Source organism: Acinetobacter sp. Tr-809 (genome assembly GCF_011753255.1).
Classification (GTDB): Bacteria; Pseudomonadota; Gammaproteobacteria; order Pseudomonadales; family Moraxellaceae; genus Acinetobacter.
On record NZ_VWVZ01000002.1, the window covers coordinates 1 to 57,671 of the forward strand.

The window sequence follows — 57,671 nt, forward strand, 5'->3', positions numbered from 1 at the left end:
AGTTTGCTGGCGACAATAGCAAGAGTGAACCACCTGATCCCTTCCCGAACTCAGAAGTGAAACCTCTTAGCGCTGATGGTAGTGTGGCACTTGCCATGTGAGAGTAAGTCATCGCCAGCTTTTAAATCTAAACACCCCCTCCGCTATCGCAGAGGGGGTGTTTTTATTGCGTGAAAGAAAATGACTCGTGGAGAATCAATCGAAAAATTAGACGTATGCTAGTTTTTTGAACAGATAAGTCAGTCGAAACGTATTTTCCTTGTATGCGGAAACATTGCTTTATGTTATAAATATTTTTATAGGCATGTTTTTTGCTTATTTTAATAAAAGGAAAGACTATGAAATTATCTGTTGGATTGAAAGTTGCGAACAGTTTATCGTTAACTCCTCAATTGCAGCAGGCCATACGTCTTCTACAGCTCTCAAGTTTAGAACTCGAACAAGAAATTCAAATTCAATTGGATAGTAATCCTTTATTGGAAAAAATCGAAGATTTAGGCACAACCGAAAGTCTTTCAACTCTAGAAGCAAAAGAGACAGGTGATTTAACTACTGAACTGAATGCGGATCATCTTCCAAATGATTTACCAGTTGATACTGAATGGGATGATATTTATACCCATCAATCGACTGCACTGGCTTCGCCAGAGTACGAAGAGCGAGAGGATAACCGTCAGATACAACTGAGCCTCAAAGAGCATATTTTAGATCAAGTCAATCTTTTGCATTTTTCGACTGTAGATAAGTTGATTGCATATTGCATCGTAGACTCTCTGGATGATAAAGGATTCCTAGATGCAGAGTTGGATGATATTTTACTTGCAGTTTCACGTCTCTTACAGGAGATGGAGAGCGAGGAAGAGGTTGAGCAAGATGAAGTGATTGTGGTTTTAAAACATATTCAGCGTTTAGATCCTGTTGGTGTGGGTTCAAGAAACCTAGCGGAATGTTTAAAAATCCAACTTGAAAGCTTTAATGAAAAAGTTCCTTATCTTTCAGAGGCTAGGAATTTACTGAAGTATTATGAGTTGTTGATTTCGAATGATTTGAATAAGTTGTTAAAGCAAACAGGGTTATCTAAAGAACAATTAAAAAGTGCTGTTGATTTGTTAAAAACTTTAAAACCTTACCCTGGTTTGGAATTTAATCAACAAGAATCTGAGTACCAAGTTCCAGATGTTGTGGTGGGGAAAAAAGATCAGCATTGGCAAGTTCAGCTCAATCCAGATGTTATGCCTAAGCTACGTATCAATTCTTTTTATTCAGGTATGATTCGTCGTGCTGATCAAAGTGATGATAACGTTTATTTGCGTAATCAAATGTTGGAAGCGAAGAATTTTATCAAGAGTATTGATGAGCGACATAAGACTTTATTAAAAGTGGCAACTTGTATTGTTGAACATCAACGCGCTTTCTTGGAGCAAGGGCCAGAAGCGATGAAACCCTTGGTACTCCGCGATGTTGCCGAAGAAGTTGAATTACACGAATCAACGGTATCTCGCGTTACAACCAATAAATACATGCTGACACCACGTGGTTTATTCGAGTTGAAATATTTCTTTTCCAGTCATGTGGGTACAACAACGGGTGGTGAAGCTTCATCGACAGCGATCCGTGCCATGATTAAAAAACTGGTGTCGAATGAAAATCCACGTAAGCCTTTGTCGGATAATGCAATTGCTGAGATGCTGAAAGATGAGGGGATCGAGGTGGCTCGGCGAACGGTCGCAAAATATCGTGAATCGTTACATATTCCTTCATCTTCTGAAAGAAAAGTCTTGATCTAAATTTTAAGGTATGACTATTCTAGAGGTTCATTATTACGAAATAATGAATTTTTTTAATGATCACTAGAGGAATCGCTGAAATGATTTAATGGATATTGGCCACAGATTGATGTGCATTAAATTTGCTTGAGCGATTTTCTTGTATCCTGAGAAAAGGTGAGGGATAGAATTATGCAAATAACAATTCGTGGACATCATTTAACCATTACACCAGCCATTGAAGAAAATATAAAAGAAAAGTTTAGTCAAATGACCAAGCATCTAGATCAGGTCAATAGTATGCAAATCAAACTGGCTAAAGATCATCAGATTGATAAACGTTCACACAAAGGAAGTGCAAACCATATTGCAGAAGCGATTATTCGTTTGCCGGGGGTGGAACTGTTTGCACAGGCGACAGCCGATGATATGTATACTTCGATTAGAAAACTTACAGATAAATTAAAACGTCAGCTTGCAAAGCATCGAAAAATTCAATGTTCGTATCAGCATGAACTGGCACTTTTGAGTTAGTTTTTATTTTTATAGAAGAGGCTTTTGATAGAGCCTCTTTTTTTTATTGATAAAAAAAGAAACTGCTTACTGAATTATGTGAAAAAGTTATAGTAAAATAGCTCGTTTTACACCAATGGTTGTATAAGAGGTCTTGGAATGAATAGTGAGCAGCTCACGCAAATTTTAAAAGAAGCTTTCCCTGAAGCAGAAGTAGCGGTGAGCGGACAAGCTGGGAAATTTGACCTTCGTATTGTTGATGATCAGTTTGAAGGTAAACGTACCGTTGCTCGTCAACAATCGGTTTATGCACCTCTAAATTCTTATATTGCGAGTGGTGCAGTTCATGCTGTAACGATTCGCGCAATGACAAAAGACGAATGGCGCAAAGCAAGCCTTTTCGGAGCTTAAATATTAATGGATAAATTTTTAATTACGGGCGGTGTTAAGCTCGAAGGTGAAGTACGCATTTCTGGTGCTAAAAATGCGGCTCTACCTTTACTTGCAGCAATGATTCTTGCTGATTCTCCGATTACCTTGACGAATGTTCCAAATTTAAAAGATGTAAACACATTGGTTAAGTTGATTGCGGGTCTTGGCGTAACCATGAGCTATGAAGGTGAAACGGTTCGTGCTGATGCTTCGACATTAGATAATCAATTCGCGCCATATGAACTCGTAAAAACCATGCGTGCTTCGATTCTCGTGCTTGGTCCATTGTTGGCACGGTATGGTAATGCCAAAGTATCTTTACCTGGTGGCTGTGCGATTGGTTCACGTCCAGTCGATCAACACTTAAAAGCTTTAGAAGCTTTAGGTGCACAGATTGAAGTTGAAAATGGCTATGTCCATGCTTCAGTTGATGGTCGTTTAAAAGGCGGTGAAGTTGTCTTTGATATGGTGACCGTTGGTGGTACCGAGAACATCTTGATGGCTGCTGCACTTGCTGAAGGTGTGACCACGATTCGTAATGCTGCTCGTGAACCAGAAATCACCGATCTTGCGCAAATGTTGATTAAGATGGGCGCTAAAATTGAAGGTTTAGATACGGATACTCTAGTTGTTACCGGTGTTGAAAGTTTACATGGGTGTGAATATGCAGTTGTTGCAGACCGTATTGAAACAGGTTCATATTTAGCTGCCGCTGCCATTACTGGTGGGCGAGTGAAAACCACCCATACTGATCCTGCATTATTAGAAGCAGTATTGGATAAGTTTGAAGAAATGGGTGCCGAAGTCACGCGTGGTGATGACTGGATTGAATTGGATATGCAGGGTAAACGTCCTAAAGCTGTGAGCTTTAGAACATTGCCGCATCCAGAATTTCCGACAGACATGCAAGCGCAAATTATGGCAGTCAATGTGATTGGGCGTGGCTTTGCAACCATTTCTGAAACCATTTTCGAAAACCGTTTTATGCATGTACCAGAACTTTCACGTATGGGTGCTAACATCCAAGTTGAAGGACATGATGCGGTCGTAACAGGTGTAGAAACACTTCAGGCTGCACCTGTAATGGCAACGGATTTACGTGCTTCATTTTCGCTTGTTTTAGCTGCTTTGGTTGCTGAAGGTGAAACACTGGTTGATCGTATCTACCATATTGATCGTGGTTACGAACATGTGGAAGAAAAATTGCAAAGTTTAGGTGCTCAGATTAAGCGAGTGAAAGGATGAATGACTTAAGAAACGATGATCCAAATTTTGACGTAATGGGCAATTTTGATCATGGTTTAACTTTAGCACTCAGTAAAGGTCGTATCTTAAAGGAAACATTACCATTGCTTGAAAAGGCGGGTATTAATTTACTTGAAGATCCAGATAAATCACGCAAATTGATTTTTCCAACCACGCACAAAAAAGTTCGTATTTTGATTTTACGTGCTTCTGATGTTCCGACTTATGTTGAGAATGGTGCAGCAGACTTTGGTGTAGCGGGTAAAGATGTATTGATGGAACATGGTGCGCAACATGTTTATGAGTTGCTTGACCTAAAAATTGCCAATTGTAAGTTGATGACGGCGGGTAAAGTCGGCATGGAACGACCAAAAGGCCGTTTAAAGATCGCAACCAAATACGTCAACTTGACTCGTCAATACTATGCAAGCCTTGGTGAGCAGGTTGATGTCATTAAGCTATACGGATCAATGGAACTTGCACCTTTGGTTGGGTTAGGTGATTACATTGTCGATGTGGTTGATACGGGGAATACTTTACGTGCCAATGGTTTGGAACCATTAGAAGAAATTTGCAAAGTTTCTTCACGTTTAATCGTCAATAAGGCGAGCTTTAAGCGTAAGCAAGCGGTGTTAAATCCGATTTTGACGCAACTTGAACAAGCCATTAAAGCACGTCAAAACTAAGTTTTAGATTGAATTGAATAAATAGGTCAGCTTCGGTTGGCCTTTTTATTTGAGTTTATCTGGATTACGTAAAGAATAAATGCTTTGCAGTTGTTGCTGATCATTGAAAGCAAAAGTCAGTACCATGACACAATAATGGTCTGAGTTATAGAGTTTAAAACCGACACTGCCATTGATATGGCACATTTCCCAAGAGAGTTCATTCCACGCCTGAAAAAGCAAGCGTTCAAAGAAACGCAATATTGGCGGTTGGCCAATGAAAGGTTGACGAATAGCTGAGACTTTACCACCACCATCTGCAGCAAATTGGATATCTTCACTGAGTAATTGTGTGAGTTGATTCAAGTCATGTGAATGAATGGCGACCTTGAATGCATTGAGTAAGTTGATTTGCTGCTGCGTAGGGTGATTGGTGAGAACGTTGGGTTCATCTGCAATACGCTTTCTGCTACGGGCCACCAATTGTCGGCAATTACTTTGTTGTTCTTGAAGGATTTCCGAAATTTCAAAGTAATCCAGATTAAAGATATCATGTAGTAAATATGCTGCACGCTCTTTGACTGAAAGTTTTTCAAGAACCAAAAGGAAAGCGGTGGAGAGTGTATAGTCAGATTCAACCGAGAATGTTTCTGTATGATGATAGGGTTCAGGTAACCATGTTCCAGTATATTCAGTTCTAGATCTATGGTGAGCACGCAGCAGATCAATACAGTGGCGTGTACATACAGAAGTTAGCCAAGCTTGAGGATTGAGAATATCTTGCTTAGGTTGCTGCTGCCATTTTATAAAAATATCCTGTAAAACATCTTCCGCATCACTTGTTGTTCCCAATAGTCGATAAGCAAGACCGAACAGAAATGTTCGGCTCGCCTGAAATATATTAAAGTCTTGTTCAGTTAAAACTGTTATTGGTCTCATTGAATTTAATGCTGTGAAATTGCAATTCGATTCCATAAATTAATCATGCCAATCAGTAAAGTTAAAGCTGAAATTTGTGGCTCACTGAAATATTTTAACAGTGTTATACGTAACGGCTCATAATCAGCGAGCGGGTGCAAAGTCGTGAGTGCTTCAACCCAAGCAAAGGCGGCTTTTTCCTGATCCGTATAATCATTGCAATGTCGCCATACGACCAAACGGTCCAAACGTGATTGTATTTCACCATCTGCTACAGCTTCTGCGATATGCATCTTCACACAAAAAGCACAGCCATTGATTTGTGAAGCGCGTAATAGAACAAGGTGATAAAGAGAGCGATCTATCAGGGCTGAATCGAGAATGTTTTGATGAACTTGATAGAGGTGATGAATTGACTCTGGTAAATGTTTTTTAGGATGAATGTTGAGCGTCGTCGTCATAGTGTTCCTGATTAAAATCAAAGTAGGTACTCATTTGACGACTCAGCCTTTTGTTTTGTGACAAATGGAATAAAAAATTTAATTTTTGTTCTGGTTGCTAAATATTTTGATTAAGGAGATAAAAGTAAAAATTGTAGATTGATCGAAGAACCCTCTCTTTTCGATTGATTTTTTTAGCCTATATTGTGCCCACAAGTACACTGAAAAAGAGTAAACTTAGCGCTCTCTTATTCGCCTTGTGGGTAAATTGATGCGACGTTTATCGACTCAGGATCAGAACTTTAAACAGACTTTTGCTGAGCTTTTGGCTTTTGAAACTGTGAATGATCCTCAATTAGTACAAACTGTAGACCAAATCATTGCTGATGTCCGTCAGCATGGTGATGATCATGTACTTAAATTAACGCAACAGTTCGATCGACATCCAGCGCATCAATTCTCTGACTTAGAGCTGACTCAAACACAGCTTAAAACCGCATTTGATGGTTTAAGTGTTGAAATCCGTGAGGCATTAGAACTTGCTGCAAAACGCATTCGTTCTTTCCATCAGGCACAAAAGCAGGAAGGTTGGACCTATGTCGACGAGTTGGGTAATACCCTAGGTCAAAAAGTCACACCGCTGGATCGTGTTGGAATTTATGTACCAGGTGGATTAGCCTCTTATCCATCATCAGTACTTATGAATGCTTTGCCTGCACATGTAGCCGGTGTCCCAGAAATTATCATGGTAGTTCCTGCGCCAAATGGTGAGTTGAATCCATTGGTATTGGCAGCTGCTTATTTGGCAGGCGTAAGCCGAGTGTTTACTATTGGCGGTGCACAGGCCGTTGCAGCATTGGCTTATGGAACACAAACCATTCCTGCGGTCGATAAAATTACGGGGCCGGGCAATCGATTTGTAGCAGCCGCAAAACGTGCGGTCTTTGGTCAAGTTGGTATCGACATGATTGCAGGACCTTCGGAGATTTTGGTCTATGCCGAAGGGGAAAATAATGCTGAATGGTTAGCCATGGACGTATTGTCTCAAGCTGAGCATGATACGGTTGCACAAGCGATTTTCATTACTCCAGACGAAACGCTGTTAAATGCAGTTGAAGCAGCGATTGAAAAGCATTTAACTGAATTACCAAAAGCCGAAATTGCCAAAACATCGATTCAAAATCGTGGTGCATTGGTGTTGGTAAAAGATCGTGCAGAAGCAGTTGAACTGATTAATCAGGTTGCACCAGAGCATTTAGAACTCTGTCTTGATGATGCTGAATTGATGAGTCAGGAGATTCGTCATGCGGGTGCAATCTTTATGGGACGTTATACCCCAGAAGCCATTGGTGATTATTGTGCTGGTCCAAACCATGTCTTACCGACATCAGGTACCGCACGTTTTTCTTCACCACTGGGTGTTTATGATTTTCAAAAACGCTCTAGCTTGATCATGTGCTCTCAAGAGGGCGTGAAAAGCTTGGCAAAAGCAGCGGATGTGTTGGCAGTACAAGAAAATCTTGATGCCCATGCGCGTTCAGCCCGTTATCGTTACCAATAACCGATTCAAAGATTGATAGGGGCTGGTTAGCCCCTTTTTTAGGATACATGAGAGTAGAACAATGACGTTTACAGCAGAGCAAATGCGTTTTTGGAGCCCAGAGGTTCGTGAGTTAGAACCTTATGTTCCGGGTGAGCAACCTAAAATTCAGAACTTACTCAAATTGAATACCAATGAAAATCCTTATCCACCATCACCAAAAGTGGTGGAAGCAGTCCAAGCTGTTTTAGCAGATCATGCTGATGCGTTACGTCTGTATCCCGACCCAGATGCGATGGCTTTAAAGCAGGCGATTGCCAAGCAGCAGCATGTTGATGTGGGGCAAGTCTTTGTTGGTAATGGGTCGGATGAGGTATTGGCGCATATTTTTAAAGCGTTTTTTATTCAAAAAGAGCCAATTCTTTATCCCGACATTACCTATAGTTTTTATCCTGTTTATAGCCAATTTTTTGCAACGCAAACCAAGCAGATTCCTTTGAATGAAAAATTCGAAATTGATGTATCGGATTATGAGCAGGAAAATGGCGGGATCATCATTACCAATCCAAATGCGCCAACCAGCATTGCATTAGGATTAGCACAGATTGAGCAGGTGCTTAAGGCAAATCCAGATCGTGTGGTCGTGATTGATGAAGCCTATGTCGATTTTGGTGCTGAGTCTGCGGTGCAATTGGTCAATCGCTATGAAAATTTAGTGGTTTGCCAAACGACATCTAAGTCACGTTCATTGGCAGGCTTACGCGTTGGTTTTGCCATTGCACAAGCGCATTTGATTGCGGCACTTGAAGCCGTAAAGAATAGTTTTAACTCCTATCCAATGGATCGTTTTGCGATAGCAGCAGCCGTGGCTTCATTTGAAGACCAAGCTTATTTTGAAGCGCAATGTGCCAAAGTGATTGAAAGTCGAGAAAAACTAGTGGGCGATCTCACTGCCTTGGGTTTTGAGGTATTGCCTTCGAAAGCCAATTTTATCTTTGCCACGCACCCGCAATACGATGCTGCTCAGCTGGCTCAACAATTGCGTGAGCAGGGGATTATTGTGCGTTATTTCAATAAGCCACGCATTAATCAATTCTTACGTATCACGATTGGTACAGATGAACAAAACCAGCGTTTAGTCGATACACTTAAAATGCAAATTTTATAAATCTGTATTGAAGCCTACCGTTCAGATGTCTGCCATGTATTGAGTAAATCAAGCATGGCAGAAATTTTATCAAAGCATTCTTGATACTCTGCTTCTGCATCAGAAGCAATGGTGATGCCACCACCCGCCCACATGGATAATTGATTTTGATATTTTTGAATACTGCGAATCAAGATATTCCAACTACCTGTACCATCGAAATTAAAATAACCTAAGCTGCCACAATAAGCACCACGCGGCGCACCTTCTAATTCTTCAATGATTTGCATGGCACGAATCTTCGGTGCACCTGTGATTGAACCACCGGGTAGTGCAGACAATAACATTTGCATTGGATTGATTTCAGCTTTTAAGGTCGCGGTAATCTCGCTGACCATGTGATGAACTTGATTAAAGCTTTCAATTTCAAATAATTTGGTTGTTTCAACAGAGCCTGTTTCCGCATAGACACTCAAGTCATTGCGGAGCAAATCTACAATCATGACATTCTCTGCCTGATCTTTTTCAGATTGACTGAGTTTGTCCTTTGAGATCTGATCTTGCTGTGGATCATCAAAGCGTGGCATCGTGCCTTTAATTGGGCGCGTTTTAATTTCTCGATTGTTTTTAAACTCAATGAAGAGCTCAGGAGAGCAACTAAGCAATTCAAAATCGTTGATTTTGAGATAACCAGCATAAGGTGCTTGGGTGAGTTCCCATAAATCATTAGCACGGCTTAAGAGAGAACCTTGTACATGTGCTGTAAATTCTTGAGTGAGGTTAATTTGATAACAATCACCTGCTTTGATGTATTCCTGTACTTGATGAAAAGCATTTAAATATTCAGATTTAGACCAACGAGGACGGCATTGTTTGTCTAAAGAAAGTGCTGGCATTTGTTTGGGCTCATTGACCCGATTCAAAATTTCTTGATAAATATACTCAGCTTGATCTTCATTACTATAAAAGTACCAAGCATCTTCTTGAAATTTTAAAAAGCTTGAGTATTGACCCAAGAAAAAACTTGGCTGTGGATGTGCATCAATCTCAATGAATTGATCGGCACTATAGTCATAGCTAAAAAAGCCAATGTATCCACCATTAAAGCTATTATTACGATTAGATGTTGGCGCGTGGTGAAACTTAGAAAACTCTATTAGTGAAATTGCTTCATTGTTGCGTCTATATTGATTGAATTGTATTTGTTGAAATTGCTGAAGCTTAGCTTGTTGAAAAATTAAAAAATCTTGAGGTAAAAAGGCAATGACAGGTGTGCCTTGGTCATGCAAATAAACCAATCCAGTTAAATCATACAGTCGGGACAGAAGCTCAAATGCAGAAGTGGGTTGCGTATTAAGCTTTTGCTGAAAATAAGACATAAAAAGGGAATACTTGCGCTATATTTAGAGAGCGAAATTGTACTACATTCAAAAATATCAAACTTATGTTTAGCCTGCTGTTTGATTAAAAAACTGATGTTTCTAAGGTTCGATTGCGTAGATGGAATAAATGATGTATTTATCAAATTAGTATAAATAAAGCATTATTGTTAACACTTCCGATCTGAACTTTAGCGACGATAAATGGTGAATAGATTAGAGTTTAGATTTGATGTTCAAAAAAGCATGATAAAAATCATCAATAATTACATATTGTTGTAATGTTTTTTTAAAAGAGTTGCTGTTGAGTGTTTTATATGCCGTTTGTCGGTTTGTGGATAAAAAGCAGTTAACAGGAGTTGAACATAAAATAACAAACAGGTAATTTAGTAATTGCTAAGCGAACTACTCAAGGATTGGAAGTTCAAGTTGTCATTTAAGAATAAAACGACCGTGGACAGTTTAGAGTAGTGTAAGTCAAAAAATAAATGCTCTTGGGAGAGTGCTCAATGAAAATGTTTACTAAACTAGCTTTAGTTTCTTCAATGGCGATTAGCGCAAATGCAATGGCTATGCAGTCAATGGATGATGCTGCACTAAGCGCTGCAACAGGTCAAGATGGTATCAATATTGGTATCGGTATCTCTAAAGTTGAGATCGACAAAGTTTTAATTCATGATAATGATGGTTATAAATATGGTGTAGGTGGTGCTCCTGCTACTGCACCAGCTGCAGGCACTATTGGTGCAGGTGGTACGGGTGTTGCTGGTGCGATTGTTGTTAATAATATTCTTATTACACCAAATCAGGATAACTCTGGCGCAGAATTACTTGCTTCTCATAACTTAGCTGATTTAACGATTGATACGGATGCAGGTACTGGTGCGACTGGTGGTGCTTTCCTTAATGTTGCAGCAAAAGTATCTGGTTTAAATATCAAGCTAGGTAAAATTGAAGTTGCTGCTTCAGGTACAGCGGGTACTACGGGTATTCAGCGTGGTATAACAGGAACTTCTAATGAAATTTTATCTGGTTTAAGCATTAAAACAGGTAAAATGGATGCAAATATCCAATTAGGTGCTGCTCCTCAAGGTGCAATGATTAAGTTAAATACAACTTTAGCTTCTGGCTTAGAGATTGTAGATCTAGGTATTTTGGATAAATCAACAATTGGTCAACAAACTTTAACTGCTACAGCTAGTACGTTAGCGGGTGAAATTCATCTTGATAGCATTAAAGTAGCTGATGCTGGTCAAGCTGGTTTAACTATTAACACTGATATTAGCGTGGTAGGTGGAAGTACTGCAGCTGCGAATGATGGTTATTTAAGAATTATCAGCAAAGCACCTGCGGCTGGTACTGATGTTTATATCAAAGGTGTTCATTTAGGTAGTAAAACTGCGGGTTCAATTGGTGATGTAGAAATCCAAGGTTTGAAAACTTACTATGGGGCTGCTGGTACTTCATCTGGCTCAGTAATTACGATTTCTGGTCACTAATCATTTCCGAAACAAAAAAAGCGCTTTTGCGCTTTTTTTGTTTTTTAGAGGGTAAGTTTTTTAGCTCTAATTCTTGCTAATGAAAAATAAAGATAATAATTAATTGGTGGATGTAAATGATTTTACTGCTGTGTTGTTATTTTATGCCTATCCCTTATAGCTTTTAAGGTAACTTATTGGATTTCTACTTCTACAAATAAAAAGTTAAAGCTATAAATTATTGTTATAAAAATGTTTGCTTAAATGCGATATTTGTCAAATTGTAGGTGTAATAATAAAAAAAATAACATTCTGTCAAAAAAAACCAAAAAAAAGATGTATTTTCTTATAAAAGAAGGTATCTTCATCTTGCAGGGATGTAGTGTCATAGACACTAAAAATAAGATGAATAAGGCAAGTGCTGCCATTGTTAGAAAAAGAGACTTATGTTAGAGATCGCTTTAGGCTCGGCATTGATGTATTACTTTACAACGCAAGCCTTTGAAATAGAAAAAAAACCAGAGGGGGCTGTATATTATACAGAAACCTTGGACTCTCGCTATCCTTCCTTTACTCGTAATCACCGTGAAGCAGTTGTTATTAAACCTGCTACAGAGGATCAATTTAGGGGGATCGTACGTCAAGCCTATGATTATAGTTGTGGTTCAGCTGCATTAACAACTTTATTAAATGGCTATGGGGGATTACGTTTAACGGAACAGCAAACAATGAGTGGTCTACTCCAGTATGGAGAGTACCAGCGTATTATTGAGCGTCGTAGTTTCTCTTTGCTAGATATGAAACGGTTTGTCTCAGCTTTAGGGATTAATAGTGGGGGGTATCGTGGGGAATTTTCAGATCTTACCGCATTAAAGCAACCAGCAATTGTTCCTATTACTTATGCTGGTTTTAAACATTTTGTCGTATATAAAGCATATAAAGATGGAAGAGTTTATGTTGCTGATCCTGCATTAGGAAATATAAGTTTTGATGAAACTCGTTTTAAAGAAATATGGGATAACAATACATTGTTTATTGTTGATATTCCTCAACAATATCAAAAAAGCTTATTAGCATTGCAAGATGCAGATATGCGTCATGTTGAGGATGCAACAGTAAATAGGTATGCCCTAGCCGAAATTCAATTTCCAACACAAAAATTTGAACACCTTGCGGACAAAGCGTCAACAATGCGTCGGGTATTGGATGCGGATCCTAATTCAGAAACTTATAACCAACCGATCACGACCTATATGCGCTTATATTACAAGCGGAAGTAAATTTAGAAAAATCAGTAAAATTAATGTAATAGGATGCAAAGTAAAATGAATCGTACATGGATGAATATGAGTGTGTTGGCGTTAAGTTTAAGCGCAATCACATCAACACTTTACGCAGCAGAACAACAACCACCTGTTGAGCCTGTAACATCTGGAGCAGATCAGGCATCAGTAGCTGAAGTGCCGACGAAAGCAGTTACTGAAAGTGCAGCTGCTCCTGTCGTAGAGACAAATACCGTTGCAGAGGGGAGTCAGGCAGATCAGGCTGCGAGCGCCTTACAAAAAAAAGAAAGTGATGCAACACAGGAAACTAATTTACAAGAAGTATTCACTTCAAATGAACGTCAGTATTCATTAATTAAGAAAGGTATTTTTTCCTCTTATTATGATTTGGATTATACCTATTATCGAGATAGTCGTCTTGATTTGGCCTTGAATGATAGCAATAGTTCATTATCAAGATTACGTGTTGAAGAAGATGCAAACCACACCCTAACCAATACGTTTACGGTTCAGTATGGTTTATTGGACAATCTGACGTTATCTGCTTCCTTGCCTTTTGTGGCGAAAAAAGAGCTATTAAAAGATCAAACGACTGCGGGTTTAGGTGATATTAACTTTGGTGCACGCTGGGAACCTTTCCCATTAAAGCAAGGCCGTTTGCCATTGGTTTTATTTGGTAGCTTATCTACTAAAACAGGCGATAGCCCTTATGAGGTCGGGGTCGATGAGCTTTCAACTGGTAAGGGTTATTACTCGGTTGGTGCTGGGGCGAGTACACGTAAATATATTGATCCTGTCGTATTGTTTGCATCAGTTTCGACCAGTTATGGTCTTAAAGAGTCCGGGCTTAATCAATTGCGCGGCAGTCGTGTTTTAGAAAGCTTTGATCCTGGTCTCAGCGGTGGATTCTCTTTTGGTTTTGCTTATTCCTTTAACTATGACGTGTCTTTGACCATGTCATATCAACAAAGCTTTAATACGGGCGCAAAATTCTATTTTGAGAATGATGAGAGCTATAAATCTGCTGACCAGAGTAGTGCCATGCTGTCATTTGCTTTAGGTGTACGTGTATCTCCTGAAACAATTGTGAATGGTACCGTTGGAATCGGTTTAACGGAAGATGCGCCAGATGTTTCACTGGGCTTGTCTTTCCCGCTTGATATCATAGGTTTTGGTAAAAAAGTTCGTTAAGGAGATGTAATAATGGTGAAACACCTTAAATTATGTCCATTAACGATAGCAATTTTTTTTGCTGGGCTATCGAGTGCTACTCATGCGCAACTCGGACAAGACTTATCGGTAGATTTACGCTCCTTGGCATTAGGTAATGCGGTTACAGCTGACCCGCCTGGAATTAGCGCAGTTCACTTCAACCCTGCAGCACTTGCTAAGCTCGATGGGTTACAAACAGATGTGCAAGGGATTCTGGCTAATTTTGCGATTAAGCGAGATTATGCAGCACCAGCGGGTTATAACGTTTTTGGCTATTCAGATGACCCCTTAGTCTGCAATGATGGTCCAGAAATCGACGCTAATATTTGTACTGATTTTAAAGGGACTGTGAGTGGTGATGTTGAGTACGCTAGTATTTACGTCCCGGTTTTAAAGAAAATTGTAGATTTAGGGCCTAACTCACCATTGGTTGCTCCTACAGCAGGTATTTCCTATAAGCCACCAGGTTCAAAAGTAACTTATGCGACGGCTGTATATGCACCCCTTGTGGCTGGTTTTGGTGCAGAAGATGGTAATCCAAGTAACTATATGGGACAGCAGGTTGCGTTAGAGCGTATTACTTATTTGTCACCTTCATTTGGTTATCAGGTAAATGATAATTTATATCTAGGGGCATCATTTGGAATGTCCTACCAAGCGATTGCCATGAAAACTGACTTACGTTTCCCTAATGAACTCATTGGGGTGTTGCGTATGGTAGATGAAGTTGTTTGTGGGCCATTTAAACAGAATGGCGACATTATTACTGACCTTTTACTTTTTGGTATATGTAATGCTCAACAAGGCATGGATCCTTTTAGTAAGGTCGGTTCTTTAGATGTTTCTTTAGAGCAATCATTAAGCCCAAGTTATAACTTAGGCTTGCTTTGGGAACCTACCGACGATTTTAGTTTCGGGATGGTGTATCAAAGTGAAGCGAAGATGCGGTTAAAGGGTAAATATTTAATTAATGTTGCCGAAGCACCACAACAATTAATTGCTGGGTTGAATTCATCCGCTACGGGTCAAATTCTAGCTGCAATTTTAGGTTTTCCAGGCTATGCACCTCCAGTAGAGTCTGGTTTACTTGCAATGGATTTTAAATATCCGCAGCATTTTAAAGCTGGGATTAAATATAAAATATTACCTGATCTACAAGTCAATTTTGATTTGGGGTGGACTGATTTCTCGGCATGGGATAAGTTTAGATTCGAGTTTGATCGGCAAATTTCACTATTAAAAGTTGCAAAGCTTTTATCTAATGATGTAACAGACCGCTCACTATCCTTACCGTTGAAATTTCAGTCTTCTTGGCGTTGGGGAATTGGTTTTGAGTATTCCGCAACTGATCGCTTGAAACTCCGTATGGGTTATGAACCACGTACAAGCTCGATCCCTGATGATAAACGAAATACCATGGTGCCGATTAATAATGCACAATTATTTGGTTTAGGCGTTGGATATCGTTTTGATCAGGATACAGACTTAGATTTGTCAATTGGTTTTTTACGTAGCCGCGATGATATTCCTGCGAATACAAGTAGCCTTTCAAACCAAACAGGGGTGAATAATTTATTATTAAACCCTTATGCTGGTTTGAACGTAAAAACGAATACAAAAGTAACTTTACTCGGGATTAACTACAGAACAAGATGGTAATGCAAAAAGAAAGGACTCAGCAATCGGCACTTGCTATTTCATTATTACTTTTAATGGTATCAAGTGTTTCGACTGTTTATGCGGATGGCTTTTATACGATTATTGGTCCAGATGGTCGGCCAATGGTTGTGCCTATGAAAATTGGAAAAAAAGAAGCAGAGCCACCTAAGCAGCAACAGGAAGCTCATGCTGAAAAAGCATCACAATCAATAATTACAAAGACCGATACCGTAGAGAGTGTAATTGTACCGATAGAACAGAAGAGAGTGGTAGAATCGCCTAAGCCACTTCAAACCAAGCAAGCCCAACAGAGTACAATTACAAAAAATATAATTGAGCCAGAAGTCTCACAGCCAAAAATAGAGCCCAAAGTTATTGAGCAAGCAGCTGATTCATCCAAAACAATGAAGATGGTCAATAATAAAGATTTTGAAGTAAAATCTTTAGTACCAACGAAAAAAATCGGTGAGACTCAGGCATCTTCAAACTCTTTGCCGAAAGGGATACCAACCATCGAAAAAGCACCAACAGTTGTAGAAAAAATACCATTAACTAATAGTGTTTCAAATTCTTCAAATGAAGCTAACTCAACAATTGGATTTAATAAAGTTGATGGTGTTGACTATGTCAATAATGAGTATTTAGAAAATCAAGAATTTAATTTGGATGGAAAAAAACGCTTTTATACTATGCCAGATGGTACAGGGCGTATGGAAACTATAGAAAGGAAAAAAGGGGTGAGTCGGTCAGTTCTTGATAAACTTCTAAATCGATCACAGCAGTCAATAGCTCCAATTGTGTTATCTGGTACTTATATCCGTTTATCGAGTGATGATCTCAAATCAGCTTTTGAAAATGACCGTTGTTTTTTAGATAGTTATAAAAAATCAATCAAAACTCTGACACTTAAAAAAGATATCGGATTGTGGCCCAGAAAACCGCTTAAGGAAAAATTTGAATATGATTTAGTCAAATTAGACCCTTCAATTCAATATATGCAAATTGATTCATATTCTTCCAATAATGAAAAACCAGTTTATTACTGGCCTTTAGTGGTATTTTTGGATGAAAAAGGTTGTATTGAAGAGGGTGTAAGTGGATTTAAAAATAGTAAAACTGCTGCGACAGTGTTACAACATTCAGGTATCCAAGGTGTGATAAAAGTACCTGTCGGTGCTCATTACATGATGATGACCCCATTAGCATCAGCAGTCGATGTTTCTGAACAAGAACTTTCTAATCAAGGACAGATAAAAATTTCTGTTTTACAGTAATCATGGATAGGATTAACCAATGATGAACAAAAAAATATTATTGCCATTTGCTCTTTCAACGTTGGCTATTTTTTTACATGGTTGTGGTGGTGAAAGTGCCAAAATCAATGAAGATCCAAATAAAGGTGTAAAAGGAGTAACGTCAAATACGAGTTGTGATGTTACTGCAACGGATTGTTTACAGTTCGTTTTGGATTACCCAGTGGCGGGTTTAAATTTTGATTGTAGTAGTGATAAAGTTAATCACTTTACTACAAAACTAGATAGCAATATCGTAACAGGTGCCTGTAAGTTAGGAGATACGGTAACTTTCTATCTACAAGGCGCTGACAGTCCGCGTAAAATTAGTTTAGGTGCAATTCAGTTAGATAAAATCACAAAAATGAAGATGGGAGTACCTGCACGTATTCGTATCATTGATTTGGCAATGGCTTTAACTGGACAAACACCTACTAGCTTAAGTATGAATGATGACACCATCATTGTAGCAATGGCTTTGGCTAAAATTTTCCAAAGTCAGAGTATTGCAGATGATTTAAATGTTATTGGTGATATACAACCAATTGAGTTCACTACTGAAAAGAAAAATACACTTGCTACTATAAGCCGCGATATTGGTGTTGCCGAACTAAGTAGTGGTGCATACGCCGAAATTCTAAAACCTTGGTTAGATGTGAGTAAAGTCAATAATGAACAGGCATTTTCTGTAGTTACTCAGCTGCTCAATTTAAGCCATGTAGGCGTGTGGTATGCAGAACTTCCTCTCTTTAAAGCAGGCAGCAATGGCGCTGTTGTTGAAGTTCCTAATGAAGGGAGTGGTGTATTTCCTGACGGCCTTTTTGGCTGTAATCGAGAACTTTATAAGGACTGCCTTGCTCTCGGTGATGATAAAGGTGCCAGTCTACGACATTCAATGGGGCGTTTTGAATTATTGACTGATCGTCAGGGTTACACAATTGGTTATGGTCAACAGTGGCGAGGAAGTCCTATTATTACCAATAGTATTGTATCTCCACCAATTGCATTACTAACAAATACTAAACCAGATAAGCTGCAGGTTAATGCGCAAAAAGATTGGTTTAATTTAATTAATCAAGAGGTTAACCAAAATCAACCTTTACGTTTCATGCTAAATAATAATTCAGCCGAAGATGTATTGATAACACAAGGTAAATTGATTAATGGAACCAATATTGCCAGTACAGAGGCTGTTTACAGACAGTTGACGAAAGCTAAATCCACAGACCCATTTAATAATGCAAAAGATTTAGGTTTATGGCGGCAAAGCGTCACAGGTGTAAATTATAAAGGTGTAACAGATGTCTTTAAGGTCAATCCAGCAAGTTACTTGCCAAAAGATGTCTTTACGACAGAAGCTAATGTCCGACCTGGACAGCGATATGCATTCCCTTTATATGCAACTTTAACTTTTACATTTCAGGATGCGACTATCGCACCGGTAGATTTAGGGGTTGTGATTGATGAACACGGTGATATTCGCACCGATATTAAAAAGGATGCAACTGCAACAGATATGTCCGGGAGTTGTGCTAAAGCAGAACCACAAGCAGATGGTACATATATTGATGAGTATGGTGTGACACAGTATCGAGTGGGAACAACGGGTGGGGCGCTTTATTCAGCCAATGATAAATCGATTACGGTGCGTATGATTTTTGCAAATCCAAAATTTGGCAATATTGACGGAGTACTGCTTGGTCTAAACTTTACCTCTTTAAATGGTCAGAACAATATTAGTGGTGCGAAAATTAATGTACATAACTTATTAAATGGCCAAGCAACAGGAATCAACCTAACCAACTTCTCTAATACCACGGCTTCTTGGTTAAATAATTATGGTTTATATCTGACAACTTATATTAATACTTATGATAAAGAAGGCACAGATAAGAGTAAATACGTTGAACCGACAGCACAAGAGCGTACATTATCTAAAGCTCGTCAAGGAACAGCGAGTATCCGAATTGCGGATCAAAAAATCCCAGCATGTAATGCCATTAAAATAAAGTCATAAGTAAAAAATAAAAAGACCGCAGATGCGGTCTTTTTATTTAGCCTGTATGGTCTAGTCTTGTTCCTAGCGTTTCTAAATGTGTTGGAAATTCGCCATTTTTACGATCAGAAAAATAATGTCTAAGTGTCTGTTCTACACTAGGAAATGCCAGTTCTGTCCAAGGGATTTCATGTTCTTCAAATAGACGACATTCAATGCTTTCTTCACCAGCACCGAACAAGCCCTGTTTTAATTGTGCTTTAAAAAGTACATAAATTTGTCCAATACGCGGAATATTATACATACAATATAGTTGTTCGATCTCAACTTCAGCCTCAGCTTCTTCGCGAGTTTCTCTTGCAGCACCTTGCTCCATGGTTTCAAAGAGTTCCATGTAACCTGCAGGTAAAGTCCATAAACCATAGCGAGGTTCGATTGCCCGACGACACAGCAAAACTTTATCGTCCCACAGTGCTAATGCGCCACAAATGACCTTGGGATTTTCATAGTGAATGTTGCCACAATGAGTGCAGACAAGTCTTGATTTATGATCACCTAGTGGAATTTTTGCTTCAGTCTGATGTCCACATGCAACGCAAAAGCTCATAATTATCATCGGCTGTAGAGATAGCTCAGCATAACTGAATTTTGATGACTTCGCATCATGATCTATGATTGCACTGAAAAATTCGGCTATGATGTTGATTAAGGAAAAAGAGAAAAAGAGAAGAGTCAGATGGAAGAACCATCGTTAATACAGCTTTTACAACAACGGTTGCGTTTTTCCAAACGAATCCAGCAGGCGGATGCTGCAGTTTTGATTGCAATTACCCAAGAAATTCAACCAAAAGTTTTACTAACCCGCCGTTCTATGCAGCTGTCTCAACATGCAGGAGAAGTGTCTTTTCCTGGGGGGAAACGTGACCCAAGTGATACCAGTAATATCGTCGTTGCTTTGCGTGAGGCTCAGGAAGAGACTGCGCTGAATCCATTTGATGTCAAACTTTTGGGTGATTTACCCATACAGCGTGCGCGAAGTGGTTTGTCTGTCAAACCCATTGTGGGCTTAATACCCGCTCAAGTCGATTTAATTGCTCAACCTACAGAAATTGATCGAATTTTTTTTGCGCCATTACAAGAGTTGATGGATGCTCCCCCTTTGCCTTATGAAGTTCGCTTGGCACGACAGTCGCTTTACTTTCCAAGTATGCAGGTAGAAAGTGAAATTGTGTGGGGACTTACAGCTCGCATGTTAATTTCTTTATTTCAATATGGGTTGGGCTATCAAAAAAATTGGCCATTCTTGGTGAATCCGCCTCATTTTGGTTTATCTAAATTCTAATTTTTTAAGAGTTATTTATCATGATGTATACCTATCAGGGCTTGAGTCCAAAAGCGTTACATGAACCTTGGGATGGTTGGGTTGCTCCAACAGCAACAGTAATTGGTCAAGCAGAATTGGGTCGTCAGGTGAGTATTTGGTTTGGTGCTGTGGTTCGTGCCGATAATTGTGTGATAAGAATTGGCAACTTTTCCAATATTCAGGAAAATGCAGTGCTGCATACCGATGCGGGTATTGAGTTAAATATTGGCGAATATGTCACGATTGGACATAAGGTGATGCTGCATGGTTGTACGATTGGTGATAATTCCTTAATTGGTATGAATGCTGTAATCCTCAATAATGCAGTGATTGGCAAGAACTGTATTATTGGCGCGAATGCACTGATTCCTGAAGGGAAAGTGATTCCAGATAATTCTGTAGTGATGGGGTCACCGGGTAAAGTAGTGAAAACGTTGGATGAGCAGGGCGCTGCCCGATTACGTTTAAGTGCCTTACATTATGCAGAGCATTATAAAAACTTCTTAGATTTAGAGCCGTTCCAGTTCTAATCATTTCAGTTTAATTAGCCAAGTTTATACTTGGCTTTTTTACGGCGATAAAAAGACAATAACTCGCCTATCGCGTTTGAGTGGAGTATCATACTCGACGTTTTTTATCTCTTTTTCGCTAAGGTTTTTGCATGAAGTTGCTTGCATTGGAAACTGCAAATGAGCAGTGTTCGGTTTCATTAATTGATGATACTCAAGAGCTGTATTTTCAGTTGGATGAGCGGACTAAAGCACAAACCCAAACGATTCTGCCTTTAACAGAACAAGCTTTACTACAAACAAAAACTCAATTGGCGGATTTAACCGCAATTGCATTTAGTCGTGGACCGGGCTCGTTTAGTGGTGTTCGTATCAATGCGGCTGTGGCGCAGGCACTTGCATGGTCTCAGGATTTACCAGTGATTCCTGTATCAAGTTTACAGGCTTTGGCACAGGCGGCCTATCGTCTCAATGGCTTAGAGCAGGTGACGGCCGTTCTCGATGCACGTATGCAAGAAGTCTATATTGCCAATTTTAGTCTTGATGAGCAGGGCATGATGCAGGCGATTGATGATGAAAAGTTATTAGGTTATGAGCAAGCGTCTGCATATTGTAAATTTACCGTAATTGGTTCTGGTTCAGAATTAATTAAGCCAACTGAAATAGACTCAGAAGCAGCTTCCAATGCGCACACGTTAAATGTAGACATCAAGGCAACAGCACAGGATATTGCAGCGATTGCACGCGTTTACGCTGCACAACAAAAATGGGTAGATGCTGAACATGCATTGCCAGTGTACTTACGTGATGATGCTTGGAAAAAAATTCCAGAACAAGGTAAGGCGAATTAAGGTTAATTATGGATCTTTTATTGCTATTTAAAGCAGCGATCATGGGTTTGGTAGAGGGGATTACTGAGTTTCTACCGATTTCAAGTACAGGGCATCTTATTTTAACAGGTCAATTACTGGATTTTTGGACTGTTGAAAAAAGAGATATGTTTGCTGTGGCTGTTCAGATTGGTGCGATTGCAGCGGTCATTTATGAATACTGGGGTAAATTGTGGGGGGCGCTGATTGGTGCACTCACAGGACAAGAGCAAGGCCGCCGTTTAAGCCTGAATCTGATTATTGCCTCGATTCCAATTGTGATTATTGGTCTGACTTTCGGTGATGTGGTCAAGGCTTATTTATTTAATGCGATTACTGTTGCAATAGCCTTGATTGTCGGTGGCTTTATTATTTTATGGGCAGAGCGTCGCCCACATCAGATCGTTACTCAAGAAGTGGATGATCTCAGTTTTAAACAAGCGACCTTAATCGGTTTGATTCAGTGTTTGGCTTTAATTCCCGGGACTTCTCGCTCAGGCTCGACCATTATTGGCTCATTATTCTTAGGCGTATCACGCAAAGCGGCAGCTGAGTTTTCCTTCTTTTTAGGGATTCCAGTGCTGATGGGTGCAGGCTTACTGGATATGTACAAGATGCGCCATGAGTTGCACAGTAATGATATGGCTGTGTTAGCTGTTGGAATCATTGTTGCCTTTGTTTCAGCTTTGGTGGTGATTCGCGCTTTGATCCGTTATGTATCTAAGCATGACTTCACCGCATTTGCATACTATCGTATTGTGTTTGGCTTATTTATCTTGGCAACATGGTGGACAGGTTGGGTGCATTGGTAATGCAAATGCGATGTTGGTATCCAGCGGAATGTGAGCAGCAATTTCTGCAATTGCAAACACGTTTGGCTGAGCTGAATGTACAGCTCAACGGGCAGGTGGTTGAAAAAATTAATGCACGGTTTTTACGTTTGAATCCTGACATGGCATTGGTTTTGGATGAAGATGGGCTCAGTCTCGCAGCCAATGGGATGAAAATGCAACCTGATTGGCGCGCGGAAATTCCTCGTCTAAAAAGAGCCAGTTTAAAATCTGAAATGATTGCCAGAGCCTGTCAACTGGGCGAGAAGCCAACATTAATTGATGCGACTGCTGGCTTAGGTCATGATAGTTTACTCATGGCATATCTTGGTGCAGATGTACGTTTGGTTGAACGTCATCCGATTCTGTTTGTGTTACTGGAATATAGTAAAGCCCATGCTGAGCAAGATCCTTTCCTACAAACATCTATGCAGCGGATTCAACTAGTCTTTGCAGATTCAAATACTTATTTACAGCAGTTGGGTCAGCAAGGCGAGCAGGTGGATGTGGTGTATTTAGATCCAATGTTCCCACAGCGTGATCAAAATCAGCAGGCTGTAAAGAAACAGGCACAAGTCAAAAAGCAGATGCAATTATTGCATATGTTATTGCCAGAAGATGGGGAAATGGATTTAGGTGATCAGCTATTGCATTTAGCGCAACAGATTGCCAAGCGCGTGATTGTGAAACGTCCAAGACATGCAGTTTATCTGGCAAATCAAACGCCTGATCATCAATGGCTAGGTGATGCATGTCGTTTTGATGCATATTTTCCAAAAGGTAAAATTTAACTCAAAATGAGATGATTGTTTGGCTTGCGTCAATGCTCAGTAAAGATTTGTGATATAGTGCAAAAGCATGATTGCTAAAAAATTCTTGTCGAGCTTACACTACAGTCGCGCATCGCGTTTTTTAGGAAAAGTACTGTCCATTCCATGACTAGAATGAGAATGGCATATTTTCAGTTTAGGCTTGAAAAGAGAAACTCCCGAAGAATTTTATGATAGACCTTAAACCCTCCATCAATATCTGGCATGATTTTAAAAGTAACCAAATTGCTGGAATGTGGTTGTTCTTGGGGTCTCGTCGCTCCTTACAGGTAGTACATCCTTCAATTACCCAACTCATTATCTGGGGTATTCTCGGAGGCTGTACTAACTCTTTGTATAGCTGGTTAGTGGCAGGTCAAGTCGGAGAGTTTAACTCGCAAGGTTTGATTGGTTACGCACTCTGGCCTTTTATTGCCCTCATTGTGGGTATTTTCCTTTCGCAACGTATGAACCAACCGCGTTTGATGTTGGTGCCTGCATTGTTGTGGTTAGTACTCGATACCAATATTTTGCTTTTACAATGCATCATTCAGTATCTTGGCTCAAACGGCTATCTCAACTTTATTCCTGATACTATTTATAACGGTTTCTTACCGCCATTGTTTGTTGGGCTATTTGTTTGGCAAAGTCTGGCTGTCATTTGGGTTTTTTCACGCGCCTTAAACTGGCCGTGGTGGGAACGTGCCTTAGTTTTTGTAGCAACCATTGCGACCATGGTGGTTTGGCAACTTTCAGTGAAAGATCAGCCGATTTGGAAAGTCGAAGAAACACCGCCTAGTTTTGCCGAAGATGCTTTCTACGCACAAAGCCATTTGCTAGATAAAGCACTTGATCAAATTCAATATGGTGATATTGCTAAAAGCCACTGGTATTTTATGGGCGTGGCAGGCGATAGCTATGTGGATGTGTTTAAATCTGAAATTGAGCGTATAAGAGAGCAGTTTGATACGCGTTTTGGAACATTTGGTCGTTCTATTATGCTGATTAATAATCCAGCGACGCGTTTAGAGGTGCCAATTGCATCTAAAACCAGTATGGAATTGGCTTTACGCCGTATTGGTCAGCAAATGAATCGTGATAGCGATGTGTTGTTTCTGTATATGACTTCACATGGTGAACGCAATCATTTTGAAATTGAAAATGCGCCCTTGGATTTAGGTCAAGTTGATCCAAAATGGTTAAGAGAAACACTGGATAAATCTGGGATTCGTTGGCGAGTGATCGTAATTTCAGCCTGTTATTCAGGTAGCTTTATTCCAGCATTGCAATCACCTGATACCTTAATTATTACCGCTTCTGCTGCGGATAAAACCTCGTTTGGCTGTAACAATGAGGCAGACTATACTTATTTTGGTCGCGCATTCTTTGATTTGGCAATGCGTGAACAATATTCAATGAAAAAAGCATTTGAGCAAGCCAAACAAACCGTGACCAAGTGGGAAGTGGCACAAGGTGTTGAGCCTTCTGAACCACAATGGTCTATGGGACGTAATATGGAACTCATGCTACCGCAGCTGGAGCCGTATTTATTCCCAACACAGAATATAGCAACCACAGATATTACAAAAACACAGGATGATGAACATGCAGCTACTGCAAAAAAATCGTTGTTTTGAGGGTGAGCAACGGATTTATCAGCTTGAATCTCAACATCTGAAAGGGACGAGCAAGGTTGGGGTATATTTACCACCTGCTGCCTTAGAAGGAAAAGCATGTTCAGCCTTGTTCTATCTTGCAGGTTTAACTTGTACTGAAGATACTTTCGCCATTAAAGCACATGCCCAACGGATGGCGGCTCGATTAAGTCTGATTTTGATTACGCCTGATACTTCTCCACGTGGTGAAGGTGTTGCACAAGGGGATCATTGGGATATTGGGCAGGGTGCAGGTTTTTATATCAATGCGACGCAACAGCCTTGGGCAGAGCATTACCAAATGGAATCTTATTTGGTAGATGAACTGTATGCGCATGTATTACAAGAGTTTCCAATCATGGAAAGTCAAATTGGTATCTTTGGACATTCGATGGGTGGGCATGGTGCTTTGACCTTGGCGTTTAAATATCCTGACCAATTTAAATCAGTCTCTGCTTTTGCTCCGATTTGTGCACCAAGTATTTGTCCTTGGGGCGAAAAGGCATTTAGCCAATATCTTGGAGCAGATCAACAGCAATGGTTAGCGCATGATGCGACTGCATTGGTTCAACAAAACGGCCGAATTTTCGATGAAATTTTGATTGATCAAGGTATAGATGATCAGTTTTATGATCAATTAAACCCTGAAAAGTTTAAACAAGCCTGCTTGGATGTTGGTCAACATCTGACTTTGCGTTTACATAAGGGTTATGACCACGGTTATTACTTTATTCAAAGTTTTATTGATGATCACTTACAGTTCCATGCCATACAACTGGAAAAAGTTGCAGGTTAAAAAAAGAAGCTCATATGAGCTTCTTTTTTTAATGATGCTGCCATTCAACAATAAATTCTTGTTGTGCCATACGATTTAAATGATCAATAACCACCTGTTCTAGACGAGCAACATCTTCTTGCTGATTTTCAATCAGCACATCTAAGTGTTGTTCATGTGGCGTAAGAGTTACCGTTGCTGTTGGCATGAAAATTTTTGAATGCAGCTCAGTCTCTAATACTTCAAATTTATGCTTCCAGTGATTCACTAAACGTTTACTGATCCGTTTTCCTTCATTTGTCGTGATTTTAGTGCTGCTATTGGTCATTCAAAGTCATCCTCTTGTTCTAACGATTAACATAGCAAAGCTTGCAACAGATAAAAATAGCCTAGATGCAACGTGGTGTTGCAAGTTTGCAATGCCGTAATAATGACTTTGTAACAGACTTAGGCGGTCTAAGTTTGTTATAATCAAGGCATTATTTTCTCAGAGTTTGCCAGGTCGTCCATGTCCAAGCCTTATTTAATTGCGCCTTCGATTTTATCTGCTGATTTTGCACGTTTAGGTGAAGATGTAGAAAAAGTTTTAGCTGCAGGTGCAGACGTTGTGCACTTTGATGTGATGGATAACCACTATGTGCCGAATCTAACCTTTGGTGCTGGTATCTGCAAGGCACTGAAAAATTATGGCATTAAAGCACCGATTGATGTGCATCTTATGGTTTCACCAGTTGATCGTATGATCGGTGATTTCTTGGAAGCAGGTGCAGACATTATCACTTTCCATCCTGAAGCAACCGATCATATTGATCGTTCTTTGCAGTTAATCAAATCTGGCGGTGCGAAAGCAGGTTTGGTTTTTAATCCAGCAACGCCGTTACATCATCTTGATTACGTTTTAGATAAAGTGGATCAAATTTTATTGATGAGCGTAAACCCTGGTTTTGGTGGGCAGAAATTTATTCCGATGACTTTGGAAAAGCTGCGTCAAGCACGCAAAATTATTGATGCGAGTGGTCGTGATATTCGTTTAGAGGTTGATGGTGGTGTCGGTCCGGCAAATATCCGTGAAATTGCCGAAGCAGGTGCCGATATGTTCGTTGCCGGTTCAGCAATTTTTGGTCAACCCGATTATAAAACTGTGATTGACCAAATGCGTGCAGAGTTGGCAAAAGTTGGTGCAACAGAAGTTTAGTGTTTTCATCCTATTTTTCACATAAGCTTGTGGATAACTTTGTTTATAACTGGGTGGATAACCATGTTGATAAGCAGGTGGATAAGATGTTGTTAAAATAAACAAAATGATTTCAGTTGTTTATATTCACAACAAAATGATGAAAAAAGGACAATTTTTTGTCCTTTTTTTGTGCATTAACTTCTTCATTTTGCTTTGTTTTTGCTCATCGATGTCGAAGTGTCGATTCGTTTGATAAAACAGCAGTTTGAGGCGGGTTGGGGATGAATTTATCGAAATTCAAACACACAGATCATTGTGTATAACCATAAAAGAAATTATGCTAGGCAGACTAAATTAATTTTTGATGATTGGAACAAGGAATATCAAGTGCAACTCCGCAAGCAATACAAACATCTGTGGTTTGTATTCCTGATGATATTTTTCATCGGGGGAAGCAGTGTGGCTGTTGCAGCAGTTCAAACCCTTCAATCTGATCAAACGACCTCTACAACACTTCAAACCATGTCTTGTCATGACCAGCAAATGATGGATCAACATCATCAAATGCCACATGCCCATTCGGGTAATTCTGTGAAATGTCATGAAGGAATGATGCAAGATACAGTGCACTGTCAGGACTGCAATAGTTCCTCACATTGCCAAACGGTTAATCTTGCTGTGGATCAACAGACACCAAGTCTGTCCTCTTCACCTTTTCTAGAGCTCAGTACGCATATTAATACGGCCTATCAGGCTCGACATCTTGCTGGCTATTGGCAAGAGATTTTACGCCCTCCTAGAACCTGATCTGTCTTTACAGGCTGTTTCTCTATATCCCAGAGAAACGAGCAATTTGAAAAGTTAACAGATTAGGAAAAATATCATGTCCTCAAAAATATATGCTGGTGTCATTGCTAGCTTAAGCCTATTGTTTGCACCTTATAGTTTGGCTGCAATTAAAGAATATCATCTGAATATCAATCAAGGCACGGTGAATGTCACTGGAAAACCAGTGAAGCGCATCACTGTAAACGGCAAATTTATTGCACCGCTTTTAGAGTTTGAAGAAGGTGATGAAGCGGTCATTCATGTGCATAACCAATTGAAAGATCAAGACACTTCACTGCATTGGCACGGATTGTTGTTACCTGGTTTGATGGATGGTGTGCCTGGTTTTAACGGTTTCAAAGGCATTAAACCGAATGGTAGTTTTGAGTATCGTTTTAAAGTTCGCCAGAACGGAACTTACTGGTATCACGCACATAGCAAAGGACAAGAGCAAGATGGCTTATATGGCGCTTTGGTAATTTATCCGAAAGGCAAACAGCCCGTCGCTGCACATGAAAAGGCTGAACGTGATTATGTGGTGATGTTGTCAGATTTCCATGAAACCGAAAGTGACAAGATCATGGCGAATCTGAAAAAGTCTGCTGAGCATTATCAGGACCAACGTGAAACTGTTGGCGATGTCTGGAAACAGATAAAACAGCAAGGCCTAAAAGCAACTTGGCAAGACCGTTCGATGTGGAATCAGATGCGAATGGCCAAAACTGATTTGGCAGATGTGACGGGTTATACCTATTTAGTCAATGGTCAAACACCACAGCAGAATTGGACAGGCGCTTTTAACGCGGGTGAAAAGGTTCGTTTGCGTTTTATTAATGCCTCAGCAATGTCTTTTTTTGATGTACGTATTCCAAATTTAAAAATGACTGTGGTCAGTGCCGATGGTCAGCCTGTGAAGCCTGTTCCAGTGGATGAGTTCCGTATTGGTACAGCGGAAACCTATGATGTGTTGGTGGAACCTAAGCAGGCGCATTACCAAATTGAAGCAGAGTCAATTGATCGTTCTGGATTTGCAATCGCTTCACTGCACAATAGCGCGACTCCGAATACGCAAAAGGTTCAAATCCCTAAAGCACGTCCACGTGCACTATTGACGATGGAAGATATGGGGATGGATCATGCTTCGCATGGTCAGATGGATATGAGCAAAATGGATCATGGCTCAGATCAGTCAATAAATATGGCCAATATGGATCATAGTCAGCATCAGATGCCACAGGATAAAGCCCAAGTTGCACCGACGCAACAAGCAGCGATGGATCATAGCTCGCATGAGCAGATGAACATGGCTGATATGGACCACAGTGCACATGCTCAGATGGATATGTCTGTTCCAGTAAGTTCTGACCATAGCCAGCACCAGATGGTGGCTTCTCCTGAAAAAGGAAATTCAGATACTGTTCAAGGTTGGGCCAATGCTGCAACACCAACAGGTCATAAAGCTTTAAGTTACGCAGACTTGAAATCATTACAACCACAACCTGACAGCTATAGCCGTCCTGCAGAGCGTGAATTGGTGATTCGTTTGGGCGGCACCATGGAACGTTATATCTGGACCATTGATGGGAAGAAATTTAGTGATCCTGACTTTAAGCCTTTAACCGTTCGTTATGGTGAGCGTATTCGTCTTAAGTTTGTCAATGACAGTATGATGGCGCATCCGATGCATTTACACGGCATGTTTATGCAATTGGAAAATGGTCAAGCACCGCAAGATATGCCAAATAAACATACTGTTATTGTGCCACCAGGCAAAACAATTACAACTTTGTTGACTGCGGATGAAATTGGCGAATGGGCAATCCATTGTCATTTGTTGTATCACATGAGTGCGGGCATGATGAGTAAGTTAATTGTCGCAAATGTTGATGAAAGCAAAGCAGTACCAGCAACATCTGTTCAATCTTCACAAGGAGTGAGCCATGCAAATCACTAAGCTATCTTCGAAAATGAAGCGTTATACGCAATTACTGGCGATGGGTGGTGTGGTTACTTCTTTGAGTGCATTTGCGTATGCGCATGAAGGACATGATCAGATGATGCAAATGGATATGCCAGCCAAATCTAGTATGCCAATGAATACCTCTATGGATCATTCGCAACATCAGAGTTCAACTGTTTCTGTGCAGACACAAAATAAAGATGAACATGCTGACCATTACAAGGAGCATGGTGGACAAATCTATCAGGCAACACAGCTAGATACACAATGGCTGCTTGATGAAGATGGACAGGGCACGCTCAAATCCAAATTAAAAACTTGGGTTGGAACCGATGAAAATAAATTATTCATCATTGCGGATTATGCCAAGGCTGAATCAGAAAAGTCTGAACAGAGTCTTGCGGCACTTTATAGTCGTAATATTGCTGACTTCTGGGATGTACAGGCCGGTGTGAATTACCGTTATAACGCTGAGCGAGAGTTAGATAAGGAACAATTCGAAGGTGTTGTGGGTTTACATGGTATGGCACCTTATTTCTTTGAAACAGATGCACATGTTTATTTCGGGCAAGATCAGCAATGGCGTTTTGTACTCGAAACTGAGCGCGATTTATTATTGACTCAAAAGTTGATTATGCAGCCTTATCTGGAAATGGAATGGGTCATTCGAGATGAGTCGAAGTATGCCGCCAAAACTGGTCTTGCTGATGCTGAAGTGGGGATTAAAACCCGTTATGAAATCGTCAAGAACCGAGTCATGCCTTTTATTGATGTTGGTTATGGCTATAGCAAAGGACGTAAAGAGACCAATTGGCAAACCGCCAGTGACTCTAAAACGGGTTGGGTCTATGGTGCTGGCCTTTCGCTAAAGTTCTGATATTTTGTTTAAAATGTCATTTTTTCGAGATACTGTTGGTTTATACTAACAGTATCTTTTTTGAGTCATTCATGGTGCATAAATGGCTTTAGAACAACAACACAATGCAATAACAGATAAAACAAACTCGCATGCCCATCTGAAAGAAAAAACGGAGAGATCATCTTTATCTCAACTTGAGCTGATTCCTGCTGATGGCAGTATGAATGTGAGTTTTTATTATATTCCGCATATGAGCAGCCCTGTAGAAGCACAGCAGGTGAGGAAAGCATTAATCCCTTTTTCAGAGCTATTGATTGAGCACTGTATCGATTTAGAAGCACGACATTTAGCACTTTATCATCAAGACCCTGTTTCAGAGGTTACGGCAGCATTGCAGCGTTTGAATCTTGGTGCGGAACTACAACAAACCATGCCGCATTATGAACCAATGGAACTGGCGACCTCTAAACCACAAGTCGCTCAGAATAAATATCAGCAGCAAGATGAAAATCTCTTAAGTCTGATTCAGCAATTTATTTCAACTGTTTTAGCACGATTTAAGCAATGGATAAGAGCCTTACAAAATAAACGGGATAAGTAACATGCCAAGATGGATGTATGGCTTGCTGGTGATTGCACTCGGCTGGATGCTGTGGACAAAATGGATTAAGCCTACACCTGATATCAGCCAGATTACGACTCATCAAGGTGTGCAAGTTGTAGCATTAGAAAATTATGAAGGTTCATTCCGCGTGCTTTCAAGAGAAGACTATAACTTGGGGCGTGAAGCTGAATTTTCTCCTATGGATATTGCCGTTGGCTGGGGTGAAATGACCAATCCTGAGGTCTACAAACAGATTGATATTTCTCAAAGTAACCGTTGGTATCGTTGGTCCGTTAATCACGAGCCTCCGATCTCACTTCAGCAGATTGCAACACACAGTGCCAATATGCATCTTGTACCAGCCAATGCCACAATTGCAGCACAAATGAAAAAAATTAAACAAGATGATTTGGTGTATTTAAAAGGCTCACTGATTGAGATTCAAGCCAAAGATGGTTGGCGTTGGAAAAGCTCTTTATCTCGAGAAGATACGGGCAATGGTGCGTGTGAGTTGATGCGGGTCGATCAAATTATCTGGCAGCAGTAGAATTAAATAAAGAACTTCATTTTTTCAAAAGCTTAGTCAATATAGATACAGAACAAATCACATATTTTTAAAATTCCACAGTACACTACTGCACCTAGGAGGACGACCTCCCTCGAAAAAATCACGTTGGGACGACCCGACACTTGATAAAGTTGAGCGTAATAAAATGGCGTGGGCAATTTTAATTTTGGCAGGTATTTTTGAAGTTATTTGGGCATATTCCATGAAGATGTCTGAAGGATTTACCAAGTTAACGCCAAGTATCGTGACCATTGTTTTCATGATTTTAAGTGTGGTATTACTTTCGATGTCGATGCGGACTTTACCACTTGGAACGGCTTATACCATTTGGACTGGAATAGGAGCAGTTGGCTCATTTGTTGTTGGCATTTTGATCTTGAATGAACCGATGACAGCGATGCGCATGATCGCAGCAGTCTTAATCGTTTCAGGTCTTGTACTGATGAAGTTATCATCAAATTAATGGTTTAGGAGAGCGTGATGCAACTGGTGTATATGTACATGGATTCTCCTGTGGGTGCATTAAAACTGGTTGCTCATGATCAGGCACTTGTCGCTGTGATGTGGGACAATGAAGACCATAAGCGGGTACGACTGTCTGAATTGGTGGAAGATCTACAGCATCCAATGCTGCATCGCGTTAAACAACAATTAGAACAATATTTTGCAGGACAACGTCAGCAGTTTGATCTGCCTTTGGACTTTCAGGGGACTGCGTTTCAGCAGCAGGTCTGGCAGGCTTTATTGACGATTCCTTATGGGGAAACACGCAGTTATAAAGACATTGCCATTCAGTTGGGTAATGTAAAAGCCGTACGTGCGGTTGGAGCCGCTAATGGTAAGAATCCGATTTCGATTATTGCGCCGTGCCATCGGGTGATTGGTTCGAGTGGGGCTTTGGTGGGTTTTGCAGGTGGTTTGGATAAGAAGCAGATTTTATTAAATATTGAACAGAAGAGGTTTAAATAATTTAAAAGTTTGGTACAGCCTTATAAGTTAGAAATGAACCATAATGCTTTGTGTATAGGCATTCTTTTACTTTTCAGGGATGAAAAGTAACAAAAATCTTTTGTTGGACAGAGGGCACATCCATGTAGCCCCTGTCCAACGAGCGGCATCCATGCCGCATATCACGATAGTCAATGTTGATTATAATTCTAAAAAAACTAACTTTATTTTATAAATTATCCATGTCGTTAATACTCGATTTTAATCGCCTTTTGGAATAAGCTTAAGCCTTTCATAACAAGTTGAATGGATATTTAAAAATGGCTGTTGGTGACGTAACAATGCCACTTATGCATGTGGTGCAGGGTGTAAAAATTGGCTCAACTGAGGCGTATGTACGTTATCCAAATCGACGAGATTTAGTCATTTTTGAATTTGCTGAAGGCTCAAATGTTGCAGGGGTATTTACCCAAAGCGCTTTTGCGGCTGCGCCTGTTCAATTGAGTAAAAAGCATTTAACAGAAAATACCCCACGTTACCTGATCATCAATACGGGTAATGCCAATGCTGCAACAGGTACGGTAGGCTATAAAAATGCAGAAGCGACTTGTGTCAAGTTAGCTGAATTAACGGGTGTTCAAGCAAATCAGATTTTACCGTTTTCAACTGGTGTGATTGGTGAGCAACTTCCAATTGAACGTTTAGTACAAGGTATTCAACCTGCATTAAATGATCTAAATGCAGATCGTTGGGCAGACGCGGCATCAGGCATCATGACCACAGACACTACACCGAAAGGTGCATCTGAACAGTTTGAGCTGGATGGTGTGACCTATACCATGACAGGAATCAGCAAAGGCGCAGGCATGATTCGTCCGAATATGGCGACCATGCTCAGCTTTGTTGCAACCGATGCCCCGATTAGTGCTGAATTGGTACAGCGTTTACTGCAAACCACGGTTGAGCATTCCTTTAACCGCATTACCATTGATGGTGATACCTCGACCAATGACTCTTGTATCTTTGTTGCAACAGGTCTAGCTGGCGGTGCTGAAATTCAGAGCCAAGAGGATGTACGTTATCAGCAAGTATTAGAGGTACTTGCTCGTATTATGGATCGTTTGGCACAATTGATCGTACGTGATGGTGAGGGTGCAACCAAGTTCATCACAGTTCAGGTGGAAGGCGGAGCCAATACTCAAGAATGTTGTGATGTTGCCTATAGTGTTGCCGAGTCACCACTCATCAAAACGGCTTTATTTGCCTCAGATCCAAACTGGGGACGTATTGTGATGGCGATCGGTAAGGCGGGTGTGCCAAAGTTAGACAGTAGCAAAGTTCAAGTTTGGCTTGGCGATGTACAAATCTGCTTGGATGGTGGTGCAAACCCTGACTATACCGAAGAAGCAGGTGCAGCTGTTATGGCTGAGAAGGAAATTAGCATTCGTATTGACCTCGGTCGTGGTACAGCAAAAGACACGGTTTATACCTGTGACTTTTCTTATGACTATGTCAAAATTAATGCCGATTATCGCTCATAAATTTGCGTTATAATAAAGCCTCCACAGTGGGGCTTTTTTTATAAGCTGGTTTGTGGACGAGGTGATTTATCCCAAATGATCGCCTATTACCCACGTTAAAAGTTTGCAGTGATGCAAGCACGCAGGATAGAGAAGACGTTTTATGAATAATGCGAATTTAATTGCGAACGAAGCCAAAAATATTGTGCAGACGCATTTAGATCGTTTGGGTGAGCCTAAGGACAACAGTCTTAGCCCAGAAGTGAAACAAGAAAAGTTTGCCCAAATTGCAGCAGAGCTTAAAAAACGCAATGCAGTACTTGTGGCACATTATTACTGTGATCCTGACGTGCAAGAGCTTGCAGAGCTGACAGGTGGTTGTGTTTCTGATTCATTAGAAATGGCGCGTTTTGGCCGTGATCATCCTGCAACGACATTGGTGGTTGCAGGGGTCAAATTTATGGGGGAAACCTCAAAAATCTTATCACCTGAAAAAACGGTGTTGATGCCAACATTGGAAGCAACCTGTTCACTTGATTTGGGTTGTCCTGTAGATGAGTTCAGTGCATTCTGTGATCAGCACCCTGATCATACCGTGGTGGTGTATGCCAATACTTCAGCAGCAGTCAAAGCACGTGCCGATTGGGTGGTGACTTCTAGTTGTGCGGTAGAGATCATTGAGCATTTAGATAGCTTGGGTGAAAAAATTATTTGGGCACCAGATCAGCATTTAGGTCGCTATATTCAAAAGAAAACAGGCGCTGAAATGTTGTTGTGGGATGGCGCATGTATCGTACATGAAGAGTTCCGCGCGCGTGGTATTGCGCAGATGAAAGCGTTATATCCAGATGCAGCTGTATTGGTCCATCCTGAGTCACCTGAATCGGTGGTAGATATTGCGGATGCTGTTGGTAGTACCTCGCAACTGATCAAAGCAGCGCAGACTTTACCGCATAAGCAAATGATCGTGGCAACGGATCGAGGCATTTTTTATAAAATGCAGCAAGCCGCACCAGATAAAGAGTTATTTGAAGCACCAACCGCAGGTGAGGGGGCAACTTGTCGTTCATGTGCACATTGTCCATGGATGGCGATGAATGAACTTGATGGCATCTTGCATGTATTACAACATGCTGATCAAGAAATACACGTTGATCCAGCCTTGGCAGAACGCGCAAAATTGCCTTTAGATCGAATGTTGAACTTTAGTGCTTCGCTAAAGCGTTAATATGCTTGTTAAATATACATTTGATAAGGAAAAATCACTTTTTTTAAAACTAGGTGTTGACGTGATGCAACGTCAAGCCTAGAATGCACACCGTACCGCACGATGTGCGATACAATAAAAGCTGAAAAGAAATCGGAGCATAGCACAGCCTGGTAGTGCACCTGGTTTGGGACCAGGGGGTCGTAGGTTCGAATCCTACTGCTCCGACCATTTAAAATATGTTGAAAAACATAGTTTTAAATATCGGCGAAGTATCGTGATAGTATTATCATCGTTATGCGCCTGTAGCTCAGTTGGATAGAGCATCCGCCTTCTAAGCGGATGGTCACAGGTTCGAATCCTGTCAGGCGCGCCATTTGGCAGCTTGGTATATAGAATCAAAGTTTTGATGGTGGATGTAGCTCAGTTGGTAGAGCCCCGGATTGTGATTCCGGTTGTCGCGGGTTCGAATCCCGTCATTCACCCCAATTTCGGAGCATAGCACAGCCTGGTAGTGCACCTGGTTTGGGACCAGGGGGTCGTAGGTTCGAATCCTACTGCTCCGACCATCATCTTAAAAGATGAGATAAAATACCGCTAAGTTAGCGGTTTTTTTACGTCTGGATTTTTTTATTTTATTCAGGCTTAATCTGTTTTAACGTCGTATTAAGGGAAAATACTATTTTAAATAACCTTATCCAAATTAATTAGCAGTTTGAGTTGGGTTGTGTTTCCATATACTCTTCAATGATTTCAAAATCTCCGTTCTCCTTAGGTTCAATCATCATATAGTAGCTTTTATCGGTATAGCATTTTTTTGTTGAATAACGATCTGCCTTAATTTTATATTTTTTAGTTAAAGGCGTGATTTTTATATTTGAGAACTTACTGCGATCATCGCTAGCTTTGGCAATTGGCATGATTTTAGCAATCAACATTTTCCATTGTAACCCTGTAAGTTCCATGCTTCTTTCTAGACCATGAGGATATTTTCGGTAGGTATGTATTTTTGCAGAATCTGAATATAAGCCTGCAAGTGCAGGATCAAAATTCTCTCCTAATGTTATGTAGTCATTAAAGAATTCTTTGGGACTTGGATTGGCAAATGCGATGTTAGTTATAAGTATACAAGGAATAAGACATATTAATTGCTTAATTTTCATGAAGTATCAACTCGAATTAGTTTTATTATCAACATATTCTAGAATGTTTAATAATAAAAGCTAAAAGATTCTTAAGGGAATCTAGATAAATTCTTTTGATGTATTTTTAAATTAATTATTGTGATTGTAGGTATATCCAGTTAAGTTACTTTTATTGATATGAATTGGTTAGACAACTACAACAGTGTTTAAATGCCGTGTTCGGCATAATGCTTCCACTTTTTAAAAAGAAAAAACAGAGTATAGCGATGACAGAAACAGCTTTTGATTTTGTAATTATAGGTGGTGGTTCAGCAGGATCGGTACTGGCTGGGCGATTATCAGAAAATCCAAATATTTCGGTATGTTTATTAGAAGCTGGTGGTGATGGGAATAGCTGGTTGGTGAATACACCTTCAGCAGCGGTCATCAGTATCCCGACTAAAATTAATAACTGGGCGTTAGAAACCATTCCCCAAAAAGGTCTGAATGGTCGAAAAGGCTATCAACCGCGTGGTAAGTGCTTAGGCGGTAGTTCTGCCATCAATGCGATGGTATACGTTCGTGGACATCACAGTGATTATGATCATTGGGCTGCGTTGGGTAATACAGGCTGGTCGTATCAAGATGTATTGCCATATTTTATAAAATCAGAACATAACGAGCGCATTCGTAACGAATATCATGGACAGCATGGTCCCCTCAATGTTAGTGAATTACGTTCAGACAATCCTTATCAAAAGACCTTTATTGAAGCGGCGAAACAGGTGGATTATCCACTGAATGATGACTTCAATGGTGCTGAACAAGAAGGGCTTGGGGTTTATCAAGTTACGCAAAAAAATGGCGAACGCTGGAGTGCTGCCCGAGGTTATCTGTTCCCATATTTAGGCACGCGTCCAAATCTACAGGTGATTACGCAGGCCAGTGTTTCTCGCATTGTGATTGAAAATGGTCGTGCTGTCGGGGTTGAATATAAACATAAAGGCCAAACCACGGTTGTTCAAGCCAATAAAGAGGTTCTTTTATCAGCGGGTGCATTCCAATCGCCACAAGTGTTGATGCTGTCTGGTGTTGGTCCACGGCAAGAGCTTGAAAAGCACGGTATTCCCGTTATTAAAGATTTAGCAGGTGTGGGTGAAAACCTGCATGACCATCCTGACTTTATTTTTGCTTATAAGACCAAGCAAATGGATGGAACCTTTGGGGTGTCAGTGGGTGGAAGCCTAGATCTAGTCAAGCAGATTGGACGTTATCGTAAAGAGCGTCGTGGTTTGATTACCACTAACTATGCAGAATGTGGTGGTTTCTTAAAAAGCCGTCCTGAGCTAGATAAGCCTAACCTACAACTGCATTTTGTCATTGCTGTAGTAGATAACCATGCGCGAACCATGCATATGGGACATGGAATTTCATGCCATGTGTGTTTGTTGAATCCGCGTGCGCGTGGTTCGGTCAAACTCAGTGGTAAAAATGTGGATGATCCATTACTGATTGACTTTAAATTCCTTGAGGATGAGCAAGATCTTCAGGATATGGTCGATGGCTACAAGGTCACACAAAAGTTGATGAACGCACCTGCTTTAAGTGAAAAAATTAAAGAAGATATGTTTACAGCCAATGTACAGTCTGATGATGAAATCCGTGAGATTTTACGTCAACGTGTCGATACGGTGTATCACCCAGTCGGTAGTTGTAAAATGGGTGTGGACGAGATGGCAGTGGTCGATCCTGAACTGAAAGTGTATGGCATTGAGGGGCTGCGAGTTATTGATGCGTCGATTATGCCAACGGTGGTGAATGGCAATACCAATGCACCGACGATTATGATTGCTGAGAAAGCCGTGGATTTGATTCGTCAAACGTGGAAGTAAACTTAAACCATCAGCAATTGGAGCTAAGCTAGAAATATCTTAGCTCTTTTCATTTTCAGCGTTGTTGCGTGGTGTTTCCAGCATACGCGGAAAGGTGAAATTATAGCTTTCCAGTGCATAGCGAAACAATTGAGCGGGGCGTTTGCCGACAATTTTTTGCTGTCCTGTTTCTTCAACTGCACCTGCTTCCTGCATACGCCGTCTGAATGATTTCTTTTCTAATGTATGACCGAGAATAATTTCATAAATGGTTTGTAATTCGGTCAGGGTAAAAAGCTCAGGCATGAGACTGGCGGGTAGAGCGGTGTAACGGGTTTTATTGCCAAGTCGATCATAAGCGAGTTGGAGCAGCTGTTGATGATCAAAAGCTAAATCCAGCTGTAATGCCTGATCGATTGGAAGCCATTGACTATGCTCAGTGGTGTGACTTGCTTGAATTTCAAATTTGTCAAAATCAATCAGGGCAAAATATAAAGCGGTAATCGACCAGCCGCGTGGATCACGATGTTGATTGCCAATGGTTTCGACTTGTTCTAGGTAAGGGGAATGAATCCCTGTTTTTTCAAGTAGTTTACGGTGTGCCGTTGCCATTAAGTCTGGGTCGGTTTTTAAATCGACAAAGCCACCTGGTAGCGCCCATTTGCCTTTTTCGGGAAAGTTGGAGCGCTGAATCATTAAGACCTGTAATTGACCTTTTGCAACAGAAAAAATTGCCATATCGACCATAAACAGTGGGGTGTCATAGTCTGTTTTTTTGTAGTGGGCAAGGTATTCCTGTTCGGACGTATAGGTCATTTAGCGTTATCTCATGGATGAGTGAATCAAGTATAAAGGTTTTGTATAGATTTGAATGCGCTGTTTATAAATGAAAAAACAGTTTAGCTTGTTTCAGCGTAGCGACAGCAGTTATCGAGAAATCAAAACTTTTGTGTATTGGCAATTGTATACTTTTAGGGATAAAGCCTAAGCAGAAATCTTTCATTGCGAGTGATTAGCCGATGCTACATCTTCAGCCAAGTTCAAAATAACATTATGAACTTCATGCAAGATCGTTAAATGGGCGGCATCCATGCCGCCTTTCATGATGTAACGTAGATGAACTGCAAACTAGCGATCTTGAGATCGTTTTAGACCAATCTCTCCCGAATTTGATCAAGCGAGCATTCTCTTAACAGTTGACCATTTTCAAATACTGTTTGCAGTGCACCCATATTCTCCTGTTCAAAGCTTTGTTGATCAAAAAGCTCAAAACCATTCTCAGTTTGTTCAACCCGTAATAAGCCCTTGGCTGATTTTTTAACACCTGAGTCGGTCATTGGGTCTTTAAACAGTTCGCGACCGACACCGTTGACCTGACCCCAAGTGGCTTTTACGGCAAAACCAAAGCTATCACGAGTTAAATAGTTATAGGTATAGCTGCCAATTCCAAAGACTAGATTATTGGAAGCAAAGCCTTTGGCTTCTAAACCTTTTAAGATATTTTGTGCACGTTCTAGGGTAATCGAGTCACCATAGATTAAGCCAACACGCTCATTCAGTACTTTATAGCCTTGCGCTGTTTCTGTGCCGCCAAAAATCTCCCATAAACATTGCACTGCACCTTTATAAGCGGGGCTATCTTTCTCTGCATTAGGATCGCCACAGATAATTTTTACGGGATCACCTGAGTCGGGGCGAAACACCACTTTGGCGAGCCCGAGGGCATTCGGTTGGCGTTTTAAAATCTCTGCTTTTAATTCCACGCTAAACTCGGTAATCACACGCCAGAAATCCCAAGTATCTGAAACGATACTGACTACACCAGCAGGATAAAGTTCACAGATCAGACGTCTAAAGGTCTCGATTTCACTTTCTTCACTGCCCATACACATCACGCTATGTTCTGTTGCAGGCACTGAAACGCCTACGACACCTGTTGCATTGTAATATTCTTCTGCATAGTCAATTGAAGCAACTGAGTCGGTACCGATAAAACTGGTCAAGTGCCCCACACCTGATTGGGCTGCATCATAGATCCCACTCATCCCACGGCTACTAAAATCATGGCCTTGAACCGCAACAAAGTCTAAAGGTGCACCTGTTTTTTCTGCATATTGGGTCAACAAGCGTTTGTATTCATAGGCAATGCTGGCGGTGGTACAGCTTTTCCAGAGCTCGGCACTGAGCACGGTTTCAATATAGTTGGTTAACCAAAAGAAATTCGGATCAGTGTTGATAATGGTCAATACCGGCACTTTGATATTGACGCGGCTACCTTCTGGCAAAGCTTTAATTTTTAATGGTAAATAACCAAGATCGTGCAAGGCTTCGATGTGCTCGACAGGCACCGCACCTTCACCTAAAGCGTTGTCCATACGGCGTTTATAGGCTGCCACCACTTTGGCTTTAGGTTGATTGAAGAAGCCTTCATTCCAAGTTTCAATCAAAAAGTGTTTGATAAAGCCTTGCAGACCAAAGAACACAATCTTGTCATCAAAGTCAGGTAGCATTTTGGCTAAACGTGATGAACGTGGGGTAAAGTTGGCATAGACGTATTCAGTTCCCACTGGATACTGGCGACGGTGGTCTGCTTTATAGAAATCAATTGCATTGAGTGGGTTAATTTTAATACTCATTTTTATCGGCCTCTCGCTTTAATCTTAATTTTGAAAATTGATGATATTGAGTTTGCTTGCTTCAGCTTGTGGCAGGCTATTGCTAGTAAACACCTGATCGACCAAGCCATCAAATACCGCGAGACCTTTGCTAAAAATGCCATGCGTGACATACAAAATAATGTTTTGGCAGTTTAGGCTGCGTAGTTGTTTGGCAATACCAATAAAGGTTGCACCACCGTCACAAATATCATCGGTGATCACGGCTGTTTTTCCTGTCAAATCAGGGCTATCCACCGCCGTTGTTCTAATTTTGCCAGTGCTTGGATCGCGTTTCTTTTCACAGCGAATCACTTCAATGGCTTGTTGGCGTTGCTGATTGATGCCATTTGCAATCGCTTGGGTACGTTGTGCTGCACCTGCATCAGGGCAGATCAATACGGTATTGTCAGCACTTAAAATCTGCATCAATGCTGGGCTTTGCTGGATAATCTCAATCGGTTCGATATTGATCACTTCTTTGAAGCTGGTATTTTTGCGTAACAGCTCAAGCGTCACTGAGCTATGACAATCCCACACCACAATTTTCTGACGCTGTCCTGCAAATTTTTCGCTATTGCTATTCAATAACTTGGTCATTAAATTCAGAGAGAAGGCCTGACCTTGTGCACAGATACGATCTTGACGTGCATAGGGAAAATAGGGGATTTCTACCGAAAGACGAGTGCCTTGTTCTAGTAACACATTTTCCAGTAATAGATAATCCATCAAATCTGCGCTGTTCTGTAGTGAGGCTTTGATCTGAGTGTCAGCCTGTAATTGGTTTAGTAACTCAGGCTGTAGTTGAATATGACGCTCACCACCTGAAAACTGCAAAAACTCGATGGGAACATTGGCTTGAGCTGTCATAAGTTGAATCGTCATTTTTAACTTCTATTTTATAGTGGCTTAAAGCCAGTAAATATATATTGGCATAATGACACTATTAAATGCAAGGTTTAAATTTGATCATTTTAATAAAAATAGGGAAGTTATTTAGAAAACTAGATTTATCTAATTGAAGTTAAAAGAGAATAATTTTCAAATTTTTTTTTAATCATTGGAACTATTCTAAAATGGACCAACTGCTGACTTTATTGCTGCGATATATTGATATTTAGGTCATAGTTTTTGACAATTATCCTTGTCAGGATTGAGGCATGTATTGTTGGCTTGGCATTACAACAGGTCAAAGTGCTAACAGCGAACAATGGGAATAAAACAAAAAGGAAAGCATTCAATGAAATCTCTGATTTGTCATAACGCTGAGTTAAAACTGGAAGACAGCCTTCAATTGGTTCCTGCAAAGGGGCAAGTCTTACTTGAAGTGGTACGTTGCGGTATCTGTGGTTCTGATTTACACATGCAGCATCACTGTGATCATATGCATGATTTGGCAGCACGAGTTGGATTCAATGGGGTGGCAAAGTCCTCGGATAAATTGGTTTTCGGGCATGAGTTCTGCGGTAAAGTCTTGGATTATGGTCCAAAAACACGGCGTAAATTGAAAGCGGATACTTTGGTCTGTGCCATGCCCTTGTTAAATGTTGATCCACAAGGCTATGTACCGACTGGACTATCGCCAAGTGCTTCTGGCGGTTATGCAGAACAAGTCTTGGTACAATCGAGTCTGATGTTTGAAGTGCCGAATGGTTTAGATGCGGATCGTGCCGCGCTGACTGAACCAATGGCGGTTGCCTTACATGCGGTACGTCGCAGTCGAATCAAGAAAAACGAGCCTGCCATTGTGATTGGCTGTGGTCCTGTCGGCTTGGGCGTGATCATTATGCTCAAAGCAGCAGGTGTTAAAACCGTGATTGCCAGTGATTTTTCACCGAACCGTCGTCGTTTGGCTGAGCAATGTGGTGCGGATGTCTTGATTGATCCTAAACAACAGTCTCCATTTGGTAGTTGGAAAGAGCTTGGCTTATTGGGCAATGTTTCTGAAGCAGTGAATATGGGCATGGGGATTTTTGATAAAGTTCAAACTTACTCATTACCGTGGGTGAATGCCATGCGTGTGGGGGATAAACTCGGGATATTGCCGAAGCGTCCGGTGATTTTTGAATGTGTGGGTGTAGCAGGGATCATGCAGCAGATATTGGAGGGGGCACCGCTATTCTCACGTATCGTGGGCGTGGGGGTTTGTATGCAAAGCGACAAGATCGAACCTGCGTTGGCGATTAATAAAGAGCTAGAAATCCAGTATGTGCTGGGTTATACCCCACTTGAGTTCCGTGACACGCTGCATATGATTGCGGAAGGTAAAGTCGATTGTTCACCATTAATTACAGGTGTGGTCGGTTTGGAGGGTGTTGGCAATGCCTTTGAAGCGCTGCGTGATCCAGAGCAACATGCCAAGATTCTGATTGATCCAAAACGCGTAGGCTCAACGATTGAATTGATCAAGCCATAACATCCAAGATTTTAAAAAGCCGCTTTCAATGAAGCGGCTTTTTTATGTCAGAAGACTTGATCCAGTGAGGATTAGAAGCTTTTGGTTAATGATAAAGTCACGGTTGAATCAATCGGATTGGAGACTTTGGCATTGGGATTGCCATTACTGTACTGCTGATAAAAACCGTCTTTATCCCATGCTTTGCTATAGGTCAAACTGCTAGAAAGATTGTAGGGTAGTTCTTTGTTGACCGCAAAACTGGCATCTTGGAAACTGGCAGCAGAAAAGTTTTTAATGCGTTGATTACCATAATGGGCATCGACAGACCAACCTTGCGTAATCGGTTGGTGCCAATTGACATCCAAATAGCCCGAGCCACGTGAATGCTTATTGTTGCCGACGCCCAAAGTATCCGAGTTATTACCAAAATAATCTTGGGTATAGGTAATCGCATATTTAACGCTGAGTGGTCCATAGCTGATTTCTGGGATTATTTCCCCATAATCAAAACGGGTATTGCCTGTATCCGCAGTGGTTTTTGCCCCAGGATAATAGTAATAGGCGACTTTGGTGCCAATAGTTAAATCACCAAAACTTCGGCTATAGCCGGTATACACATCCCATTCGACCGAGGCATCCCGAATAAAATGATCACTTACCGTTGATGCCCAAGTCCCTGCATAAAAACCGCTGGCATGGTTGTAATCCAGTCCACCTTGTAAGGCAGGTTTACCCCAAGTTTGTTGAAAACCGCGAGAAACGTATTGGCTAGCCGCAGTGATATTGGCCGAGTAGGGTGAAGGGATTTCAGTGGCGTGGGTGCTTTGAAAGTAAAAAGCCAAAGGTGCAATTAAGAATAAAGTTTTTTTCATCATTTCTCCCTGAATGAAGTGAAACCCGAAGCTGAGCTTCGGGTATCCACTGAGGAATATCTTCCTTATAGTATTGGACGTAACGGCGCTTGACGTACAGGTGCTGTACCCGCTTTGTAATAACCCGCTTCTGAGCGAGGGAGTTTTTGACCACGGATTTTATCGGCAATTTTTTCTGCGATCATAATTGTGGTGGCATTCAAGTTGCCTGTAATGATCAATGGCATAATTGAGGCATCAACCACACGTAAGCCTTGTACGCCATGAACGCGACCTTGGCCATCGACTACGGCCATGTCGTCTTCGCCCATCTTACAACTGCATGAAGGATGGAACGCTGTTTCCGCATGCGTACGGACGAATTCATCCAGCTCTGCATCAGTTTGGATATGTTTACCCGGACTAATTTCTTCACCACGATATGGATCAAGCGCAGGCTGAGCCATGATTTCACGGGTGATACGGATCGCATCACGGAATTCACGCCAGTCTTGTTCAGTTGACATGTAGTTGAACAGAATACTTGGATGCTCAAACGGATCTTTGGATTTCAGCTTGATGCGACCACGTGACGGTGAGCGCATTGAACCGACATGGGCTTGGAAGCCATGTTCTTTTACCGCATTACTACCGTTGTAGTTAATCGCCACAGGTAAGAAGTGATATTGGATATTCGGCCAGTCAAACTCTTTTGAACTACGGATAAAGCCACCCGCTTCAAACTGATTACTTGCACCAACGCCTGTACCATTAAATAACCATTCTGCACCAATTGCAGGTTGGTTATACCATTGCAGTGCAGGGTAGAGTGAAACAGGTTGCTTGCATTGATATTGCAGATACATTTCCAAGTGATCTTGCAAGTTCTCACCGACCCCTGGCAAGTCATGCACTACATCAATATCCATCGATTTCAGGAAATTGCTTTCACCGACACCTGAACGTTGCAAGATTTGTGGTGAGGCAATCGCACCTGCACAGAGCAACACTTCACGTTTGGCTTGTGCCTGTTTCATATTGGCTTGGTCTGCACCAATAATATATTCCACACCCACCGCCTGTTTTTGATTAAACAAGATTTTATTAGTAGTAGCATGCGTGACGATGGTCAAATTCGGGCGACCTTTAGCCATATCCAGATAACCACGGGCTGTACTAGAACGGCGACCTTTGGGGGTCACAGTACGGTCCATTGGGCCAAAGCCTTCTTGTTGATAGCCATTTAAGTCATCGGTACGTGGGTAACCCGCCTGTACGCCTGCTTCAACCATGGCATGGAACAAGACATTGTTGCCATTTTTAGGGGTTGCGACTGACACAGGACCTTGGTCACCATGGTAGTCATTACCACCGATATCACGAGTTTCAGCTTTTTTGTAATACGGCAAGCAGTCTGCATAGGTCCAGTCTTCCAGACCTTTCATGGTTGCCCACTGATCCAGATCCATGGCATTACCACGGATATAGCACATGCCATTGATCAGGGAAGAACCACCTAAACCCTTACCACGACCACATTCCATACGACGATTGTTCATGTATGGTTCAGGATCGGTTTCATAGGCCCAGTTATAGCGACGGCCTTGTAATGGAAAAGCCAAAGCAGCTGGCATTTGAGTACGGAAATCTAAACGGTAGTCTGGACCACCTGCTTCCAAGAGTAAAACAGTCACGTCTTTGTCTTCAGTCAGACGTGTTGCGAGCACATTTCCGGCAGATCCTGCGCCAATGATAATGTAGTCATATGCTTGAGTATTCATCGTTATCCCTTTTTCTATTCTTGAGGATGCCGATGCAATCATGGGATTGCTCGGCATAGAGGATTAATTTTGAGGGTGAAAGGTGAGGGCATTAGAAAATGCTGTGATACTCACCTAACTCAACTTGAACGGATTTGATACGGGTGTAATGACCCAAAGTGGTTAAGCCATTTTCACGGCCAACACCAGATTGCTTGTAGCCACCGACTGGCATTTCCGCAGGCGATTCGCCCCAGGTATTGATCCAGCAGATACCTGCTTCAATTTGATGGATAATACGATGCGCTTTGGTGATGTCTTGTGTCACGACACCTGCGGCCAAACCAAAGGTGGTGTCATTGGCACGACGGATCACTTCTTCCTCAGTTTCATAGCTAAGAATGCTCATCACTGGGCCAAAGATTTCTTCTTGTACAATCGCCATATCATCTTGGCAGTTGCTGAATACTGTCGGGAGTACATAAGCGCCTTTAGCCAAGTCACCTTCCGTTGCACGACCACCACCAATCAATAGTTTTGCACCTTGCTGTTTGCCTGACTCAATGAAAGACAATACTTTTTCCATATGCGGGAAACTGGTGAGAGGTCCGAAATTGGTTTGCTCGGCCATTGGATCACCGATACGGATACGTTTTACACGTTCCACTACGGCTGCTTCAAAATCCGCAAGCAAGGTTTTTGGTACAAACACACGGGTACCATTGGTGCAGACTTGACCTGAACTAAAGAAGTTTGCCATGACGGCGATATCCGCAGCGCGGTCGAGGTTGGCATCATCACAAATAATCAGGGGTGATTTACCGCCCAGCTCCATGGTGACTTCTTTTAAGGTCGAACCCGCAGCACTGGCCATCACTTTTTTGCCAGTTTCGACACCACCCGTGAACGAGATTTTTTCAATCACAGGATGTTCAGTTAACCATTGACCGATGTCACGACCCGCACCTTGAACCACGTTAAATACGCCGTCTGGTACGCCCGCTTCAGTATAGATTTCAGCAAGTTTAAATGCAGTCAGTGGGGTAGTTTCACTTGGTTTGAAAATCATGGCATTTCCCGCTGCTAGGGCAGGTGCCGATTTCCACATGGCGATTTGAATTGGATAGTTCCACGCACCGATACCTGCAACCACACCAAGTGGTTCACGACGGGTATAGAAGAAGCTTGATTCACGCAGTGGCACTTGCTCGCCTTGGATCGCGGTTGCCAGACCAGCGTAGTATTCGATCACATCAGCACCTGTCACGATATCCACGGTTGAGGTTTCGCTGTAGGCTTTACCGGTATCGAGTGTTTCGAGTTGGGCAAGTTCATCATTACGTTCGCGTAAGATATCAACCGCACGACGTAAGATGCGTGAACGCTCCATTGCGGTCATGGCGGCCCAGATTTTTTGACCTTGTTGTGCGCTTTGAACAGCCGCTTCGATGTCTTGTTGTGACGCTTGTTGAAGTGTTGCGATCACTTCACCGTTGGCAGGGTTAATGCTGTTAAATGTTTGACCACTGGTTGCTGCGACATAACGTCCGTGGATATATAACTGGTGAACTTGTGCATCACTCATTCTGTTTCTCCTGCAAAGGTTTGTTCGCAAATTGCAATTGCGTTTTTACATAATCGTAAGCAATGGAACGTGCCAACTGGCTGTCAAACTCATCATGACTGCTTAAACTGCCACGTAACCATAATCCGTCAATCAAAGCTGCTAATCCGCGAGCAGCGATGCTTGCCTGTTGTTTATCATCCACCAACATAAGAAAATAATGTTTCAAGTTGGAATACAGGCGTTGATCATTAATTCGTTGTAAACGTCCAAGTTCGGGAAGGTGCATACTGGCCGACCAAAAGTCTAACCAGACCCGCATGGCTTGTTTGTTGACCTGACTGATATCGAAGTTGGAATCAATAATGGCCTTGATCTGGCTTTCTGGATGCGCATCTGCTTCGGTTTTGTATTGGTCAGTCTTTTGACGCAAAACGTTGAGCATCTCTTGCATACAGGTATTGATCAATCCCTGTTTGTCACCGAAATAGTGACTCACAATACCAGTCGATAGTTCAGCCTTTTTTGCAATCTGTGCAATGGTGGTATTGGATAACCCCACTTCAGAAATTACATAAAATGCGGCGTTAATAATTTCTTCACGTCGCACATGCTCTGGTTTTACTCTACGCTTTGTCATGCTTATCCATTTAAAGCCCTGCCAAGGTGCTTTTTATTCAACATTTCTCGATGTAGAGCATCATAACATTTTTTTATCATACTTTTTATTGATTGAACGTTCAATCAATAAAAAGTATAATCTGTAAAAATCAATGAATTTTTGATTGGCAAGAATAGAAGTAGTGTAATAAATCAAAGATTCTTATGGATAAGGCGATAAGCAGAATTGAACACTTATCACATTATTTTTTAAGAAAAAACACCAATTGCAAGGAGCAAGAACATGGTGTCAGAAAGTAATGAAGGGTCCCCATCTGAACCTATACGTTTAAATTTGTTTGTTTTTTGGAGCTCCGCAATCAGTATCGGCATTTTTGGCCTATTGTTTGTATTGTTTCCACAGCGCAGTCAGTTCTGGCTAACCTATATACAAGGGCTGGCAAACCAATTATTTGGCTGGTACTACATGCTGGTGATTGTGGTTTGTTTAGGTTTTGTCGCATGGTTGGCTTTTTCTCGGGTGGGGCAGATTCCTTTAGGTAAAGATGACGATAAACCTGAATTTGGTTATCTGGCTTGGGTGTCGATGCTGTTTTCCGCAGGGATCGGGATTGCACTCTTGTATTACGGTGTAGCTGAACCCGTCGACCATTTTATTCGACCGCCAGAAGGTCAGGGTGGAACGATTCAAGCCGCACGTGATGCGATGATGTATAGCTTTCTGCATTGGGGCATTCATGGTTGGGTGTTGTATGCCTTATTGGGTGTGACACTCGGTTATTTTGCTTTTCGTCAGAACTTGCCATTGGCGTTGCGTTCTGCACTGTATCCGATCTTTGGTGAACGTATTCATGGTTTGATCGGTGATTTTGTCGATGGTTTTGGGATTTTAGCTACGGTCATTTCTTTGGTGACCAATCTCGGTATTGGTGCTTTGGTACTGGTTTCGGGGGTACATTATCTCTTGCCTGAGATTCCAAATAACCAAACCACCTTGATTACGGTGGTGTTGCTGATGATGTCAGTCGCGACCATTACCACTGTGGTCGGGATTGAAAAGGGCTTGGCTTGGTTATCGCGTATCAATTTGCGTTTGCTCTATGCGCTCTTGCTGTTTGTATTTCTCACAGGACCAACCAACCATTTACTTAATGGTTTAGTACAGAACGTGGGTGATTATCTCGATCATTTTCTAGCGAAAAGCTTTGATATGTACCTCTACAATACCAAAGCAGGCGAGTGGTTAGGTTCATGGACCGTGTTCTATTGGGCATGGTGGATTGCATGGGCACCATTTGTCGGCATGTTTATTGCGCGTATTTCTAAAGGCCGTACGATTCGTGAAGTTGTGCTCGGTGTCTGTCTAATTCCACTCGGTTTTACACTGGCTTGGATCTCGATTTTTGGGAACACCGCAATCTATTTTATTTTGGAACAGAAGCAAAAAATCTTAGGTGATCTGGTGTTAACCGATCCTGCTTTGTCCCTATTTAAGCTTCTCGAATTTTTACCGTTCAATCCTTATGTTGCTGGGATTGTTGTTGTGATTTGTTTCGTATTGTTTTTGACCCCTGTGGGTTCTGGTACACTCATGATCGCAAATCTGTCCTCGAAAGGGGGTAGCAATGAAAGTGATTCACCGATTTGGTTGCGAATTTTCTGGTCTGTGGTGATTACCATTGTCAGTATCGGGCTGCTGTTGGCAGGGAGTTTTCACTCCATGCAAAGTGCGGTGGTACTGTGTGGTTTACCATTCTCCGTTATTATTTTGCTGTATATGTTTGGCTTAGCCAAAGCACTTAAACAGGATCAATTTAGTCCTACGCCACCGCAAGTGATAACGCAGGTAACTCAGTCATCACATCACACAACTGAAAAATCAGAAACATAGTAATTCGGGCGAATGACTTTTATTTTTCATTTTTTATTCGGGCAGGTCTTTTCATTGATTGAATGATGAAAAGACTTTGTTGAATATTTTCTTTTTCTTCTCTAATTCCTTGAGGATTGTATGGCAACAGATAATCCAAGAGCGGTTGATGATGCTACATTAGCGAATAAAGATCATTTAAATCGTGTGGTCTTTTATGTTTCAGCTCTACTTATTTTAACATTTGCACTTGTTACGATTCTATTTAACGATTTTGCCAACCACTTATTAAATGTGGTACTGGCGTGGGTCAGCGATAAATTCAGCTGGTACTACCTCTTAGCAGCAACCTTGTATCTTGTCTTTGTGATCTTCATTGCGTGTTCGCGTTATGGCGATATCAAACTTGGTCCCAAGCATTCCAAACCTGAGTTTAGCTTACTGAGCTGGTCGGCCATGCTGTTTGCTGCGGGGATCGGGACGGACTTGATGTTCTTCTCGGTTGCAGAACCTTTATCCCATTATATGAATCCACCAGTAGGTGAGGGGCAAACTTATGAAGCTGCCCGTCAGGGTATGGTGTGGACGCTGTTTCATTATGGTTTAACTGGTTGGGGCATGTATGCCTTGGTTGGGATGGCATTGGGATACTTTAGTTATCGGTATAACTTACCTCTGACCATTCGTTCAGCACTCTATCCAATCTTTGGTAAGAAAATTGATGGTCCGATTGGGCATACTGTCGATACAGCTGCCGTCATCGGTACAATTTTTGGTATCGCGACCACCTGTGGTATTGCGGTGGTGCAGATCAATTATGGTCTGCATGTACTGTTTGGCTTACCTGAAAACCTGTGGATTCAGATTGCCCTGATTGGCGTGGCCGTGATTGTGACCATTATCTCGGTCACTGCTGGGGTGAATAAAGGCATCAAGGTACTGTCTGAAATCAACATTTATGCTGCCATCGGCTTGATGTTGTTTGTACTGTTCTTGGGTAATACTGAATTCCTGCTCAATGCCTTAGTGCAAAACTTTGGTGACTATATCAGTCGCTTCCCAAGTTTGGCACTGGAAAGCTTTGCTTTTGACCGACCGAAAGAGTGGATGAACAGTTGGACCTTGTTCTTCTGGGCATGGTGGGTGGCGTGGTCGCCATTTGTGGGACTGTTCTTGGCAAGGATTTCACGTGGTCGTACCATTCGTGAGTTTGTTTGCGGGACGCTGATCATTCCATTGTTGTTTACCATCACGTGGTTGTCTATTTTCGGAAATAGCGCGTTGTATAACGTTATTTTTGAAGGTAATGCCGCTTTGGCACAAACCGTTTTGACCGATCCTGCACATGGTTTTTATGATCTATTGGCGCAATATCCTGGCTTTGCTTTTATTGCGGGGATCGCAACCATTACGGGGTTATTGTTCTATGTAACTTCGGCCGATTCTGGTGCGCTGGTTCTTGGTAACTTCACCACCAAGTTCTCCAATGTCGATAATGATGCACCGCGTTGGCTTAGAATCTTCTGGGCAACCGCAATTGGTTTGTTGACGATTGCGATGCTGATGGCAAACGGGATTACCGCACTGCAAAGTGCCACCGTAATCATGGGCTTACCGTTTAGTTTTGTGATGTTGCTAGTCATGGCAGGCCTATATAAATCCTTGCGTTTAGAGGATTATCGTAAAGCCAGCCGCAGTCTGAACGCCGCACCTGTGGTCGGAAACGTCGACATTCTGAACTGGAAGCAACGTTTATCGCGTGTCATGCATCATCCGGGCAGTAGTGAAACGCGGCGTATGCTTGATAGCGTGTGTAAGCCAGCGGTACAAACCGTGGCGGATGAGCTGATCAAGCGCGGTATGAATGTTGAAGTCACACAGGGTGAATTGGAAGACAGTGATACACTGTATCATCTTGATCTCACCATTTACATTGAAGAAGAACATAACTTCGTGTACCAAATCTGGCCTGTGCGTTATATTGCGCCAACCTTTAGTGAGCGGGGTAAACGTGGTAAGCAGTTCTACTATCGTTTAGAAACCTTCTTGTATGAGGGTTCTCAAGACAATGATCTAGTTGGATATACCAAAGAACAGGTGATTAATGACATCCTTGATAAGTATGAACGGCATATGACCTTCTTGCATATCAACCGTATTAGTCCCGGTAATCGTCCTTTGTATCCTGATTCACAAGATTAATGGTTCAAATAAAAAAACCTCACATGCTGTGAGGTTTTTTTATGGGTTCAACTATAAAGCGCCATATTTCTGCCAAGTTTCACCTGTATCGTAGGTGGCATAATGGCTTTTGAGTTCATGCAGTGATTGAGTTTGATAGATCGCGAAGATGATCATAATCAAAAATAAACTAATCAATTTAATCATGCGCTTATTTTTATATTCACCTGAGTAGAGGTAGAAAATGCAATAAAAAGCGATCATTAAATAAGTACAGAATAAGGAATGGAATAGCAGGTAGATCAGCAAGGCGACCGTAATCACCAAAGCAATCCGATTTTTTAAGATATTAGGACGTAGGCTCAGAATATTAAGCACCAAAAGACCAAGTGAGGTCCAAAATAGATAGGCATCACCACCAATCACGACGATATAGGTGGATTGCAGCCACAATAACACCAGCCATACAAAAATGGAAAAAATAATAAATTTAGATAGGCCTGAAGACGTGGGCAAAGTATGTTTCATATCACATTTGATTTTTAAATAACTGTTTGTTTGGATGACTAAAAACGAAAATTAAATAAAGCTTTGGTTCTTGCCTTGGTTAAGACAACGCAGAGCAAAGAAAGTGAGCCACCAATCAACATTGCTGGAACCACGCTAAAAAAACGGGTCATCACACTGGACTGCAATGCACCCAGTTCATTACTTGAGGTGACAAAGATGCCATTAATGGCTGCCACACGCCCAAGCATGTCTTTGGGAGGGATAAGTTGCAGAATCGTTTGACGGATAACTATGTTGATGCTGTCACATGCTCCCATAATAATGAGAACTGCGACAGAAAAATACAGTTGTCTGGTAACAGCAAATAACAAAGTGCAAACACCAAAGCCTGTGACGGCAATCAGCATCATTTGCCACGGCTTAGATTTAGGGGGATAGCGCACCAAAATCACCATCATGATCAAGCCACCAAAGGCAGGTGCAGCACGTAATAGACCAAAACCATCGGCACCAATCTGTAAAATATCTTGGGCAAAAATTGGCAATAGCGCGATGATACCGCCAAAAAACACGGAGCCAAGATCGAGAAACATCGCCCAAAAAATAATTTTAGTTTTAAAAATAAATTGCAGTGCTTCTTTCAGACTTTGCGTCACAGATTCGGTTTGGATTTGCGGGAAATGTCGTTTTTGTAAACACCACAGTGCGATCGTTCCTGTGAGAAAAAGTGCCACGATCACAGCAAAAGTAATATCTAGGTCGAGATGAGCCAATAGAAAGCCACCGATCACGGGAGCAAGAATGCCACTGGCTTGCCAGCACATACTGGTCCATGTTGCTGCATTGGTATAATGATGTTCTGGTACTACAAAAGGCCGTAGCGAATTAAAGCAGGGGCTATAAATCCCGCGAATACAGCCAAATAAAAACAGAATGCTAAAGGCGGAAATCAGTAAGAAATTGGTACTCAACGCTTGAGTGTTGTATAGGTCAAAGCAGACCCATAAGGCAATCGATAAGGGAATCGCAAAGCTAAAACTGATTTGCAAAATACGCTGACGATTAAAACGATCAGCAATATAACCACCCCATAAAGACAGCGCCAGAAAAGGTAAAAAATCCATAATCCCGACTAAACCGAGGAGAAGTGGATTTTTGGTGATTTGATACAAATGAAAGGCAATCAGCACTTCTTGAATCAGCACCGCAAAAGTCAGGCAGCATTGATTGAGGGTCAATAACTTAAAGTCACGACTGGCAAATGCAGCAAAAGCAGAGTGGGGTGCAGCAGAAGGCATAGTATAAAAATAAAAGACAAAATGAGAAAAAGGGAAGAGCCGAAACTCCTCCCTTTTTATTTAGACTGAAGGTCGCTTATTGAGCAACAGCTTCAGCTTTTTCTACTTTCTTAGCAGGAACTAAGTTTGCAGGTGTCGTATAGTTCAAGCCCAAAGTTGAACTTGAGTACTGACGGATCTGATCTAACAACGCTGGATCGGTTGAAAGGTCTTTACCATAAGAACGTACGATCTCATGCAATTTGTTATTCCATACACCTTTAGTTTGCTCAGGGAATGCTTTTTCAAGCAAGTTAAGCATGATGTAAGGTGATGTAGACGCACCTGGAGAAGCACCTAATAATGCCGTTACAGACTTGTCTTTAGATGCAAAGATTTCTGTACCGAATTGCAATTTAGCAGGTTTGCCCGGCTCTTTCTTGATGATCTGAACGCGTTGACCACCTTGTTGTAAATGCCAGTCTTTTGGATCAGCTTCAGGGTAGTATTTTTTCAACTCATTGAAACGATCTGCATCAGACATCAATACTTGGCTTACGAGGTACTGAACAAGATCAGCATTTTGTAGACCAATTGCAGCCATAGGCAACACGTTGTTTTTGTTAGTTGATGCAAGCAAATCAAGCTGTGAACCATTTTTCAGGAACTTGTTTGAGTAAGTTGCAAATGGGCCAAACAACACATATTTTTTACCGTCGATATAACGGGTATCGATATGTGGAACAGACATTGGAGGCGCACCAAGATCAGCACGACCATAGACTTTAGCAGTGTGTTTTGCCGTTACTGCTGGGTTGTCAGTCACAAGGAACTCACCACCTACAGGGAAACCAGCATATTGTTGCGCTTCTGGTAAGCCAGTCATTTGCAATAGTTTAATTGCAGCACCGCCCGCACCAATAAACACAAAACGTGTTTTCACATGATCAACTTTGCCAGATTTCAAATCTTTGAAAGCCACAGACCAAGTGTTGTCATCGTTTTTGCTGATACCCGTCACTTCAGTTGAAGTGCTAAGTTTGAAGTTTGGACTCTTTTCAAGGTTGCCAATCAACTGCTTGGTGATTGCACCGTAGTTCACGTCAGAACCAACGTCCATACGGGTTGCAGCCACTTTTTGTTGAGGATCACGACCGTCCATTACCAATGGTGCCCATTGTTGAATTTCGGCTTTGTCTTCACTCAACTTCATGCCAGCGAATAATGGATTTTGAACCATGGCAGCATAACGCTTTTCCATGAAGTTCACGTTATCGCCCCATACGAAAGCAATGTGTGGTACTGGGTTAATGAAGGTATTTGGTGTTTCTAATACACCTTGTTTCACTTGGTATGCCCAGAATTGCTTGGCAATTTCAAACTGACCAGCCACATTTACAGCTTTAGAAATGTCCATTTTACCGTCTTTTTCTTCGGTATAGTTCATTTCCATAAAGCCCGAGTGGCCTGTACCCGCGTTGTTAAAACCGTTTGAACTTTCTTGTGCGACAGCATCAAGACGTTCATACATGCGGATATTCCAGTCTGGTTGTAACTCGTTGAGGTAAGTACCTAAAGTGGCACTCATGATCCCGCCACCGATCAGTACAACATCGACAGTGGGTTCGTTATTGGTGGTTTTAATTGCCTTAGACGCAACTGGTCTAAAAAGAAAGGCAATTGCAATAATAATTAATACTACGACTAGTACTAATAAATATTTCCAAAATTTTTTCATTCAATTTACCTTAAAAATTAAATGACGCTCCATATCAAAAGCGACATAGAGAGAAAGAATTTAAATGATGTTACAGGCGCAATAAAGGCACATCAGTACGGCAAGGGATCGCCTTAACACTGATGTTGAAGAAGTTAGTTCATGAATTTTACTTTAATTTAGACGGTATTTTGGTTGAACTAATGTTTCAAAATGTACAAATCAAGCCGACTTTGATGATTTATTGTGTGAAAGTTGTAGAAAGTTCTAGTAAATCCTAGACTTATGGTTTAGAGAGATTAGTCACATTTTGACCAAATAGGATGGATTTTAATAATAAAAAAAGCTGTCCGTAGACAGCTTTTACTTTTTTATTGTTTACTACTTACCAGCTTAACGCACCACCAGTTTGGTAGTCTGTTACACGCGTTTCAAAGAAGTTCTTCTCTTTACGCAAGTCCATCATCTCAGACATCCACGCAAACGGGTTGGTTACACCAGCAAACTGCTCAGGTAAACCAAGTTGCGCTAAACGACGGTTACAGATGAACTTCAAGTATTCTTCCATCATGCTTGCATTCATACCCAATACACCACGTGGCATGGTGTCACGCGCATATTCGATCTCGAGCATAGTACCTTCAAGAATCATTTGAATCACTTCTTCTTGGAACTCAGCCGTCCACAAGTGCGGGTTCTCGATCTTGATCTGGTTGATCATGTCGATACCGAAGTTCAAGTGCATAGATTCATCACGCAAGATGTACTGGAACTGCTCAGCAACACCGTTCATCTTGTTACGACGACCCATACTCAAGATTTGAGTAAAGCCACAGTAGAAGAAGATCCCTTCAAGAACACAGTAGAACGCGATCAAGTTACGCAATAAACGTTGGTCGTTTTCAGGCGTACCAGTGTTGAAAGTCGGATCACTTAAAGATTGAGTGTACTTCAAGCCCCACGATGCTTTACGCGCAACACTTGGAATCTCGCGGTACATGTTGAAGACTTCGCCTTCGTCCATACCCAAAGATTCGATACAGTATTGATAAGCATGCGTGTGAATTGCTTCTTCAAATGCTTGACGCAAGATGTACTGACGGCATTCAGGATTGGTAATGTGACGGTAGATCGCCAAAACCAAGTTGTTTGCAACCAATGAGTCTGCAGTCGAGAAGAAACCTAAAGAACGCATGATGATGGTGCGCTCATCTTCAGTTAAGCCATTTTCAGACTTCCAAAGCGCGATATCATGGTTCATGTTCACTTCTTGCGGCATCCAGTGGTTTGCACACCCGTCAAGGTACTTCTGCCAAGCCCATTCGTATTTAAATGGAACAAGCTGGTTTAAGTCTGCGCGACAGTTGATCATGGCTTTATCATCAACTTGAACACGCTGTGCACCCATTTCAAGCTCTTCCAAGCCTGGTGCAACGTCTAGGTGTTCTAAGGCAGCAGATGCTCGTGCCAACGAATCGGTTGGATCTGTTGATCGCAGGGTACTGGTTCCAGCGGGTTGTGCAGTAGCCACGCGCGGCGATGATTGCTCTGAATCAGATACCACTTGCGTATTAACCGTTTTTTGCGAGTCGAGGGACGCAGACTTGTGTTCAGGTGCAGTCGGTTTTTGCGAATCATCTTCAAAATCGTCCCAACTTAGGATAGACATTTTTCGTTCTCTCTTCGTTGTGTATAGCTGTTATAGACACCTAAAGAGATGTCTTAGAATATACGCTTAATGTGTAAGCAAAATTAAGTTTTATTGATTGAGTTTTTAAAAAGTGACGAATGGACGTCGCCAACCCCTAAAACTTATTTTGCTTACGC

The 57,671-nt window shown here is 41.4% G+C and carries 52 protein-coding genes, 4 tRNA genes and 1 rRNA gene (1 of these 57 running past the window's edge); 39 read left to right on the forward strand and 18 right to left on the reverse strand.

What is annotated here, in order from left to right; genetic code table 11:
• The first annotated feature begins 5 nt into the window (after positions 1-5).
• The 6 genes from rrf (at position 6) to hisG (ending at position 4,642) form a co-directional block, all read left to right on the forward strand.
• A 5S ribosomal RNA gene (gene rrf, locus F3J02_RS04130) occupies positions 6-120 on the forward strand.
• A gap of 218 nt (positions 121-338) precedes the next feature.
• Positions 339-1,787 (forward strand): RNA polymerase factor sigma-54, encoded by a 1,449-nt coding sequence (locus F3J02_RS04135; RefSeq protein WP_167247875.1) that lies wholly within the window; start codon positions 339-341, stop codon positions 1,785-1,787.
• 171 nt (positions 1,788-1,958) lie between these two features.
• On the forward strand, positions 1,959-2,300 hold the full coding sequence (hpf, locus tag F3J02_RS04140) for a ribosome hibernation-promoting factor, HPF/YfiA family (protein WP_004655596.1): 342 nt from the start codon (positions 1,959-1,961) through the stop codon (positions 2,298-2,300).
• 138 nt (positions 2,301-2,438) lie between these two features.
• Entirely contained in the window at positions 2,439-2,690 is a 252-nt protein-coding gene (gene ibaG, locus F3J02_RS04145) for a BolA family iron metabolism protein IbaG (RefSeq protein WP_005228821.1), read from the forward strand.
• 6 nt (positions 2,691-2,696) lie between these two features.
• Entirely contained in the window at positions 2,697-3,956 is a 1,260-nt protein-coding gene (gene murA, locus F3J02_RS04150) for a UDP-N-acetylglucosamine 1-carboxyvinyltransferase (protein WP_167247876.1), read from the forward strand.
• Positions 3,953-4,642: an ATP phosphoribosyltransferase gene (gene hisG / locus F3J02_RS04155; protein WP_005151374.1), complete on the forward strand. Its 690-nt coding sequence runs from the start codon at positions 3,953-3,955 to the stop codon at positions 4,640-4,642. The genes murA and hisG overlap by 4 nt, the downstream gene beginning before the upstream one ends.
• A 45-nt stretch (positions 4,643-4,687) precedes the next feature.
• Here the strand turns inward: hisG and F3J02_RS04160 are convergent, their stop codons facing one another.
• Both F3J02_RS04160 and F3J02_RS04165 read right to left on the reverse strand, forming a co-directional pair.
• Entirely contained in the window at positions 4,688-5,560 is an 873-nt protein-coding gene (locus tag F3J02_RS04160; RefSeq protein ID WP_167247877.1) for a sigma-70 family RNA polymerase sigma factor, read from the reverse strand.
• Positions 5,561-5,565: 5 nt separating this feature from the next.
• Positions 5,566-6,000 carry a carboxymuconolactone decarboxylase family protein gene (locus F3J02_RS04165; RefSeq protein WP_167247878.1) on the reverse strand — a complete coding sequence of 145 codons (435 nt, stop codon included), beginning with the start codon at positions 5,998-6,000 and terminating at the stop codon, positions 5,566-5,568.
• A gap of 250 nt (positions 6,001-6,250) precedes the next feature.
• Here F3J02_RS04165 and hisD point away from each other — a divergent pair, with 250 nt between their 5' ends.
• On the forward strand, positions 6,251-7,540 hold the full coding sequence (gene hisD / locus F3J02_RS04170; protein WP_167247879.1) for a histidinol dehydrogenase: 1,290 nt from the start codon (positions 6,251-6,253) through the stop codon (positions 7,538-7,540).
• A gap of 61 nt (positions 7,541-7,601) precedes the next feature.
• Positions 7,602-8,687: a histidinol-phosphate transaminase gene (gene hisC / locus F3J02_RS04175; RefSeq protein ID WP_167247880.1), complete on the forward strand. Its 1,086-nt coding sequence runs from the start codon at positions 7,602-7,604 to the stop codon at positions 8,685-8,687.
• Between the two features lie 14 nt (positions 8,688-8,701).
• On the opposite strand, the gene pabB is transcribed toward hisC, so the two are convergent.
• Positions 8,702-10,045 carry an aminodeoxychorismate synthase component I gene (pabB, locus tag F3J02_RS04180; protein WP_167247881.1) on the reverse strand — a complete coding sequence of 448 codons (1,344 nt, stop codon included), beginning with the start codon at positions 10,043-10,045 and terminating at the stop codon, positions 8,702-8,704.
• Positions 10,046-10,554: 509 nt separating this feature from the next.
• Between pabB and F3J02_RS04185 the strand changes: the two genes are divergently transcribed.
• From F3J02_RS04185 to F3J02_RS04210, 6 genes are all read left to right on the forward strand, one after another.
• Positions 10,555-11,544, forward strand: a complete 990-nt coding sequence (locus F3J02_RS04185) for a DUF6160 family protein (protein WP_167247882.1) — start codon at positions 10,555-10,557, stop codon at positions 11,542-11,544.
• A gap of 425 nt (positions 11,545-11,969) precedes the next feature.
• Positions 11,970-12,803: a C39 family peptidase gene (locus F3J02_RS04190; protein WP_167247883.1), complete on the forward strand. Its 834-nt coding sequence runs from the start codon at positions 11,970-11,972 to the stop codon at positions 12,801-12,803.
• A 45-nt stretch (positions 12,804-12,848) separates the two neighbouring features.
• Positions 12,849-13,997 (forward strand): hypothetical protein, encoded by a 1,149-nt coding sequence (locus F3J02_RS04195; RefSeq protein WP_216076264.1) that lies wholly within the window; start codon positions 12,849-12,851, stop codon positions 13,995-13,997.
• A 15-nt stretch (positions 13,998-14,012) separates the two neighbouring features.
• A complete protein-coding gene (locus F3J02_RS04200) occupies positions 14,013-15,677 on the forward strand; it encodes an OmpP1/FadL family transporter (RefSeq protein ID WP_323127319.1) in 1,665 nt (554 codons plus the stop codon).
• Positions 15,677-16,951 carry a putative pilus assembly protein FilE gene (filE, locus tag F3J02_RS04205; RefSeq protein WP_167248365.1) on the forward strand — a complete coding sequence of 425 codons (1,275 nt, stop codon included), beginning with the start codon at positions 15,677-15,679 and terminating at the stop codon, positions 16,949-16,951. The genes F3J02_RS04200 and filE overlap by 1 nt, the downstream gene beginning before the upstream one ends.
• A gap of 19 nt (positions 16,952-16,970) precedes the next feature.
• On the forward strand, positions 16,971-18,986 hold the full coding sequence (locus F3J02_RS04210; RefSeq protein ID WP_167247885.1) for a hypothetical protein: 2,016 nt from the start codon (positions 16,971-16,973) through the stop codon (positions 18,984-18,986).
• A 37-nt stretch (positions 18,987-19,023) separates the two neighbouring features.
• On the opposite strand, the gene F3J02_RS04215 is transcribed toward F3J02_RS04210, so the two are convergent.
• Positions 19,024-19,572 carry an NUDIX hydrolase gene (locus tag F3J02_RS04215; RefSeq protein ID WP_167247886.1) on the reverse strand — a complete coding sequence of 183 codons (549 nt, stop codon included), beginning with the start codon at positions 19,570-19,572 and terminating at the stop codon, positions 19,024-19,026.
• A 129-nt stretch (positions 19,573-19,701) separates the two neighbouring features.
• Between F3J02_RS04215 and F3J02_RS04220 the strand changes: the two genes are divergently transcribed.
• The 7 genes from F3J02_RS04220 (at position 19,702) to fghA (ending at position 25,796) form a co-directional block, all read left to right on the forward strand.
• Positions 19,702-20,307, forward strand: a complete 606-nt coding sequence (locus F3J02_RS04220; protein ID WP_032864536.1) for a CoA pyrophosphatase — start codon at positions 19,702-19,704, stop codon at positions 20,305-20,307.
• 23 nt (positions 20,308-20,330) lie between these two features.
• A complete protein-coding gene (locus F3J02_RS04225) occupies positions 20,331-20,858 on the forward strand; it encodes a gamma carbonic anhydrase family protein (protein ID WP_167248366.1) in 528 nt (175 codons plus the stop codon).
• A gap of 131 nt (positions 20,859-20,989) precedes the next feature.
• Positions 20,990-21,688, forward strand: coding sequence for a tRNA (adenosine(37)-N6)-threonylcarbamoyltransferase complex dimerization subunit type 1 TsaB (gene tsaB / locus F3J02_RS04230; RefSeq protein WP_167247887.1), 699 nt, complete (start codon positions 20,990-20,992; stop codon positions 21,686-21,688).
• Positions 21,689-21,696: 8 nt separating this feature from the next.
• Positions 21,697-22,518, forward strand: coding sequence for an undecaprenyl-diphosphate phosphatase (locus tag F3J02_RS04235; protein WP_167247888.1), 822 nt, complete (start codon positions 21,697-21,699; stop codon positions 22,516-22,518).
• Complete coding sequence (locus tag F3J02_RS04240; protein ID WP_167247889.1) at positions 22,518-23,327, forward strand: class I SAM-dependent methyltransferase; 810 nt, start codon at positions 22,518-22,520, stop codon at positions 23,325-23,327. The genes F3J02_RS04235 and F3J02_RS04240 overlap by 1 nt, the downstream gene beginning before the upstream one ends.
• A gap of 209 nt (positions 23,328-23,536) precedes the next feature.
• Positions 23,537-24,982 (forward strand): C13 family peptidase, encoded by a 1,446-nt coding sequence (locus F3J02_RS04245; protein ID WP_167247890.1) that lies wholly within the window; start codon positions 23,537-23,539, stop codon positions 24,980-24,982.
• Positions 24,951-25,796, forward strand: a complete 846-nt coding sequence (gene fghA / locus F3J02_RS04250; RefSeq protein WP_167247891.1) for an S-formylglutathione hydrolase — start codon at positions 24,951-24,953, stop codon at positions 25,794-25,796. Before F3J02_RS04245 ends, fghA begins: the two co-directional genes overlap by 32 nt.
• Positions 25,797-25,824: 28 nt before the next feature.
• On the opposite strand, the gene F3J02_RS04255 is transcribed toward fghA, so the two are convergent.
• Complete coding sequence (locus F3J02_RS04255) at positions 25,825-26,103, reverse strand: DUF2218 domain-containing protein (RefSeq protein ID WP_167247892.1); 279 nt, start codon at positions 26,101-26,103, stop codon at positions 25,825-25,827.
• Between the two features lie 180 nt (positions 26,104-26,283).
• Between F3J02_RS04255 and rpe the strand changes: the two genes are divergently transcribed.
• The 14 genes from rpe (at position 26,284) to F3J02_RS04325 (ending at position 36,015) form a co-directional block, all read left to right on the forward strand.
• Positions 26,284-26,970 carry a ribulose-phosphate 3-epimerase gene (rpe, locus tag F3J02_RS04260; RefSeq protein ID WP_005151321.1) on the forward strand — a complete coding sequence of 229 codons (687 nt, stop codon included), beginning with the start codon at positions 26,284-26,286 and terminating at the stop codon, positions 26,968-26,970.
• Between the two features lie 369 nt (positions 26,971-27,339).
• Positions 27,340-27,759: a hypothetical protein gene (locus F3J02_RS04265; RefSeq protein ID WP_167247893.1), complete on the forward strand. Its 420-nt coding sequence runs from the start codon at positions 27,340-27,342 to the stop codon at positions 27,757-27,759.
• Between the two features lie 76 nt (positions 27,760-27,835).
• Entirely contained in the window at positions 27,836-29,734 is a 1,899-nt protein-coding gene (locus tag F3J02_RS04270) for a copper resistance system multicopper oxidase (RefSeq protein ID WP_167247894.1), read from the forward strand.
• Positions 29,721-30,617 carry a copper resistance protein B gene (locus tag F3J02_RS04275; RefSeq protein ID WP_167247895.1) on the forward strand — a complete coding sequence of 299 codons (897 nt, stop codon included), beginning with the start codon at positions 29,721-29,723 and terminating at the stop codon, positions 30,615-30,617. The genes F3J02_RS04270 and F3J02_RS04275 overlap by 14 nt, the downstream gene beginning before the upstream one ends.
• Positions 30,618-30,699: 82 nt before the next feature.
• Positions 30,700-31,200, forward strand: coding sequence for a cobalt transporter (locus F3J02_RS04280; RefSeq protein WP_167247896.1), 501 nt, complete (start codon positions 30,700-30,702; stop codon positions 31,198-31,200).
• Position 31,201: 1 nt separating this feature from the next.
• Entirely contained in the window at positions 31,202-31,750 is a 549-nt protein-coding gene (locus tag F3J02_RS04285) for a hypothetical protein (RefSeq protein ID WP_167247897.1), read from the forward strand.
• 166 nt (positions 31,751-31,916) lie between these two features.
• The gene (locus F3J02_RS04290; RefSeq protein ID WP_167247898.1) at positions 31,917-32,234 is read left to right on the forward strand and encodes a DMT family transporter; all 318 of its coding nucleotides are present in this window, start codon (positions 31,917-31,919) and stop codon (positions 32,232-32,234) included.
• A gap of 17 nt (positions 32,235-32,251) precedes the next feature.
• Positions 32,252-32,740 (forward strand): methylated-DNA--[protein]-cysteine S-methyltransferase, encoded by a 489-nt coding sequence (locus tag F3J02_RS04295; protein ID WP_167247899.1) that lies wholly within the window; start codon positions 32,252-32,254, stop codon positions 32,738-32,740.
• A gap of 299 nt (positions 32,741-33,039) precedes the next feature.
• Positions 33,040-34,260 (forward strand): bifunctional glutamate N-acetyltransferase/amino-acid acetyltransferase ArgJ, encoded by a 1,221-nt coding sequence (gene argJ, locus F3J02_RS04300; RefSeq protein WP_167247900.1) that lies wholly within the window; start codon positions 33,040-33,042, stop codon positions 34,258-34,260.
• Between the two features lie 142 nt (positions 34,261-34,402).
• Positions 34,403-35,467 carry a quinolinate synthase NadA gene (gene nadA, locus F3J02_RS04305; protein ID WP_005151304.1) on the forward strand — a complete coding sequence of 355 codons (1,065 nt, stop codon included), beginning with the start codon at positions 34,403-34,405 and terminating at the stop codon, positions 35,465-35,467.
• 133 nt (positions 35,468-35,600) lie between these two features.
• Positions 35,601-35,677, forward strand: a tRNA-Pro gene (locus F3J02_RS04310).
• A 68-nt stretch (positions 35,678-35,745) separates the two neighbouring features.
• Positions 35,746-35,822: transfer RNA gene (locus F3J02_RS04315), tRNA-Arg, on the forward strand.
• Positions 35,823-35,858: 36 nt separating this feature from the next.
• Positions 35,859-35,934, forward strand: a tRNA-His gene (locus F3J02_RS04320).
• Positions 35,935-35,938: 4 nt separating this feature from the next.
• A tRNA-Pro gene (locus F3J02_RS04325) sits at positions 35,939-36,015 on the forward strand.
• A gap of 138 nt (positions 36,016-36,153) precedes the next feature.
• Here the strand turns inward: F3J02_RS04325 and F3J02_RS04330 are convergent.
• Entirely contained in the window at positions 36,154-36,609 is a 456-nt protein-coding gene (locus F3J02_RS04330; RefSeq protein WP_167247901.1) for a hypothetical protein, read from the reverse strand.
• A 248-nt stretch (positions 36,610-36,857) separates the two neighbouring features.
• Here F3J02_RS04330 and F3J02_RS04335 point away from each other — a divergent pair, with 248 nt between their 5' ends.
• Positions 36,858-38,462, forward strand: coding sequence for a GMC family oxidoreductase (locus tag F3J02_RS04335; protein WP_167247902.1), 1,605 nt, complete (start codon positions 36,858-36,860; stop codon positions 38,460-38,462).
• Between the two features lie 39 nt (positions 38,463-38,501).
• On the opposite strand, the gene F3J02_RS04340 is transcribed toward F3J02_RS04335, so the two are convergent.
• The 3 genes from F3J02_RS04340 to F3J02_RS04350 form a co-directional block, all read right to left on the reverse strand.
• Positions 38,502-39,257, reverse strand: a complete 756-nt coding sequence (locus tag F3J02_RS04340) for an NUDIX hydrolase (RefSeq protein WP_167247903.1) — start codon at positions 39,255-39,257, stop codon at positions 38,502-38,504.
• 332 nt (positions 39,258-39,589) lie between these two features.
• On the reverse strand, positions 39,590-41,077 hold the full coding sequence (locus F3J02_RS04345) for a nicotinate phosphoribosyltransferase (RefSeq protein WP_167247904.1): 1,488 nt from the start codon (positions 41,075-41,077) through the stop codon (positions 39,590-39,592).
• A 24-nt stretch (positions 41,078-41,101) separates the two neighbouring features.
• A complete protein-coding gene (locus F3J02_RS04350) occupies positions 41,102-41,980 on the reverse strand; it encodes a phosphoribosyltransferase family protein (RefSeq protein WP_167247905.1) in 879 nt (292 codons plus the stop codon).
• Between the two features lie 355 nt (positions 41,981-42,335).
• On the opposite strand from F3J02_RS04350, the gene F3J02_RS04355 reads away from it, so the two are divergent.
• On the forward strand, positions 42,336-43,511 hold the full coding sequence (locus F3J02_RS04355) for a zinc-binding dehydrogenase (RefSeq protein ID WP_167247906.1): 1,176 nt from the start codon (positions 42,336-42,338) through the stop codon (positions 43,509-43,511).
• A 71-nt stretch (positions 43,512-43,582) separates the two neighbouring features.
• Here F3J02_RS04355 and F3J02_RS04360 read toward each other — a convergent pair whose 3' ends face one another.
• The 4 genes from F3J02_RS04360 to betI all read right to left on the reverse strand — a co-directional run bounded on the left by F3J02_RS04360 (position 43,583) and on the right by betI (position 48,308).
• Positions 43,583-44,365, reverse strand: coding sequence for a TorF family putative porin (locus tag F3J02_RS04360; RefSeq protein WP_167247907.1), 783 nt, complete (start codon positions 44,363-44,365; stop codon positions 43,583-43,585).
• Positions 44,366-44,430: 65 nt separating this feature from the next.
• Complete coding sequence (gene betA / locus F3J02_RS04365) at positions 44,431-46,125, reverse strand: choline dehydrogenase (RefSeq protein ID WP_167247908.1); 1,695 nt, start codon at positions 46,123-46,125, stop codon at positions 44,431-44,433.
• 91 nt (positions 46,126-46,216) lie between these two features.
• Positions 46,217-47,689, reverse strand: coding sequence for a betaine-aldehyde dehydrogenase (gene betB / locus F3J02_RS04370; RefSeq protein WP_167247909.1), 1,473 nt, complete (start codon positions 47,687-47,689; stop codon positions 46,217-46,219).
• Positions 47,682-48,308 (reverse strand): transcriptional regulator BetI, encoded by a 627-nt coding sequence (gene betI / locus F3J02_RS04375; RefSeq protein WP_004655490.1) that lies wholly within the window; start codon positions 48,306-48,308, stop codon positions 47,682-47,684. The genes betB and betI overlap by 8 nt, the downstream gene beginning before the upstream one ends.
• A 264-nt stretch (positions 48,309-48,572) precedes the next feature.
• Between betI and F3J02_RS04380 the strand changes: the two genes are divergently transcribed.
• Both F3J02_RS04380 and F3J02_RS04385 read left to right on the forward strand, forming a co-directional pair.
• Positions 48,573-50,180: a BCCT family transporter gene (locus tag F3J02_RS04380; protein ID WP_167247910.1), complete on the forward strand. Its 1,608-nt coding sequence runs from the start codon at positions 48,573-48,575 to the stop codon at positions 50,178-50,180.
• Positions 50,181-50,300: 120 nt separating this feature from the next.
• Positions 50,301-52,361 (forward strand): choline transporter, encoded by a 2,061-nt coding sequence (locus F3J02_RS04385; RefSeq protein WP_167247911.1) that lies wholly within the window; start codon positions 50,301-50,303, stop codon positions 52,359-52,361.
• 51 nt (positions 52,362-52,412) lie between these two features.
• On the opposite strand, the gene F3J02_RS04390 is transcribed toward F3J02_RS04385, so the two are convergent.
• From F3J02_RS04390 to F3J02_RS04410, 5 genes are all read right to left on the reverse strand, one after another.
• Positions 52,413-52,868: a hypothetical protein gene (locus F3J02_RS04390; RefSeq protein ID WP_167247912.1), complete on the reverse strand. Its 456-nt coding sequence runs from the start codon at positions 52,866-52,868 to the stop codon at positions 52,413-52,415.
• A gap of 38 nt (positions 52,869-52,906) precedes the next feature.
• Positions 52,907-54,148 (reverse strand): MFS transporter, encoded by a 1,242-nt coding sequence (locus F3J02_RS04395; protein ID WP_167247913.1) that lies wholly within the window; start codon positions 54,146-54,148, stop codon positions 52,907-52,909.
• Between the two features lie 76 nt (positions 54,149-54,224).
• Positions 54,225-55,865: a malate dehydrogenase (quinone) gene (gene mqo, locus F3J02_RS04400; RefSeq protein WP_167247914.1), complete on the reverse strand. Its 1,641-nt coding sequence runs from the start codon at positions 55,863-55,865 to the stop codon at positions 54,225-54,227.
• Positions 55,866-56,229: 364 nt separating this feature from the next.
• Positions 56,230-57,513 (reverse strand): ribonucleotide-diphosphate reductase subunit beta, encoded by a 1,284-nt coding sequence (locus F3J02_RS04405; protein ID WP_167247915.1) that lies wholly within the window; start codon positions 57,511-57,513, stop codon positions 56,230-56,232.
• A 136-nt stretch (positions 57,514-57,649) separates the two neighbouring features.
• Positions 57,650-57,671: the final stretch of a hypothetical protein gene (locus F3J02_RS04410; protein WP_004804753.1), read on the reverse strand. Its footprint extends 110 nt past the window's final position; the window shows 22 of its 132 coding nt (coding positions 111-132); its start codon lies beyond the right edge, outside the window; its stop codon occupies positions 57,650-57,652.

What these genes read in the sequence shown, in the direction of transcription:
- mqo (WP_167247914.1), bottom strand. Translation starts at nt 55,865, where the DNA reads ATGAAAAAATTTTGGAAATATTTATTAGTACTAGTCGTAGTATTAATT.
- F3J02_RS04210 (WP_167247885.1), top strand. Translation starts at nt 16,971, where the DNA reads ATGATGAACAAAAAAATATTATTGCCATTTGCTCTTTCAACGTTGGCT.
- F3J02_RS04245 (WP_167247890.1), top strand. Translation starts at nt 23,537, where the DNA reads ATGATAGACCTTAAACCCTCCATCAATATCTGGCATGATTTTAAAAGT.
- F3J02_RS04255 (WP_167247892.1), bottom strand. Translation starts at nt 26,103, where the DNA reads ATGACCAATAGCAGCACTAAAATCACGACAAATGAAGGAAAACGGATC.
- F3J02_RS04160 (WP_167247877.1), bottom strand. Translation starts at nt 5,560, where the DNA reads ATGAGACCAATAACAGTTTTAACTGAACAAGACTTTAATATATTTCAG.
- F3J02_RS04330 (WP_167247901.1), bottom strand. Translation starts at nt 36,609, where the DNA reads ATGAAAATTAAGCAATTAATATGTCTTATTCCTTGTATACTTATAACT.
- hisC (WP_167247880.1), top strand. Translation starts at nt 7,602, where the DNA reads ATGACGTTTACAGCAGAGCAAATGCGTTTTTGGAGCCCAGAGGTTCGT.
- F3J02_RS04135 (WP_167247875.1), top strand. Translation starts at nt 339, where the DNA reads ATGAAATTATCTGTTGGATTGAAAGTTGCGAACAGTTTATCGTTAACT.
- F3J02_RS04215 (WP_167247886.1), bottom strand. Translation starts at nt 19,572, where the DNA reads ATGAGCTTTTGCGTTGCATGTGGACATCAGACTGAAGCAAAAATTCCA.
- F3J02_RS04385 (WP_167247911.1), top strand. Translation starts at nt 50,301, where the DNA reads ATGGCAACAGATAATCCAAGAGCGGTTGATGATGCTACATTAGCGAAT.
- F3J02_RS04335 (WP_167247902.1), top strand. Translation starts at nt 36,858, where the DNA reads ATGACAGAAACAGCTTTTGATTTTGTAATTATAGGTGGTGGTTCAGCA.
- hisD (WP_167247879.1), top strand. Translation starts at nt 6,251, where the DNA reads ATGCGACGTTTATCGACTCAGGATCAGAACTTTAAACAGACTTTTGCT.
- F3J02_RS04185 (WP_167247882.1), top strand. Translation starts at nt 10,555, where the DNA reads ATGAAAATGTTTACTAAACTAGCTTTAGTTTCTTCAATGGCGATTAGC.
- F3J02_RS04275 (WP_167247895.1), top strand. Translation starts at nt 29,721, where the DNA reads ATGCAAATCACTAAGCTATCTTCGAAAATGAAGCGTTATACGCAATTA.
- F3J02_RS04395 (WP_167247913.1), bottom strand. Translation starts at nt 54,148, where the DNA reads ATGCCTTCTGCTGCACCCCACTCTGCTTTTGCTGCATTTGCCAGTCGT.
- F3J02_RS04270 (WP_167247894.1), top strand. Translation starts at nt 27,836, where the DNA reads ATGTCCTCAAAAATATATGCTGGTGTCATTGCTAGCTTAAGCCTATTG.
- F3J02_RS04280 (WP_167247896.1), top strand. Translation starts at nt 30,700, where the DNA reads ATGGCTTTAGAACAACAACACAATGCAATAACAGATAAAACAAACTCG.
- F3J02_RS04290 (WP_167247898.1), top strand. Translation starts at nt 31,917, where the DNA reads ATGGCGTGGGCAATTTTAATTTTGGCAGGTATTTTTGAAGTTATTTGG.
- betI (WP_004655490.1), bottom strand. Translation starts at nt 48,308, where the DNA reads ATGACAAAGCGTAGAGTAAAACCAGAGCATGTGCGACGTGAAGAAATT.
- F3J02_RS04405 (WP_167247915.1), bottom strand. Translation starts at nt 57,513, where the DNA reads ATGTCTATCCTAAGTTGGGACGATTTTGAAGATGATTCGCAAAAACCG.
- F3J02_RS04360 (WP_167247907.1), bottom strand. Translation starts at nt 44,365, where the DNA reads ATGAAAAAAACTTTATTCTTAATTGCACCTTTGGCTTTTTACTTTCAA.
- rpe (WP_005151321.1), top strand. Translation starts at nt 26,284, where the DNA reads ATGTCCAAGCCTTATTTAATTGCGCCTTCGATTTTATCTGCTGATTTT.
- nadA (WP_005151304.1), top strand. Translation starts at nt 34,403, where the DNA reads ATGAATAATGCGAATTTAATTGCGAACGAAGCCAAAAATATTGTGCAG.
- F3J02_RS04195 (WP_216076264.1), top strand. Translation starts at nt 12,849, where the DNA reads ATGAATCGTACATGGATGAATATGAGTGTGTTGGCGTTAAGTTTAAGC.
- betA (WP_167247908.1), bottom strand. Translation starts at nt 46,125, where the DNA reads ATGAATACTCAAGCATATGACTACATTATCATTGGCGCAGGATCTGCC.
- murA (WP_167247876.1), top strand. Translation starts at nt 2,697, where the DNA reads ATGGATAAATTTTTAATTACGGGCGGTGTTAAGCTCGAAGGTGAAGTA.
- argJ (WP_167247900.1), top strand. Translation starts at nt 33,040, where the DNA reads ATGGCTGTTGGTGACGTAACAATGCCACTTATGCATGTGGTGCAGGGT.
- F3J02_RS04380 (WP_167247910.1), top strand. Translation starts at nt 48,573, where the DNA reads ATGGTGTCAGAAAGTAATGAAGGGTCCCCATCTGAACCTATACGTTTA.
- F3J02_RS04235 (WP_167247888.1), top strand. Translation starts at nt 21,697, where the DNA reads ATGGATCTTTTATTGCTATTTAAAGCAGCGATCATGGGTTTGGTAGAG.
- fghA (WP_167247891.1), top strand. Translation starts at nt 24,951, where the DNA reads ATGCAGCTACTGCAAAAAAATCGTTGTTTTGAGGGTGAGCAACGGATT.
- hisG (WP_005151374.1), top strand. Translation starts at nt 3,953, where the DNA reads ATGAATGACTTAAGAAACGATGATCCAAATTTTGACGTAATGGGCAAT.
- F3J02_RS04165 (WP_167247878.1), bottom strand. Translation starts at nt 6,000, where the DNA reads ATGACGACGACGCTCAACATTCATCCTAAAAAACATTTACCAGAGTCA.
- F3J02_RS04390 (WP_167247912.1), bottom strand. Translation starts at nt 52,868, where the DNA reads ATGAAACATACTTTGCCCACGTCTTCAGGCCTATCTAAATTTATTATT.
- tsaB (WP_167247887.1), top strand. Translation starts at nt 20,990, where the DNA reads ATGAAGTTGCTTGCATTGGAAACTGCAAATGAGCAGTGTTCGGTTTCA.
- F3J02_RS04225 (WP_167248366.1), top strand. Translation starts at nt 20,331, where the DNA reads ATGTATACCTATCAGGGCTTGAGTCCAAAAGCGTTACATGAACCTTGG.
- F3J02_RS04190 (WP_167247883.1), top strand. Translation starts at nt 11,970, where the DNA reads ATGTTAGAGATCGCTTTAGGCTCGGCATTGATGTATTACTTTACAACG.
- betB (WP_167247909.1), bottom strand. Translation starts at nt 47,689, where the DNA reads ATGAGTGATGCACAAGTTCACCAGTTATATATCCACGGACGTTATGTC.
- F3J02_RS04350 (WP_167247905.1), bottom strand. Translation starts at nt 41,980, where the DNA reads ATGACGATTCAACTTATGACAGCTCAAGCCAATGTTCCCATCGAGTTT.
- hpf (WP_004655596.1), top strand. Translation starts at nt 1,959, where the DNA reads ATGCAAATAACAATTCGTGGACATCATTTAACCATTACACCAGCCATT.
- F3J02_RS04285 (WP_167247897.1), top strand. Translation starts at nt 31,202, where the DNA reads ATGCCAAGATGGATGTATGGCTTGCTGGTGATTGCACTCGGCTGGATG.
- F3J02_RS04295 (WP_167247899.1), top strand. Translation starts at nt 32,252, where the DNA reads ATGCAACTGGTGTATATGTACATGGATTCTCCTGTGGGTGCATTAAAA.
- F3J02_RS04220 (WP_032864536.1), top strand. Translation starts at nt 19,702, where the DNA reads ATGGAAGAACCATCGTTAATACAGCTTTTACAACAACGGTTGCGTTTT.
- ibaG (WP_005228821.1), top strand. Translation starts at nt 2,439, where the DNA reads ATGAATAGTGAGCAGCTCACGCAAATTTTAAAAGAAGCTTTCCCTGAA.
- F3J02_RS04240 (WP_167247889.1), top strand. Translation starts at nt 22,518, where the DNA reads ATGCAAATGCGATGTTGGTATCCAGCGGAATGTGAGCAGCAATTTCTG.
- F3J02_RS04340 (WP_167247903.1), bottom strand. Translation starts at nt 39,257, where the DNA reads ATGACCTATACGTCCGAACAGGAATACCTTGCCCACTACAAAAAAACA.
- F3J02_RS04355 (WP_167247906.1), top strand. Translation starts at nt 42,336, where the DNA reads ATGAAATCTCTGATTTGTCATAACGCTGAGTTAAAACTGGAAGACAGC.
- F3J02_RS04345 (WP_167247904.1), bottom strand. Translation starts at nt 41,077, where the DNA reads ATGAGTATTAAAATTAACCCACTCAATGCAATTGATTTCTATAAAGCA.
- filE (WP_167248365.1), top strand. Translation starts at nt 15,677, where the DNA reads ATGCAAAAAGAAAGGACTCAGCAATCGGCACTTGCTATTTCATTATTA.
- pabB (WP_167247881.1), bottom strand. Translation starts at nt 10,045, where the DNA reads ATGTCTTATTTTCAGCAAAAGCTTAATACGCAACCCACTTCTGCATTT.